Genomic DNA, 57,671 nt, shown 5'->3' on the forward strand with positions numbered 1-57,671 from the left:
GGCTGGGCGCTCGGCGGAGCCTGGGCCGCGCGCGTGCCGGCCGTGGCCGCCGAGCCGTGCGCTCACGCGACTCGCCCCGGGGGCGTGCACGGCGCCGCTAGTATCCCGCCATGACGAGCGAGGACACGAGGCTCGCGCAGGCGCGCCTCGCCGCCGCCGAGGCCGGCGGGCCCGCCTCGGTGCGGGTGGACGTGTGGCTGTGGAGCGTGCGGCAGGTCAGGTCGCGCTCCGCGGCCACGGCGGCCTGCAAGGCGGGGCACGTGCGGGTCAACGGCGCGACCGCCAAGCCGGCCCAGCAGGTCGTCGTCGGCGACGAGATCCGCTACCGGGTGGCCGGCTTCGACCGCGACCTCGTGGTGCTGCGTCTGCTGTCCAAGCGGGTCGGTGCCCCCGTCGCCCGCACCGCCTACCTCGACCGCACGGTCCCACGGCCCTCCCCGCTGGACGCCCCGGCCGCGATCGTGCGCGACCGTGGTGCGGGCAGGCCCACAAAGAAGGAGCGTCGGGCGCTCGACCGGCTGCGGGACACGGGGCCCGCCATCGACATCGAGAGGATCCTCGACGAGCGTTGAGGGGACCGGCCGGGATCAGCGTCCGGCCGGCAGGCGGTCGAGCAGGAGGCTGACCGTGCGCACCACGCCGTCCTGCGTGTTGGCGGGCGCGACGTACTGCGCGGCCTGGAGGATCCCGGGGTGGGCGTTGGCCATGGCGAAGCCCAGCCCGGCGCAGGCGTAGAGCTCGAGGTCATTGAGGTAGTCGCCGAAGACGGCCGTCTGCTCCGGGCTCACGCCCAGGTGCTCCTGGACGATCCTCAGGGCACGTCCCTTGGAGCCGAGCGGGCTCATGACGTCCGTCCAGTGCAGGCCGGAGGCGACGGTCTGCAGGTCGGGCACGGCCTGGCGCACCCGCGGGCCCGACTCCCGCTCCGCAACCTCGAAGTCGTAGACGGCGACCTTGAGGACGTCGTCGAGGGGCAGCGCCGCCAGGTCGGGCACGAGGGCGCGCTGCTCGTAGTAGTTCGCGACCTGGGCGGTGAAGGGCTCGTCCCCGCGCTCGGTGTAGGCCATGTGCCGGGTGGCGACGACGGCGCCGACGTCACCGCCGCGGGTGCGCAGCGCCCGCACGGCCTCGATGACGCGCACGACCTGCTCACGGCTGAGCAGGTCCGAGTGCAGCTCGACCCCGCCGACGAGTGAGAACAGGCCGTTCTCCGGGATGACGGGGCCGTCGTCGATACCGGGGCCCAGGACCGCGCGCAGGTTGGCGAGCTGGCGGCCTGAGGCAGGGCAGAAGGCGACGCCGTGGGCGCGCATCCGGTCCATGAGGGCACTGAGCCCGGCCGGCGGACGCGAGTCCTCGTCGAGGAGCGTGCCGTCCATGTCGGTGACGACGAGCCGCAGGTCGATCTCGGCGGGCAGGTCGGTGGCGGGCGTGGGCTCGGGGCGGGTGCTCGTCATGAGGCGATCCTCCCCCGTCGTCGGCCCGGACGGCACGTACCGGGGCCGCAACATGACCGATGCCACCCCCGCGGGGGCGTGCGGCCGGGCTGACCGCGCTCACCCGCCCGGGCGGCACCGGTGCCGCCCCGCTGGGGAGGGAGAGGACCGGGGCCGCTCACATCTCCTCGTAGACAGCGGGGTCCTGTCCCTTGAGCCGTCCGTCGCTGCGCCCGAGCGCTGTGATCGCCGCGACCTCCTCGGGCGCGAGGAGGACGTCGGCCGCCGCCAGGTTCTCGGCCTGGCGCTCGGGGCTGCTCGACTTCGGGATCGGGGTGACACCGCGGGCCACGTGCCAGGCCAGGACCGCTTGGGCGGGAGTGATCCCGTGAGCCTGGGCCACGGCGAGCACCACCGGGTCCCTCAGCACCTCGCCGGAGCGCCCGATGGGGCTCCAGGCCTCGGTGAGGATGCCGCGCGAGGCGTCGTGGGCGACCTGCTCGGTGTTGGGGAAGCGGGGGTGGCACTCGACCTGGTTGACGGCGGGCAGGACGCCGGTCTCGTCCTCGAGGCGCTGGATGTGCTCGGGCAGGAAGTTGGAGACGCCGATGTGGCGCACGAGGCCCTGCTCGCGGGCCTCGATGAGGGCCCTCCACGTGTCGACGTAGAGGTCCTGGGCGGGGTTGGGCCAGTGGATGAGGTAGAGGTCGATGGGCCCGATGGGCCGCATCCGGGCGGCGGACTCCTCGACGGCCCACAGCGCGCGGTCGCGTCCGAAGTGGCGTCCGGGGACCTTGGAGGTGACGATGAGGTCCGCGCGCGCGGCGTGGCCCTCGGTGACGGCGCGTGCCACCCCCTCGGCCACGATGGCCTCGTTCTCGTAGGAGAAGGCGGAGTCGATGAGCCGGTAGCCGGCCGCGACGGCGGCGGTGACGGCCCGGCCGTCCCGGCGCCCGCGCAGGTTGTAGGTGCCCAGACCGATGGCGGGAAGGTGCAGGTCGTTGCTCATGCGCCCAGGCTACGGGGCGGTGGGCGAATAGCATGGGCATCCGGCACCGAGAGGAGCACCCATGCACGCTCAGCACCCGGACCCGATGCGTGAGAGGGCGCAGGTCGTGCTGCTCGACGGCTGGTGGGAGCACGTCGTCCTGCCCGGCGCGGACCTCGACCGCCGGGACCTGCCCGAGGACGGGTGGGAGCCGGTGCGCGTGCCCTTCGCCATCGAGACCCGCGACTCCGGTGTGGAGCGCGCGCTGCAGCCGGACGAGACGCTGGTGTACCGCCGTCGGCTCGAGGTCCCCGACGCGTGGGCCGGACGCCGGCTGCGTGTCGTGCTCGGCGCGGTGGACCACTCCTGCCAGGTGAGGGTCGGTGGCCGGGTCGTGGCCGAGCACGTGGGCGGCTACCTGCCGGTCGAGGCGGTGCTCGCCCCTGACGCGGTGGCGGCCGCCGGCCCGGAAGGCCTGGAGCTGACAGTGCTGGTGACGGACCCGACGGACACGGCCTCCATCCAGCGTGGCAAGCAGGTGCTCACGCCGCGCACGATCTGGTACACCGCGACCTCGGGCATCTGGGGCACGACGTGGATGGAGCCGCTGCCCGAGGTGGCCGTCACCGGCCTGCGGGTGGAGCCCCTGCCCGGCCTCGATGGCTTCCGCGTCCGGGTGGACACCGACGCCGCCGAGCCTGCGGACTGCGAGCTGAGCCTCGTCGCGCCCGACGGTGGGCAGACGGTGACGACGGTGCGCACCGGCACCTGGACCCGGCTGCCGGTCGAGCGACCCCAGCTGTGGAGCCCCGGCTCCCCCGCCCTGTACCGGGTGCGGGTGCGCGTGGGCGAGGACGAGGTGTCCAGCTGGGCGGGCCTGCGCACGGTGGGCCTCACTCCCGGGCGCGGCAGCGGCCGGCGCCGTCGGGTCCTGCTCAACGGTGAGCCGGTGCTCGTCAACGCGCCCCTGTCCCAGGGCTACTGGCCGTCGTCGGGCATGACCCCGCCTGACGAGGACGCCGTCGAGCACGACCTGCGCGTCCTCAAGGAGATGGGCTTCAACGCGGTGCGCGTGCACATCAAGGTCGAGAGCCGCCGCTTCTACCACCTGTGCGACCGGCTGGGGCTCATGGTGGTGCAGGACATGGTCTCCGGCGGCAGGCCACCACTCGGCATCCAGGCCTCGGGCGTCGTCCAGGCGCTGGGGTACACGGTCCCGGACGGCTCCAGGCTCTTCAGGCAGTGGACCGGGCGCGGCCGGGCCGTGGACCGGGCGCAGTTCGCGCGTGAGCTCGCGGCGATGGTGCGTCACTTGCGCTGCCACCCCTCGGTCATCATGTGGGTGCCCTTCAACGAGGGGTGGGGCCAGTTCGACAGCCGTCGTGCCGAGGCGGCCGTGCGGCGCCTGGACCCCACGCGCCTGGTGGATGCCGTCTCCGGCTGGTTCGACCAGGGGCGCGGGGACCTGCGCTCGCGCCACCGCTACGTGCTGCGGCTGCGCCGGGCGCCCCGGCACGACCACCGGCCCTTCTACCTGTCGGAGTTCGGGGGTCTCAACCTGGCCGTGCCCGGCCACGTGTGGGACGGTGAGGGGCTGGACGTGCAGTTCGGCTACGGGTTCAGCTCCGACGCCGAGGAGCTGGCCGAGGCCATGACGAGCCTGTACCGCGACCAGCTCATCCCCCTGGCGGCCCACGGGCTGGCGGCCTGCACGTACACCCAGGTCAGCGACGTCGAGCGCGAGACGAACGGGCTCATGACCTATGACCGCGAGGTGACGAAGGTTGAGCCGTCGCTCATGGCGCGGCTCAACGGCGAGCTCGAGGAGGCCTTCCGTGGGGCGCTGCCGGCCTGAGGCGCAGGAGGGTCCTGGCCTGCGTGAGGACGGTGGGGCGGCCGAGCGGCCCGTGCCGCTCCCCCGGTGGCGGCGGTGGCTGCTCACCACGGCTGTCCACCTGTCCGGTGCGGGTCTCACGCTCGTGCTGGCCGTCAACGCGCTGCGGCTGTCCTTCGCGGACCGGCTGGCGTGGTACTTCGAGCCGGCTGAGATGTGCGCCTTCACGCTCGACGTGCCCGAGCAGCTGGTCTACCCCAGTTCAGTCGGCGGCCGCACTGGCTGCAAGGTGCGTGTGGGGGTCGATGAGCGCCTGTTCGTGCCCTTCCAGCCCGAGTGGTGGCCGTGGGCGGAGGCCCTGTGCCTCGGGCTGGGGGTGCTGCTCGTGCGGCACTCCGAGGTGCGGCGAAGGCACCGGCCCCGACTGGGTGGACACGGCTGCGCGTCTTGAGGACTTCGAGCCGGACGCGGTGGCCGACCTGTCACTCATCCCTGGTCAGAAGCCGTCCGAGGCTCCTCGAGCATCGTGAGAACCGCATGATTCCGCGAATGTGCTCGATCGTCAAAGTCTCTGACTAGGGATGAGTGACACGTCCTCAGTGCCGACCGCGATAACAAAGCCCGGGACCGCAATGATTGCGGTCCCGGGCTTCTCGTCGGGCTGGCGGGATTTGAACCCACGACCCCTTGACCCCCAGTCAAGTGCGCTACCAAGCTGCGCCACAGCCCGTTACCTCGCAGACACCGTCCGCTCGGAACGAGAAGAACCTTAGCCCATCGGGGCCTCATGGCCGAAATCGGTGGGCGGTGACCCCCGTCACCGCCCACCGACAGCGAGACCGGCGAGCCGGTGCGACCTCAGCGGCGCTCGGCGCGGTAGCGGCGGATGAGCTGCTGCGTCGAGGAGTCCTGGGTCTCCAGGGCCGCCTCGTCCCCCTGGACGGCCGGGGCGATCTCAAGGGCGAGCTTCTTGCCCAGCTCCACACCCCACTGGTCGAAGGAGTCGATGCCCCACACGATGCCCTGGGTGAAGGTGATGTGCTCGTACAGGGCGATGAGCTGGCCCACCACCGAGGGGGTGAGCACCGGGGCCAGGATCGACGTCGTCGGCTTGTTCCCGGCGAAGACGCGGGCGGGGACGATCTCCTCGGGCGTGCCCTCGGCGCGCACCTCCTCAGCGGTCTTGCCGAAGGCGAGCGCCGCCGTCTGGGCGAGGTAGTTGGACAGGAACAGCTCGTGCACGTCCACCTGCCCGTCCTTGACCGGGTGCTGCGGGTTGGCCACGGCGATGAAGTCCGCGGGGATGAGCTGCGTGCCCTGGTGGATGAGCTGGTAGAAGGCGTGCTGGCCGTTGGTGCCGGGCTCGCCCCAGAAGACCTCGCCGGTCTCGGTGGTCACGGGCGTGCCGTCCCAGCGGACGGTCTTGCCGTTGGACTCCATGGTCAGCTGCTGCAGGTAGGCCGGGAAGCGGTGCAGGTACTGCGCGTAGGGCAGGACGGCGTGCGTGGCGGCCTTGAAGAAGTTGACGTACCAGACGTTGAGCAGCCCCATGAGCATGGGGACGTTCTCGGCTGGCGGCTTGGTGGCGAAGTGCTCGTCGACGGCGTGGAAGCCGGCGAGGAGGTCGCGGAAGCCGTCCGGGCCGATCGCGACAGCGAGGACCGTGCCGACGGCGGAGTCCACGGAGTAGCGTCCACCCACCCAGCTCCAGAAGCCGAAGGCGTTGGCCGGGTCGATGCCGAACTCGGCGACCTTGTCCAGGGCGGTGGACACGGCGACGAAGTGCTTGGCGATGGCGCCCTCGGTGCTGATGCCCTTGGCCTCGAGCGCGCTGAGGAACCAGTCGCGGGCCATACGCGCGTTGGTCAGCGTCTCGAGCGTCGTGAAGGTCTTGGAGGCGATGATGAACAGCGTGGTCTCGGGGTCGAGGTCCTTGACCTTCTCGGCGCAGTCCGTCGGGTCGATGTTGGAGATGAAGCGGCACTCCAGGCCGTCCTGGACGTAGGGCCGCAGGGCCTCGTAGACCATGACGGGGCCGAGGTCGCTTCCGCCGATGCCGATGTTGACGACCGTCGCGATGCGCTTGCCGGTCACACCGGTCCAGTCGCCCGAGCGCACCCGCTCGGCGAAGGCGTAGACGCGCTCGAGGACGGCGTGCACGTCGGCGACGACGTCCTGGCCGTCCACGGTGAGCGTGTCGGTGGCGGGGCGGCGCAGAGCCGTGTGGAGGACGGCGCGGTCCTCGGTGACGTTGATGTGCTCGCCGGCGTACATGGCGTCGCGGCGGCCAGGGACGTCGACCTGCTCGGCCAGGGCGGCAAGCGCGTCGCGCACCTCGTCAGTCAGGAGGTTCTTCGACAGGTCGACGAAGAGGTCGCCGAGCTCGTAGGAGAAGCGCTCGGCGCGCTGCGGGTCCTGGGCGAACCAGGCGCGCAGGTCCGGCTCGAGGCCGGCGTGCAGGTCGGTGAGGGCCGCCCAGGCGGGCGTGGTGGTGGGGTCAACAGGCTTGAGCATGCGGCCAGTCTAGGCTCATGCCCCCGCCCTGGGTCAGACTCCCGGTCCCGCCCCTCACCGCCGCTCGCGCCGGTCGCGCTTCTCGCGCACGCGCACCCCGATCTGGACCGGGGAGCCGACGAAGCCGAACTCCTCACGCAGCCTGCGCTCGATGAAGCGCCGGTAGCCGGCGTCGAGGAAGCCGGTGGTGAACAGGACGATGCGCGGCGGCGCCGTCTGCACCTGGGTGGCGAAGAGGATGCGGGGCTGCTTGCCACCGCGCAGAGGGTGCGGCGTCGCCCCCTGGATCTCGCCGAGGAAGGCGTTGAGCCGCCCGGTGGGGATCCGGGTGGTCCACCCCTCCAGCGCCGCGTCGAGCGCACGCACGAGCCGGTTCGTGTGCCAGCCGGTGCGGGCCGCGAGGTTGATGTGCGGCGCCCAGGCCACGTGCGCCAGGTCGTGCTCCGTCTCCCAGGCGAGCATCTTCCGACGCTCCTCCTCGACGAGGTCCCACTTGTTGTTGACGAGCACGAGGGCGCGCCCGGCGTCGACGACCTGCTGGATGACGCGCACGTCCTGCTCGGTGATGGGCTCGGAGGCGTCGAGGAGGACGACGGCGACCTCCGCCTTCTCGATCGCGCCCTGAGTGCGCAGCACGGCGTAGTAGTCGGCCCCGCGCGTCTGGCGCACGCGACGGCGGATGCCGGCGGTGTCGATGAACAGCCACTGGCGCCCGTCGAGCTCGATGACCTCGTCCACCGGGTCCCGGGTGGTGCCGGCCAGCTCGTTGACGACGACGCGCTGGCTGCCGGCAATGGCGTTGAGCAGGCTCGACTTGCCGACGTTGGGGCGCCCGACGAGGGCGATGCGGTGCAGCGAGCCCTCGGCCGGGGACGGTCCGGCGACGGCGGAGACCTCCGGCAGGACCGCCATGGCGGCGTCGAGCACGTCCCCGGAGCCGCGCCCGTGAAGGGCGGAGACAGCGTAGGGCTCCCCCAGGCCGAGGTTCCACAGGGCGGCCGCGTCACCCTCCTGGGCGGGCGAGTCCACCTTGTTGGCGGCCAGCACGACGGGCTTTCCGCTCCTGCGCAGCATGCGCACCACCTGCGCGTCGGTCTCCGTGATGCCGACGGTGGCGTCGACCACGAGGATGACGGCGTCGGACATGGCGACGGCGACCTCCGCCTGGGTGGCGACGGCGGAGTCCAGACCCTCGACGTCGAGCTCCCAGCCGCCGGTGTCCACGATGGTGAAGCGCCGCCCGGCCCACTCGGCCGGGTAGGAGACGCGGTCGCGGGTGACCCCGGGGGTGTCCTGGACGACGGCGACACGCCGGCCGAGCACACGGTTGACGAGGGTGGACTTGCCGACGTTGGGCCGGCCGATGACGGCCAGGACGGGCAGGCCGGCCTCCAGGCCCTCATCGGCCGCGGGGACCTCCTCGGCCTCGAGCAGGGCCAGGTCCTCCTCGTCGAGCTCGTAGTCCTCAAGCCCGGCACGCAGGGCGTCGGCGCGCAGCTCGTCCTCGGCGTCACGGGCCGCCGCCTCGTCCACCGCGGTCTCAATGAGGTCGATGACGTGCTCGATGGTCTCGGGCAGGTCCATGTCGCTCGTGTCCACGAGGGTGACGCCCTCGGGGGCGGTGAGGAACTGGGAGACGGTGGCGTCGTCGCGGTCGCGTCGCAGCACCTGGTCGCGCAGGGCGGCGGCGTCCACGTCCTTGCCCGCGGCCTCGAGGTCCCCGGCCCGGCGCGCGAGGCGGGTCTCCTCACTGGCGGTGATGAGGAGGCGGGTGTCGGCGTCGGGGGCGATGACGGTGGTGATGTCGCGGCCCTCGGCGACAATGCCGGCCCCGCCGGAGAAGCTGTTCACCGGACTCGTCTTCTCCTGGTGGATGATCTCGCGCTGCAGCCGGGCGAGCTCGGCGCGCACGTCGAGGTTCGTGGCGACCGTGGAGACGACGGCGGCCACGTGCGGCTCACGGATGGCCTCAGCGATATCGACTCCGTCGCACACGACGCCGGGCGTCTCGGGGTCCAGGCCCATGTCCAGGGGCATGGTCTCGACGGCGCGGGTGACGGCCGTGGCGTCGACGTCGTCGGCGCTCAGGTCGATGCCGGTGCGCTCGCACCACCAGGCGGCGGCGCGGTACATGGCGCCGGTGTCGAGGTAGGCCAGCCCCAGCTCGGCAGCGACGCGCCTGGCGACAGTGGACTTGCCCGATCCGCTCGGCCCGTCGATGGCGACGACAATTCCCATGGCAGCCTCCTGCTTCGCGCCCCGTGCGGGGCGTGGTGACGATCTGCGCCTAAGCCTGCCACGCGCCCCGGGGCCTGGCCCTGCACGCCGCCCATGAGATCGTGCACGCTCAGCCGACCACCACGACCCGCCAGCCGCGGGTGTCCAGGGCCTCCTCAAGCGCCTGGGAGGCACTGGGCACGACCGAGAGCATGGCGACGCCGGCGCTCTGCCCGGCCGAGTGCTCCATGGAGAAGTCCTCGATGTTGATGCCGGCCTCGCCGACGTCGGAGAACAGGCGCCCCAGCGAGCCGGCGACGTCCGGCACCAGGACCTGGACCTCGGTGTAGCGGCGTGGCGCTCCCCCGTGCTTGCCGGGGATGCGCGAGCGGCCCGCGTTGCCCCGGGCCATGACGTCCATGACGGCCCCGACGGCGCCCGGGGCGATGGTCTCGACACCACCGTGGGCGGCGTACTGCTCCGAGGCGGGGTCCAGGGCCGCCTGCTCGATGCCGTGGATGAGCGTGTCGAGGTCGGCGCGCACCTGGCGCAGGAGCCCCGCCACGGGACCGGCGTTGCCCACGAGGATCGCGGCCCACAGGCGCGGGTCGGAGGCCGCGATGCGGGTCGTGTCACGCAGCCCCTGCCCGGCCAGGGCGAGGGCGCTCTCCGGCAGGTCCTCCAGGCGCGCGGCCAGCAGGGAGGACATGAGCTGGGGCACGTGGCTGACAGCGGCGACCGCGGCGTCGTGCTCCGCCGAGCCCATGCGGATCGGGGTGGCGCCGACATCCACGGCGAGGTTGCGCACGGCGAGCTCGCCCGCGGGCTCCGCGCCGTCGGCCACGATGACCCACGGGCGCCCGACGAACAGGTCGGAGTCGGCGGCGGCGGCGCCCGAGCGCTCACGCCCTGCCATGGGGTGGGAGCCGACGTAGCGGCGCGCGTGCTCGCCGGCGTGGGCCAGGACCTCGGCGCGCACACGGTCCTTGACGCTGGCGACGTCCGTGACGACGGCCCGCGGGTGGGCCCGCAGCTCACTGAGGACGACGGCGGCGGCCACGTCCGGCGGGGTGGCGACGACGACGAGCCGCGGCTCGGGGCTGGAGGCGTCGCGGACCTGCCCTGCCCCCATGTCGCGGGCGAGGGCCAGGGAGGTCGGTGAGGTGTCCTCGAGCTGGACCTCGATGCCGGCGGCGGCGAGCGCCAGGGCGAGGGAGGTGCCGAGCAGGCCGGTGCCGACGACGAGCACCGGCCCCTCGGTCGAGACGACGGCGTGCGGGTTGGTCCGCTGGGGGGCTCCCGCGCTCACAGGCCGACCTCCCGCTGCAGGGCGGCGACCTCGTCCCCTCTCAGGCGGCGCATCTGCCCCGGCTTGAGGGAGCCGAGGGTGAGGGGGCCCAGGCGCGTGCGGGCCAGGCGGGTGACCGGGTGCCCGACGGCGTCGAGCATGCGGCGCACGATGCGGTTCTTGCCCAAGTGGAGGGTGATCTCGACGATGGAGCCGGCGGGCCCGGAGTCCTTGACGACGACGCGGTCCGCCTGGGCGGGCCCGTCCTCGAGCTCGATGCCGCGTCTGAGCTTGCGGGGCACCCAGTGCTCGACCTCGCCCTCGACGATGGCGACGTAGGTCTTGGAGATCTCGTAGCGGGGGTGCATGAGCCGGTGGGAGAGCTCGCCGTCGTTGGACAGCAGGATGAGGCCCTCGGTCTCGGCGTCCAGGCGGCCGACGTGGACCAGGCGCACGGAGTCGGGGTGCTCGATCTCGTCGGCGTGCTCGGCGACGTACCGCTCGGCGAGCTCGGCGATGGTGGGCCGCCCCTGGGGGTCCTCCATGGTGGTGACGACGCCGGCGGGCTTGTGCAGCAGCACGGTGATGACGTCGGGGTTGGTGAGGATGCGGGTGCCGTCCACCCGGATCTCCTGGGCCGTGGGGTCGACGCGCACCCCGACCTCGGTGACGACGACGCCGTCGACGCTCACGCGCCCGGAGGCGATGAGGTCCTCGCAGGCGCGCCGGGAGGCGACGCCGGCGTGGGCGAGGACCTTCTGCAGCCGCTCACCGTCCTCGACGTGGGGGTCCGCCTCTCCCCCACGGCCGGAGCGGTGCCGGGCGGTGAGGATGGCCGCCTCCTCGTCCTCGCCGATGGCCTCGGCGTCGAAGCGGGCCAGCAGCTCGGCGTCGGCCTGCTCATCGAGCTCCTCGAGGTCGTCCTCGTCGTAGAACTCCTCGGCACCGAGCTCGCCGGTCGGCACGAGCCCGGCCTCCCGGCGGGAGGGGCGGGCCTGGCGGCCGGGACGTGGGTCGTGGTGGGGTCGGCTCATGCGTGGCTCCTGCGGTGGACGGTGTCGGCGGCGCGCTCACCGGCCTCGTCGTCGATCTCGGCGAGGGCGGAGGCGTCGGGGAGGTAGGGGGCGAGTGGGGGCAGCTCGTCCAGCGAGTCGAGCCCGAGGAACTCGAGGAACTCGCGGGTCGTGCGGTACAGGTGGGCGCCGGAGGGCTCCTGGCCGGCCTCCTCGATGAGGCCGCGCGCGTGCAGGGTCCGCACGACGCTGTCGACGTTGACGCCGCGGATCGCGGCGACGCGCCCCCGGGTGACGGGCTGGCGGTAGGCGATGACGGCGAGGGTCTCGAGCGCGGCCTGCGACAGGCGCGAGGTGGCGCCGCCGACGACGAAGCGCTCGACGAGGTCGTGGAAGAGGGGCGCGGAGGCCAGCCGCCAGCCGCCGGCGGCGCGGCGCAGGACGAATCCCCGCGGCGCCGGGGCGCTCTCGCCGCCGGGCCCGCGTCCCTCGTACTCGGCCGCCAGGGACTCGAGCAGGGCCTCGGTCTCGGCCTCCCCGGTGCCAAGGGCCTCGGCGAGGGCCGCGCTTGTCACCGGCTCGTCGGCGACGATGAGGACAGCCTCGGCGGCGGCGCGCAGCTGGGCGTCCGGGACGGCGCTGAGGGAGGCCTGCTCGAAGAAGACCTCGGTGGCCCTCGTGCCGGGCTCGCCGGTGGCGCGGTGGGCGGTGGTGATGCCCAGGAGGCGGTCGAGCCGGGTGCTCCTGGGCCCCTGGGGGCTCTCGCTCATGCGAACTCCTCCTCGACGTCTGGGGACATGATGCCCGTCAGGTCGTCCTCGGCGCCGCACCAGGTGACCGTGATCTCGTCCATCGGCTGGTCCTGGTCGAGCTCGACGCTGCCCTGGCGGTACAGGATGAGCAGGGCGAGGAAGCGGGCGACGACGACGGCCGTGCGGCCGGCGTCGGCGGTGATCTGGGTGAAGGTGAGCCTGGACTGGCGCCGCAGCCTCAGTGCGATGAGGCCGACCTGCTCGCCCACGGGCACGCTCTCGTGCAGGTGGACGGTCTGGACCCCGTCCTCGGCGGGCCGGGAGAGGACCTCGGCGGCCACGCGGGCCAGGTCCTCGGCGCCGAGCGTGGACACGAGCCTGGGCAGCAGGGCGGCGAGCTCGGGTGCGAGTCCGACGACGCGCGGGTGGGAGCGCTGGGTCCTCTCGGCGCGCTCACGCAGGTGGGCGGCGGCCTGCTTGTAGGCCCGGTACTGCAGGAGCCGGGCGAAGAGCAGGTCGCGGGCCTCGAGGAGCTCGAGGTCCTCGTCGTCGTCCTCCTCACCGTCGTGGGGCAGCAGGCGGTGGGCCTTGAGCGCCAGGAGGGTGGCGGCGACGACGAGGAACTCACTGGCGTGCCCCAGGTCCCAGTCAGCGCGCATGTGGGCCAGGAACTCGTCGGTGACCTCCGCCAGGGCGAGCTCGGTGACGTCGAGGCGACGGCGGGCGATGAGGGTGAGCAGGAGGTCGAAGGGCCCCTCGAACTGCTCGAGGCTCACGCGGAAGCCCGGCACCCGCTCGGGCCCCGCCGCCTCCTCGTCGGCGGGCCGGACCGTGGTGGCGGCGGTCAGGGTCGGCGGATCAGGCGACATCGCCGCGGGCGATGAGCTCGCGCGCCAGGCGGCGGTAGGACTCGGCCCCGGCGTGGGTGGGCGCGTAGATCGTGATCGGCTCGGCGGCCACGGAGGCGTCGGGGAACTTGATGGTGCGGCGGATCTGCGTGTCGAAGAGCTGGTCGCCGAAGGCCTTGGTGAGGGTCTCCAGCACCTCGCGCGAGTGCAGGGTGCGGTGGTCCACCATGGTGGCCAGGATGCCGTCGATCTGCAGGCGCGGGTTGAGGCGGTCGCGCACGCGGTCGACGGTCTCGACGAGCAGGGCGACGCCGCGCAGCGCGAAGTACTCGGTCTCGAGCGGGATGATGACGCCGTGCGAGGCGGTGAGGGCGTTGACGGTGAGCAGCCCCAGGGAGGGCTGGCAGTCGACGAGGACGACGTCGTAGTCGTCGAGCACGGGGCGCAGGACGCGTGCCAGCGCCTGCTCACGCGCCACCTCGTTGACGAGCTGGACCTCGGCGGCCGACAGGTCGATGTTCGCCGGGACGATGTCGAGTCCGGGGGTGGAGGTCGGGTGGATGACGGGGCGCACGTCCGGGCGCGCGGCGACGAGCAGGTCGTAGACGGTGGCGTCGAGCTCGTTGGCGTTGATGCCCAGGCCCGCGGAGGCGGCGCCCTGGGGGTCGAAGTCGACGATGAGGACCTTGCGGCCGTACTCGGCCAGGCACGCGCCCAGGTTGATGGTCGTCGTCGTCTTGCCGACGCCGCCCTTCTGGTTGCACATGGAGATCACGCGCGCGGGGCCGTGGGACTCCAGGGCCGCCGGCACGGGGAACACCTTGTCCTCGCCCTCGGAGGGCAGGTCGATGAGCCCGGGCTGCTGGCGGTCCGTCGTGCTGGAGGTACTCACACGGGCAGCCTAGCCGAAAGCACGCGGGTGGCTGGTCGCGTAGACCTCCCGCAGGTGGTCCACCGTGACCCTCGTGTAGATCTGGGTCGTGGTGACCGAGGCGTGGCCGAGCATCTCCTGCACGACGCGCACGTCGGCCCCGCCGGCCAGCAGGTGGGTGGCGAAGGAGTGCCGCAGCGTGTGGGGCGACACGTGCAGGTCCTCCTGGCCGGCGCGCGCGGCCGCCTGGCGCAGCACCGCCCAGGCGGACTGGCGCGACAGGGGGCGTCCCAGCGTGTTGAGGAAGACCTCCGGCACCCCCCTGCCCCGGGCGGCGAGCTCGGGCCTGCCCCGGACGAGGTAGGCGTCCAGGGCGTCCCAGGCGAGCCGGCCCACGGGCACGATCCTCTCCTTGCGCCCCTTGCCGAACAGGCGCAGGCAGCCGGAGCCCCGGTCGAGGTCGTCGATGACGAGGCCGACGGCCTCCGAGATGCGCGCGCCGGTGGCGTACAACAGCTCGAGCAGGGCGCGGTCGCGCAGGCCGGTGGCGCTCTCGTCCGCGGCGGTGGCCTCGAGCAGCGCCTGGACCTCCTCGACGCTCAGGGCCTTGGGCAGGCGCCGGCCCACCTGGGGCGGGCGCACGGCCGCCGAGGGGTCGGTGCTGGTGCGCCCCTCGGCCAGGAGGAAGCGGTGCCAGCCGCGCACGGCCGTGACGGTGCGGGAGGCGGAGGAGGCGACGAGGGGGCGACCGCCGTCGGCGCCGGTGCGGATGGCCTCGAGGAAGGCGGCGACGTCCGCCTCGGTGACGCGCTCGGGGTCGCTCACGCCCCGGGAGGCGAGGAAGGACGTGTAGCGGCCGAGGTCGCGCTCGTAGGCGGACAGGGTGTTGGTGCTCAGCCCGCGCTCGACCCTGAGGTGGGCGAGGTAGCCGCCCAGGGCGCGGGTGAGGACGTCGGCAGCCACGTCGTCGGGGCCGCGGGTGGGGTCAGGCGAACCTGGCGACGAGGCCCAGGCCGATGATGGCGATGGCCCAGACGATGCCGACGCCGATGGTGATGCGGTTGAGGTTGCGCTCGGCGACGCCGGAGGAGCCGGCGGCCGAGGACACGCCACCGCCGAACATGTCGGACAGGCCCCCGCCGCGTCCCTTGTGCAGCAGGACCGTGGCGATGAGGAAGAAGCTCGAGAGCACGAGGAGGATCTTGAGGACGATCTCCAGGATGGTCATGCTGCGGTGTCCTTCGTGACGGGGCGAGGTTGCGCAGCGGACTCTACCCCACGGGCGCGGTGGTACGGACGAGGGCCCGGCCACCTCTGGTGTGAGGTGGCCGGGCCCCGGTCGGCTCGGGCCGGCGGCCGCCCGCCCGTCAGGGGGCGGGGCCGGCGCCGGCGTGCGCCTCAGGCGTAGAAGCCCGCCATGGCGGCGAAGGACTCGGCCTTGAGCGAGGCGCCTCCGATGAGGGCGCCGTCGACGTCGGGCTGGGCCATGAGCTCCTTGATGTTGTCCGGCTTGGCGGAGCCGCCGTACAGGACGCGGGTGGCGTCCGCGGTGGCGTCGCCGTAGTCGGCGCGCAGGGCCTCGCGGATCGCGCCGCAGACCTCCTGGGCGTCGGCGGCGGTGGCGGTCTCGCCGGTGCCGATGGCCCAGATGGGCTCGTAGGCGATGACGATCCTGGCGACGTCCTCAGCGGACCAGCCGGCCAGCGCGGCGCGGACCTGGCCGAGGACGAAGTCCACGTGGGTGCCCGCCTTGCGGACCTCAAGGGCCTCGCCGCAGCACAGGATCGGCGTCATGCCGGCGTCGAGGACCTTGCGGGCCTTGGCGCCGACGAGCTCGTCGGACTCCTGGTGGTACTCGCGGCGCTCGGAGTGGCCCATGACGACGTAGGTGACGCCGAGCTTGTCGAGCATCGCGGTGGAGATCTCACCGGTGTAGGCGCCGTTGTCGTGGACGGAGACGTCCTGGGCGCCGTACTTGATGCCGAGGGAGTCGGCCTCGACGATCGTCTGCACGGTGCGGATGTCCGTGAACGGGGGGATGACGAGGACCTCGCACTTGGAGTAGTCGTGCGCGGCGTCCCCCAGGGCCATGGCCAGGCCCTGGACGAGGTGGTTGGCCTCGAGGTGGTCGAGGTTCATCTTCCAGTTGCCCGCCATCAGCGGGATGCGGTTGCTCATGTTTCTTTCAGCCTTCCAGGACGGAGACGCCGGGCAGCACCTTGCCCTCGAGGAGCTCGAGGGAGGCGCCGCCGCCGGTGGAGATGTGGGAGAAGGTGGACTCGTCGAAGCCGAGCGTGCGCACGGCCGCGGCGGAGTCGCCGCCGCCGATGACGGTGAACGCGTCGGACTCGCTCATGGCCCTGGCGACGGCCTTGGTGCCGGCGGCGAAGGCCTCGAACTCGAAGACGCCCATGGGGCCGTTCCAGACGACCGTCTTGGACGTGGCGATGGCCTCGGCGTAGAGGGCAGCCGTCCTCGGGCCGATGTCGAGGCCCATCTGGTCGGCGGGGATCGCGTCGGCCTCGACGACGGTGGCGGGGGCGTCCGCGGCGAAGGCCGGGGCGACGACCGTGTCGACGGGCAGCAGGAGCTCGACGCCGTTGGCCTCGGCGGTGGCGAGGTAGCCCTTGACGGTGTCGATCTGGTCCTTCTCCAGCAGGGAGGTGCCGACCTCGTGGCCCTGGGCCGCGAGGAAGGTGTAGGCCATGCCGCCGCCGATGAGGAGGCGGTCCGCCTTGGACAGGAGGTTGGCGATGACGCCGAGCTTGTCGGAGACCTTGGAGCCGCCGAGGACCACCGTGTAGGGGCGCTCGGGGTCGGTGACGGCCTTGGACAGGGACTCGATCTCCTTGCCGACGAGCAGGCCCGCGGCGGCCGGGAGGATCCGGGCCACGTCGTAGACGGAGGCCTGCTTGCGGTGGACGACGCCGAAGCCGTCGGAGACGAAGACGTCGGCGAGGGCGGCGAGCTCGGCGGCGAAGGCCGCGCGCTCGGCGTCGTCCTTGGACGTCTCGGCGGCGTTGAAGCGGACGTTCTCGAGCAGGACGATCTCGCCCTCGCTCATGGCGGCGACGGCGGCCTTGGCGGACTCGCCGACGGTGTCCTCGGCGAGGGTGACCTTGACACCGGTGACCTCCGCCAGCCGGGTGGCGACGGGGGCGAGGGAGTAGTCCGGGTTGACCTGGCCCTTGGGGCGGCCGAGGTGGGCGGTGACGATGACCTTGGCGCCGGCGTCGAGCAGCGTCCTGAGGGTGGGGAGGGCGGCCTGGATGCGGCCGTCGTCGGTGATGTTCTTGTCCGCGTCGAGCGGGACGTTGAAGTCGGAGCGGACGAGGACGCGCTTGCCCTTGAGGTCGCCCAGGGACTCGATGGTCTTCATGAAACCTCTTACCTGCTGGTTGTGGTGGTGGTCGGGTGCCGGGTGAGCGGCGGAGCGTGAGCCGCTGACGGGCCGACGCCCGCGCACGCGGGGGCGTGCACGGGCGTCGGGCCTCAGGTGCTCATGCGGCGAGCGTCAGCTGCTCAGGCGAGCTTGGAGCCGACGAGGGCGGTGAGCTCGACGAGGCGGTTGGAGTAGCCCCACTCGTTGTCGTACCAGGACAGGACCTTGACGAGGTCGCCGATGACCTTGGTCTCGGTGGCGTCGAAGATCGAGGAGTGCGGGTCGCCGACGATGTCGGTGGAGACGATCGGGTCCTCGGTGTACTTGAGGATGCCCTTGAGCTCGCCCTCGGCGGCGGCCTTGACGGCGGCCTTGATGGACTCGACGGAGACCTCCTTCTCGGCCTGGAAGGTCAGGTCGGTGAGGGAGCCGGTCGGGGTGGGCACGCGCACGGCGAGGCCGTCGAACTTGCCCTTGAGCTCGGGCAGGACGAGGGCGACGGCCTGGGCGGCGCCGGTCTTCGTCGGGATCATGTTGAGGGCGGCGGCGCGGGCGCGGCGCAGGTCGCCGTGCGGGGCGTCGAGGACGCGCTGGTCACCGGTGTAGGAGTGGATCGTCGTCATGATGCCGCGGACGATGCCGAAGCTCTCGTGGAGGACCTTGGCCAGCGGGGCGAGGCAGTTGGTGGTGCAGGAGGCGTTGGAGACGATGTTCATCGTCGCGCCGTCGTAGTCGCCCTCGTTGACACCCATGACGAAGGTGCCGTCGACGTTCTTCGCGGGGGCGGAGATGACGACCTTCTTGGCGCCGGCCTCGATGTGGGCGGCGGCCTTCTCACCGTCGGTGAAGAAGCCGGTGGACTCGACGACGACCTCGACGCCGAGCTCGCCCCAGGGCAGGTCCTTGGGGTCGCGCTGGGCGAGGACCTTGATGGTCTTGCCGTTGACGACGATGGACTCCTCGTCGTAGGAGACCTCGCCGTTGAAGCGGCCCAGGATGGAGTCGTACTTGAGGAGGTGAGCGAGGGTCTTGGTGTCGGTGAGGTCGTTGACGGCGACGATCTCGATGTCCGCGCCCTGCTCGAGGGCAGCGCGGAAGAAGTTGCGGCCGATGCGGCCGAAGCCGTTGATACCAACGCGGGTGGTCACTTTGTGTCCTCCTAGTGCGCCGGTGGGCGCACGTCCTTGTAGCTGAAGGGCACAAGCGTGTGTGCCCTACGGGAGCCCCCGGCGGAGCCAGGGTCCCGACGTCCGGGAGTCTAGCGTCACGTCGGGCCGTGCCGCGACCGCCCGGCACGCCACGGGCGAACACGACGGCCCGCCCGCGGGGAGCGCGTCGCGCCGCGGCAACGCGGGCGCCGCGGTCCGGGACCCTGGTCCCAGGCGTCGGGTGGTGGCAGCAGCCCCGGGGGGCGGGGCGCGGGGCGGCTCAGAGGTCGAGCATGTCCTGGGTGAGCACGGACTCCGTGTCCGCCACCCCCAGCTCGTGGGCCCGCTTGTCCGCCATGGCCAGCAGGCGGCGGATGCGTCCGGCCACCGCGTCCTTGGTCAGCGGCGGCTCGGAGAGCTGGCCGAGCTCCTCCAGTGAGGCCTGCTTGTGCTCCACGCGCAGGCGGCCGGCCTGCAGCAGGTGCTCGGGCACCTCCTCGCCCAGGATCTCGAAGGCGCGCTCGACACGGGCCCCGGAGGCCACGGCGGCGCGGGCCGAGCGCCGCAGGTTCGCGTCGTCGAAGTTCGCCAGCCGGTTGGCGGTGCCGCGCGTCTCGCGGCGCGAGCGGCGCTCGCCCCAGGCGGCATGTGCCTGGGCGGCACCCATCCGCTCGAGCAGGACGCCGATGGCCTCGCCGTCGCGCACGACCACGCGGTCCGCGCCGCGCACCTCGCGCGCCTTGGCGACGATGTCGAAGCGGCGGGCGGCCCCGACCAGGGCGAGGGCCGCCTCGGAGCCGGGGCAGGTGACCTCGAGGGAGGAGGAGCGTCCCGGCTCGGTGAGCGAGCCGCGGGAGAGGAAGGCGCCGCGCCAGGCGGCGGCCGCGGCGCTGCGCCCGCCCTGGATGACGGCGACGGGCATGCCGCGCACGGGCCTGCCGCGCCCGTCGACCAGGCCGGTGAGCCGGGCGAGGTCCTTGCCGCGCTCGCTCACGCGCAGGACGTAACGGTTGCCCCGGTGCAGGGAGCCGCCGCGCACGACGACGACCTCCGGCTCGACGCTGTACAGGTCCTTGAGCTCACGGTGCAGGCGGCGGACCGCTCCCCCGTGGTCGAGCTCGGCCTCGACGACGATCTGCCCGCCGACGATGTGGAGCCCACCGGCGAAGCGGAGCATGGAGGCGACCTCGGCGCGACGCTGGGCGGTGGTGCCAAGGGCCACCCGGGACAGCTCGTCCTTGACGGTCACCGTCAGCGACATGTGGTGGCTCCTGTTCGTCGGGGCTGTGGTGGTTGCGGGCTGGCAGGGCTGCAGGTTAACGCCTCAGCCGGTGGCGTCCGGGGCCAGGGGCGCCCCCAGGTCCGCGACCACGCCGTCGAAGGAGTCGCGGAAGGCCGCGGCCAGGCGCAGCGAGTCGTGGTGGCCCAGGCCGTCACTGGTGCGGACCTGGCGCAGGACGAGCACGGCGCCCGTGCGGCGGGCGGCCTCCTCGAGGGCGGCGACGTCGTCGACGGTGGAGGGGTCGGCCACGACGACGTCCAGGCGCAGGGCGGGGGCGTACTCGTGCAGCACGCGCACGTGGTCCGCCGGTGTCATGTCCTCGGTCTCCCCTCGCTGGGCGGTGAGGTTGAGCACGAGGACCTTGCGGGCGCGGGTGGCCACCAGGGCCTCGCGCATGGAGTCGAGCACGAGGTGGGGCAGGACGGAGGAGTACCAGGACCCCGGGCCGAGCACGACCCAGTCGGCCTCGGCGATGGCCTTGACGGCCACGGGGTGGGCGACGGCCCCGGCCGGGTTGAGGCGGACGTGCTCGATGCGTCCGCGTGCCGTGGCGACGGCGACCTGCCCGCTCACGCGTGAGCGCCGCTCGCCGTCGACGACGTCGGCCTCGATGACCAGTGGCGAGGAGCTCATGGGCACGACGCGGCCGTGGATGGACAGCAGGCGCCCCACCCAGTCCAGGCCCTCGACGTCGTCGCCCAGCAGCTGCCACAGGGCGAGGATGAGGAGGTTGCCCAGGGCGTGGTTGTCGAGCTCTCCGTCACCGGCGAAGCGGTGCTGGAGGACGTCGCGCCAGGTCAGGCCCCACTCGGAGTCGTCGGTGAGGGCCGCCAGGGCCATGCGCAGGTCTCCGGGGGGCAGGCAGTCGAACTCCTGGCGCAGCCGTCCCGAGGAGCCGCCGTCGTCGGCGACGGTGACGACGGCGGTGAGCCGCTGCGTCACGTGGCGCAGGGCCCGCAGGGTGGCGGACAGTCCGTGGCCGCCGCCCAGGGCGACGACGCGCGGGCCCTCCTGGCCGCGGCGGCGCCAGCCCTCGGCGTCGAGGGTGGTGGTCGAGGTGGGGCCGGGGCCCACTGCGCTGGCAGTGCTGCTGGTGCTGGCGGTGCTCGCTGTCACGGCGTCCTCACTCCCTGCCGAGGTCCCGGTGCTGGGTGACGACGCTCAGGCCCCGGGAGCGCAGCCGCTCCCCCACCCGCTCGGCCGTGGCCACCGAGCGGTGCTTGCCGCCGGTGCAGCCGACGGCGATGGTGACGTTGGGCTTGAGCTCGTCGATGTAGCGCGGCAGCGCCTGGGCGAGCAGGTCGGCGTAGCCGTCGACGAAGTCGGCGGCCCCGTCCTGCCGGAAGACGTACTCGGCGACGGGCGCGTCGCGGCCGGTGAGGTGGCGCAGCTCGGAGACCCAGTAGGGGTTGGGGATGAAGCGCACGTCGAGGACGTGGTCGGCGTCCATCGGCAGCCCGTACTTGAAGCCGAAGGACATGACCGTCACGTGCAGCGGCAGCTCGGTGTCCGTGGACACCACCTCGCGCACCCGCCGGGCGAGCTCGTGCACCGACAGGCTCGTGGTGTCGATGACCTCGTCGGCGATGCCCTTGAGGCCGGCCAGGAGCGTGCGCTCGTGCTCGATGCCGTCGAGGATGGTGCCGGTGCCCTGCAGCGGGTGGGGGCGGCGCGAGGACTCGAAGCGTCGCACGAGGGAGGTGTCGTCGGCGTCGAGGAAGATGAGGCGCACCGTCGTGCCGGCGTCGCGCAGCTCGCCCAGGTAGCGCATGAAGGAGGAGAAGAAGGCCCGTGAGCGCACGTCCACCACGGCGGCCAGGCGGTGCACGCCGGGGCCGACGGTGGTCATCATGCCGGCCAGGGCGGGCAGCATCTGGGGCGGCAGGTTGTCGACGACGTACCAGTCGAGGTCCTCGAGCGCGTTGGCGGCGCGTGAGCGCCCGGCCCCGGACATACCGGTGACGACGATCATCTCGGGGCGCCCGGCGGGCGGGACCGGGGGCGTGGCCTCGTCGATGGCGGGGATCTCGATGGGCACCGTGTCCTGGAGGGGGTCGCGCTGCTCGCTCATGGGGCGATCATGGCACGCGGCCCGGTAGCGTGCGCCATATGAGCACCACCGCCCTCACCCTCGGCACGCCCTGGACGACGAGCGCCACCAAGGTGGCCCTGCTCGGCTCGGGCGAGATCGGCAAGGAGATCGCCGTCGCGCTCACCCGTCTGGGTGTCGAGGTCACGGCCATCGACCGCTACGACGGCGCCCCCGCCCAGCAGGTCGCGCACAACGCGCTCACCGTGGACATGTCCGACCCCGGGGCGCTGCGCGCCGCAGTCCTGTCCTCGGGCGCCCAGGTGGTGGTGCCCGAGATCGAGGCCCTGGCCACCGAGGCCCTGGTGGCGCTGGAGGCCGAGGGGGCGGTGCGCGTCGTGCCGACGGCCTGGGCCGTGCGCCTGACGATGGACCGAGAGGGGATCCGCCGTCTGGCGGCCGAGGAGCTGGGGCTGCCGACGAGCCCCTACGTCTTCGCCTCGAGCCTGGAGGAGCTGCGCGCCGGCGCCGAGAAGGTGGGCCTGCCCTGCGTGGTCAAGCCGGTGATGTCCTCCTCGGGCCACGGCCAGTCGGTGGTGCGCCGCGCCGAGGACCTGGAGGCCGCGTGGCGCTTCGCCGCCGAGGACGGGCGCGTGGACCGCGGGCGGGTCATCGTCGAGGGCCTGGTGCGCTTCGACACGGAGATCACCCTGCTCACCGTCCGCTCGCGCGACGCCGTCACGGGAGCGACGGTGACGAGCTTCTGCGAGCCCATCGGGCACCGCCAGGTCGACGGCGACTACGTCGAGTCCTGGCAGCCGCAGGCCCTGCCGGCCGCGGCCCTCGCCCGGGCCCAGGAGGTCGCGGCCCGGGTGACCGGGGCGCTGGGCGGCTGGGGCCTGTTCGGTGTCGAGCTCTTCGTCGTCGGCGAGCAGGTGCTGTTCTCCGAGGTCTCCCCCAGGCCCCACGACACGGGGATGGTGACGCTGGCGAGCCAGCGCCTGAGCGAGTTCGAGCTGCACGCGCGCGCCCTGCTGGGGCTGCCGGTGGACACCGGCCTGCGCGCGCCGGGGGCGTCCGCGGTCATCAAGAGCCCGGTGGACAGTGCCGGGGGCGCCGGCGCCGTCTTCTCCGGGGTGGCCGAGGCGCTGGCGGTCGAGGAGTCGGACCTGCGGCTGTTCGGCAAGCCGGTCGCGCACGTGGGCCGGCGCCTGGGTGTGGCGCTGGCCAGTGGCAGCGACGTGGGCACCGCGCGCGAGAGGGCGCGGGCGGCCGCCGCGGCCGTCAGCGTCTCAGCGGGCTGAGAGGTCCCGGGGCGTCGCGTCCTTCGGGGAGCCGGGGCCTGCCTGGCCCTCGTCCCCCGTGCCCGCAGAGGACAGGTGGGCCAGGACGGCGGTGGCGAGCACCGGGCCGATGCCCTTGACGGCGGCGACCTGCTCCGGGCTGGCCTGGCGCAGGCGCTTGACCGAGCCGAACTCCTTGAGCAGGGCGGCCTGGCGGGCGGGCCCGAGCCCGGGGACGGAGTCGAGGACCGAGCGGGTCATCCCCTTGGCGCGCTTGGAGCGGTGGTGGGTGATGGCGAAGCGGTGCGACTCGTCGCGCAGGTGCTGCAGCAGGTAGAGGGCCGGTGAGGTGCGCGGCAGGACGACGGGGAACTCCTCCCCCGGCACCCACACCTCCTCCAGGCGCTTGGCCAGGCCGATGAGGGGCGTGTCCAGGCCGAGCCCGTCCAGGACGGCGCGGGCCGCGTTGACCTGCGGCAGGCCGCCGTCGACGACGACGAGGCCGGGCGCGTAGGAGAAGCGCCGGGCGCGGCCGGTGGCGGGGTCCACCGGGCCGGAGGCGATGGCGACGCCGTCGCCCTCCTCCCCGACGAGCTCGCGCTCGGCCTCGCTGAGCTCGGCGCCCTGCTCGGCCAGCAGGCGGGTGAAGCGGCGGGTGAGGACCTCGCTCATGGCGGCGGTGTCGTCACTGGCCCCGCGCCCCTCGCTTCCGCGGACGGTGAAGCGGCGGTAGTAGGACTTCCTGGGGGCGCCGTCCTCGAAGACGACCATGGAGCCGACCTGGTAGGTGCCCTGCGTGTGGGAGATGTCGTAGCACTCGACGCGCAGCGGCGCCTCGGGCAGGTCGAGGGCCTCAGCCAGCTCCTCGAGGGCCTGGGCGCGCTGGGTGAGGTCCCCGGCGCGGCGGGTGCGGTGCAGGCGCAGGGCCTCCTCAGCGTTCTTGCGCACCGTGTCCATGAGGGCGGCCTTGTCCCCGCGGCGGGGCACGCGCAGGTCCACCTTGGCGCCGCGCAGGGCGGTGAGCCAGGAGGCGACGGACGCGGCGTCCGGCGGCAGGACGGGCACGAGGATCTCGCGGGGCACGGCGGTGGTGGCGGTGTGGGTGACGTCGTCGACGCTCGTGGCGGCGGCCGTGCGGTCCTCGCGCAGGCGGCCGTCGCGCCCTCCGGCCGGGGCGCCGGCCCGGTGGGCGGGGGCGGAGGGGGCGCGGTGGCCGACGCCGAGGGAGGTCGTCGGTCCCGAGGCGGTCGGGGCGCCCGTGGCGGTGCCCACGGGTGCGGTGGGCAGGCTGGGGGTGATGTCGTGAGCGTCGTCGTCGGCGGGTGCCACGAGGTCGGCGTAGACCTGCTGGAGCAGGCGCTCGACGAGCTCGGCGTCGGAGGCCTCCTCGACGAGGTCGATGACCCAGCCGCGCTGCCCGCGCACGCGCCCGCCGCGCACGTGGAAGACCTGGACGGCGGCGGTGAGCTCGTCCCTGGCGAGGGAGAAGACGTCGGCGTCCGTGGCGTCGTCGAGGACGACGGCGTTCTGCTCGATGACCTTCGTCAGGGCGGCGACGTCGTCGCGCAGGCGGGCGGCCCTCTCGAAGTCGAGGGCGGCGGCGGCCGCCCGCATCTCGGACTCGAGCTCGCGCAGGTAGGGGCCGGTGCGCCCGGCCATGAAGGCGCACAGGTCCTCGGCCAGGCGCCGGTGGTCGGGGGCGCTGACCCGTCCGACGCAGGGGGCCGAGCACTTGTCGATGTAGCCGAGCAGGCAGGGACGGCCGGAGGCGTGGGCGCGCTTGAAGACGCCCGGGGAGCAGGAGCGCACTGGGAAGACGCGCAGGAGCTGGTCGAGGGTCTCGCGGATGGACCACACCTGGACGTAGGGGCCGAAGTAGCGGGTGCCGGGCTTGCGGGCGCCGCGCACCACCATGGCCCTGGGGTAGGTCTCCTGCATGGTGACGGCCAGGTACGGGTAGGACTTGTCGTCCTTGTACATGACGTTGAAGCGGGGGTTGAACTCCTTGATCCAGGAGTACTCCAGGGCCAGGGACTCGACCTCGGTGGACACGACCGTCCACTCGACCGCGCAGGCGGTGGTCACCATCTTCTGGGTGCGCGGGTGCAGGGCCGCCAGGTCCTGGAAGTAGCTCGACAGGCGCTGGCGCAGGTTCTTGGCCTTGCCGACGTAGATGACGCGGCCCTCGGCGTCGATGAAGCGGTAGACGCCGGGCGACGTGGGGACCTCCCCGGGCGCGGGGCGGTACGTCGAGGGGTCGGCCATGGGGTGAAGCGTATCGGGGACTCATCGCTGGGCTTGAGCCGCCGGGCGGTGCCAGCCGCCGCTGCGGGTGTGGTGGGCGATACTGGGATCGAACCAGTGACCTCTTCCGTGTCAGGGAAGCGCGCTCCCGCTGCGCCAATCGCCCGAGGTGGGTACCGGATTCGAACCGGTGTCAACGGCTTTGCAGGCCGGTGCCTAACCTCTCGGCCAACCCACCGCTGAGTGCTGGGGGCTGCTGGGAGAGCTCCCGGCTCCTCAGAGCGGATGACGGGACTCGAACCCGCGACCCTCACCTTGGCAAGGTGATGCTCTACCAACTGAGCCACATCCGCGTGGTGCCTTGAGCCGCTCCGAGGAGCCGCTCGCGACGGGTTGAACAGTAGCCCGGCGTCGGAAGACAGTGCAAATGACATGGCGGTGATCCACCTCACCGGCACCCTGTTTGCTCCACCAGCCCGCCTGCCGATAGCCTGGGCCGCGCACCGGGCGATTGGCTCAGGGGTTAGAGCGCCTCGTTCACACCGAGGAGGTCACTGGTTCGATTCCAGTATCGCCCACCGGACGCGCAAGGGCCCGGGACCGTGACGGTCCCGGGCCCTTGCGCTGCTCACGTGTGGCTGCGGGGCCGCCGCCTCACAGGCGGGTGCCGGAGGTGATGACGCCCGGGGCGCCCTCCTCCCCCACGACGGCGTCACCCGTGGCGACGACGTCGCTCTCGAAGGTCCAGTCACCGGTGACGCTGAGGGCGCGGGCGTCGCGGATCGAGGGCACCCCCTGGGCGAAGCGGGCCTCGAAGTCCGCGATCCTCTTGTAGTAGCGGGGGTCGAGGCTGACGGTGCAGGCCTCGTCGGGCACCATCTGCAGCAGGCCGTCCTCGTCGACCTCGTAGACGTCCGAGCGCACGAGCAGCAGGTCGTTGGTGGTCTTGACCGGTAGGAAGCGGCTTCGGGGGACCTCGACGGCGGTCGCGCCCTCGAATGCCTCGACGGCCGCCCCCATGGCCGTCTCCATCTGGATGACGGGGGTGGAGGAGGCGTCGGAGGGGTCGACGGTCTTCTCGTTCCTGATGAGGGGCAGGCCGAGGATGCCCTGGCGCTCGACGAGCGTGTCCCGCAGGACCTGCAGGTCGAACCACAGGTTGTTGGTGTGGAAGAAGGGGTGGCGGAACTGGTCGGTGAAGTAGCCCATCTGCTCGGGCGGTGTCTGGGCCGTGTCGCGCAGGATGATGCGGCCGTCGCTCTTGCGCACGGCCAGGTGGCCTCCCTTGACGTCCGCCGGGGTGCGTCGGCACATCTCGGGGGCGTAGGGGGCGCCCGAGGCGGCGAACCAGCCCGCGATGCGGGCCGAGGGTGCGGCACCGAGGTTGTCCGAGTTCGAGGTCATGGCGTAGCGGAAGCCGCGCTCGAGGAGGGCGTCGAGGACGCCGGAGGCGACGAGCGCCGTGTAGATGTCGCCGTGGCCCGGCGGGCACCACTCCAGTGACGGGTCCGCCTCCCACGTCACGGGGGTGAGGTCGTCGGCGCGCAGCTTGGGCTCGCGGTTCTGCAGGAAGTCCAGGGGCAGGCCCTCGACCTCGATGCCGGGGTGCTGTGCGAGGGCGTCGAGGGTGTCCTGGCGGGTGCGGAAGGAGTTCATGAAGATGAGCGGCAGCTCGACGCCGTACCTCGCGCGCGCCGCCATCACCTGGTAGACGAGCAGGTCGAGGAAGGTCTTGCCGTCGCGCACCGGGAGCAGGGACTTCGCCTGGTCCATCCCCATGGAGGTGCCCAGCCCTCCGTTGAGCTTGATGAGCACCGTGCGTGAGAGCGCCTCGCGAGCCTGCTCCTCGCTGACCTCGACGTCCTCGATGGAGTCGATCTCGGTCAGTGGCTCGATCGTCTCCTCGGGGATGAGGCCGGTCGCGCCCTTCTCGACGGAGCGGTAGTAGTGGGTGAAGACGTCGATGGCCTGCTCGGCGACGCCGCCGGCGCGCATCTTGTCCTGGGCAGCAGTGAGTCCGTTCTCGCTCATGGACGCAGGCTATCTCCCTGCCGGCGCCGCGTGCTGCGGGCTGCCCGGCGCTGCGCGCGCCCGACCAGCTGTCCACAGGGGTGCGCTCCCCTGGGCGCCCGGTGCCCCGGCGCATAGCCTGGGCCCGCAGACCCCCGAACGAAGGCTTCCCATGTCCCTCGAACCTGATGCCGCCGGCCCCCGGGCCCGTCGCGAGGAGCGGCCCATCGACCTGGCCGAGGTCCTGCGACGGCTCGACGTCATGGAGCGCAAGATCGACTGGATCGCGCGCCATGTGAGTCCCGACGAGGCACCAGCGGCCCAGGCGCCGAAGTCGCCCGTGGCACCGGTTCCCGCTCAGCCGACGGCGAGCGCCCCCTCCCAGCCCCGGTCGGCCTCAGACGATCCCGGCACCCCGCCGACGGCGGCCACCGGCTCCCAGCCCCGCCCGGTTGTCCCGGCGCGGCCCGTCACCCCAGCCCGCCCGGTCGTCCCAGCCCAGCCGGGGTGGTGGGACCAGGCGCGCTCCGAGGGCAACATCGGCCGCTACCTGCTGTCCGGCGCCGCCGCGCTGCTCGTGCTGCTCGCCGCCGTCACGCTCATCGCCCTCGTGTGGGACTCGATCCCGGACCCGGTCAAGATCCTCGTCCTGGGGGTCGTGAGCATCTGCCTGGTCGCCGGTGGTTCCCTGCTGGGCCGGAGCCGGCCGCGGCAGGCGGTCGCCGCGGCGACGCTCACGGGCACGGGCGGGGCACTGGGCTTCGTCACGGTCATCGGCGCCGTCCTGCTCGACACCGGCCTGGGGTCGCTGGGCGCCTTCGCACTCATGTCCCTGTGGGGCGTGGTCCTGCTGCTCGTGTCCCGGATGAGCGCGCAGGGCCTCACCTCCGTCATCTCGGCCCTCGGCGGGCTCGTCACCGTCGGCTTCTCGGCCTACCAGGTGCGCACCGGTGCGGCGCAGGCGGTCCAGACCTGGGCGATGGTCGCCCTTCTGCTCGTCGTCCTCGCCGTCACCTCCGCCGTCCTGCTGCGCACGCGCGGAGCGGACGCCGCCCTCGTGCGACCCGCGTCGCCCGTGGCTCTCGGCGCCGTCCTCATGGCGCCGCTGCCCGGACTCGTCTCATCCTCCGCCCTCCTCGTGCTGCTCCTCATGCTGGTGCCGGTGGCGGTGCTGTACGCGGAGGCGGTCGATGACGCCCTCGTCCCCAACCGGTGGCGGCTTCCCGCCGGCGCCGGTGTGGCCGCGGCGGGTGTCATGGCCCTCGTCGTGCACGGGCAGCTGCTGTCCGTGCCGGGGCCCGGTTGGCACTCGCAGCACGGCCCCACCATCGGGGGCGCCGGTGTCCTCGTGCTGCTGACCGCGGTCGCACTGGTGCTGTTGCTCCTGCGTCCCCTGCGCGAGGGCTGGCGGCGGCCGTCGGTCATCGCCCACCTCATGGTGGTGGCCGTCGCCAGCGGGATGACGGTGCTCACCGAGCCCGCCCTGTGCCTGCTCGCAGTGGTGGCGGTCGTCGTCGCTGCCCTGGCCGCGGTCGGTGAGTCCCTCGCCCTCGCCGTCGTGACCCCGACGGCCGTCATGCTCATGGCCGTTCTCCAGCAGTCTCTCTTGTCCTCCGCCGAGCGCCTCGGTCACCTCCTCGCCCTGCTCGTCGCGGTGGCTGCGGCGCCCCTGCTCGAGGCTCGGCTGGTGACGGTGCCGGTGAGGGTGCCCGCCTCGCCGCCGGCGGGCTGGGCCGTGCCGGCCACCCAGCCGGCCGCCGGGGCCTCTGAGGGCCTCGGCCCCCGCGCCGCGGCCCTGGCGCAGCGCCGCCACACGCTCCTGCTCGCGACGTGGGTCCTGGCCGGGGCCGTCGTCGGCGCGGTGCCCCTCATCATCTCCGGCTGGCTCGAGGGCCAGGCGGCGGCCTCGGTCCCGACGCTGCTGGCCGGAGGCGTGAGTGCCGGCCTCGTGCTCGCCGGCCTCTTCCAGCGCACCGTCACGCCTCTCGAGCTCGTCCGGGGCCGGGCGCTGGACCGGACCGTGCCCGTTCCACCCGCGCCGACGCCGCTGGCCTGGGCGGGGCTCACGCTCACGGGGCTGGTGGCCGTGTCCCAGCTGGCGACGACGACGCTGACGGACGGCGTCGTCCAGGACGCGGTGCACGTCGTCATGGCCCTGGGCCTGGCGGTGCTCGCGGTGAGGGTCATGCGCCCCTGGCTGCGCCAGACGGAGCCGCTCATGGCCAGCGCCGTGCTGCTGACCGCCGTCACCTGGGCATCCGTGCTCATCCTGGCGGGCACCGACGTGCAGAGCGTCCTCATGACGATCACGATCCTGGCCACGGGCTCGGTGTGCATCGTCCTGGGCTTCAGGGCACGGCTGACGATGCTGCGCCACTACGGCCTCGTGCTCGTGCTCGTCTCCGTGCTCAAGCTGGCGGTGCTCGACATCGGCGGCCAGAGCCCGCTCACGAGGGTCCTGGCCCTGCTGGCCGCCGGCCTGGTCTGCTTCGGCCTGTCCCTGGCCTACAACAAGGTGGCCAACGACGCCACTGAGGCCTCGCGGGCCTCCGGGCCGCAGCAGCCCCCCGCACCTCAGGCGCCGGCGGCGCCGTCGTCGCAGGTGCCCTCCTACGGCCTGCCTCCCGAGGAGCCGGGGCGCTGGCAGCCGCCACGGGCCTGAGCCCGGCCCGGGCTCAGGCCCGGGCTCAGGCCCGGGCCCGCTCGAGGAGCGGACGCAGGTAGCGTCCCGTGTAGGAGGCCTCGTCGTCGGCCACCGCCTCGGGCGTGCCCGTGGCGACGACGGTGCCCCCGCCCTTGCCGCCCTCGGGCCCCATGTCGATGACCCAGTCGGCGTTGGCGATGACGTCCAGGTTGTGCTCGATGACGACCACCGAGTTGCCCTTGTCGACCAGCCCCTGCAGGACGCCGAGGAGCTTGCGGATGTCCTCGAAGTGCAGGCCCGTCGTCGGCTCGTCCAGCACGTAGATCGTGCGGCCGGTCGAGCGGCGCTGGAGCTCGGTGGCGAGCTTGACGCGCTGGGCCTCGCCGCCCGACAGGGTCGTGGCCGCCTGGCCCAGGCGCACGTAGCCCAGCCCCACCTCCACGAGCGTGTTGAGGTGGCGGGCGATGATCGGCGTCGCCGCGAAGAACTCCGCCGCCTGGCGGATCGTCATGTCCAGGACGTCGGCGACCGTCTTGTCCTTGTAGCGGATCTCCAGGGTCTCGCGGTTGTAGCGCGCGCCGTCGCAGACCTCGCAGGGCACGTACACGTCCGGCAGGAAGCTCATCTCGATCTTGAGCGTGCCGTCGCCCTTGCAGGACTCGCAGCGTCCCCCCTTGACGTTGAAGGAGAAGCGGCCCGGACCGTAGCCACGGACCTTCGACTCGGGCACGGAGGCGAAGATCTTGCGGATGTGGTCCCACACGCCGGTGTAGGTCGCCGGGTTCGAGCGCGGTGTGCGCCCGATGGGCGACTGGTCCACGTGGACCACCTTGTCCAGGTGCTCCAGACCGCGCACGGTCTTGTGCCGTCCGGGCACGCCCCGGGCGTGGTTGAGGCGGTTGGCCAGCACCTGGTAGAGGATCGCGTTGACGAGCGAGGACTTGCCGGAGCCGGACACGCCCGTGACCGCTGTGAGCAGGCCCAGAGGGAAGGAGACCGTCACGTCCTTGAGGTTGTTCTCGCGGGCTCCCACGACTGTGAGCTCGCGGCCCCTCTCCGGGCGCCGGCGCTCGGCGGGCACCTCGATGCGGCGGCGGCCGGCGAGGTAGTCGCCGGTGACGGAGCCGTCGGTGGACAGCAGCCCGGTGACGGGTCCGGCGTAGACGACCTCTCCCCCCTTCTCCCCCGCGCCGGGGCCGATGTCGACGACGTAGTCGGCCGAGCGGATCGTGTCCTCGTCGTGCTCGACGACGATGAGGGTGTTGCCCAGGTCGCGCAGCTTCTCCAGGGTCTCGATCAGGCGCGTGTTGTCCCGCTGGTGCAGGCCGATGGAGGGCTCGTCCAGGACGTAGAGGACGCCGACGAGCCCGGAGCCGATCTGGGTGGCCAGGCGGATGCGCTGGGCCTCGCCGCCGGAGAGGGTGGCGGCGCCGCGCGAGAGGCTGAGGTAGTCCAGGCCGACGTCGACGAGGAAGCCGAGGCGGGCGCTGATCTCCGCCAGGACGCTGCGGGCGATCTGGGCGGTCTGACCGGTGAGCTCGAGGTCGTGGAGGAAGTCACGGGTGTCGCTCACGCTCATGTCGCACAGCTCGGCGATGGACCTGCCCCCCACGCGCACGGCCAGGACCTCGGGCTTGAGGCGGGTGCCGTGGCAGGTGGGGCAGGGGACCTCACGCATGTAGCCCTCGTAGCGCTCGCGTGAGAGGTCTGACTCGGTCTCGTCGTGCTTGCGCATGACGTAGTCGATGACGCCCTCGAAGCCGGTGGAGTAGGTGCGCTCGCGTCCCCAGCGGTTGCGGTAGCGGACCTTGACCTCGTAGTCCTTGCCGCGCAGGATCGCCTCCTTGGCGCGCTCGGGCAGGGCGCGCCACGGGGTGTCGACGTCGAAGGCGAGCTCGGCGCCCAGTGCCTGCAGGGTGCGGGTGAAGTACTTCTGGTGACCGGTCCAGGGGGCGATGGCGCCCTCGGCGAGGGTGAGCTCCTCGTCGGGGACGACGAGCTCGGGGTCGACCTCGAGGCGGCTGCCCAGGCCGGTGCAGGCGGGGCAGGCTCCGTAGGGGGCGTTGAAGGAGAAGGTGCGCGGCTCCATCTCGTCGAGCTGGAGGGGGTGCTCGTTGGGGCAGGCGCGCTTCTCGGAGTAGCGGTGGTAGCGGTCCGGGTCCTCCTCGCCCAGGTCCACCTTGTCGATGACGACGAGCCCGCCGGAAAGCTGCAGGGCGGTCTCGACGGAGTCGGTGAGGCGCTGGCGGATGCCGTCGCGCACGACGAGGCGGTCGACGACGACCTCGATGTCGTGCTTGATCTTCTTGTTGAGGGCGGGGACCTCGCCCAGGCGGTGGGTCTGGCCGTCCACGCGCACGCGTGAGAAGCCGCGTCCGGTGAGCTCCTCGAAGAGCTCGGTGTACTCGCCCTTGCGGCCGCGCACGACCGGCGCAAGGACCTGGAAGCGGGTGCCCTCGTCCATGGAGCGCACCCGGTCGACGATCTGCTGGGGGGTCTGGGAGGAGATGACGGCGTCGCACACAGGGCAGTGCTGGACCCCGGCGCGGGCGTAGAGCAGGCGCAGGTAGTCGTAGACCTCCGTGACGGTGCCGACGGTGGAGCGCGGGTTGCGGGAGGTGGACTTCTGGTCGATGGAGACGGCCGGGGACAGGCCCTCGATGAAGTCGACGTCCGGCTTGTCCATCTGGCCGAGGAACTGGCGGGCGTAGGAGGACAGGGACTCGACGTAGCGGCGCTGGCCCTCGGCGAAGACCGTGTCGAAGGCGAGGGAGGACTTGCCCGAGCCGGACAGTCCCGTGAAGACGATCATCTTGTCACGGGGCAGGTCGAGGCTCACGCCCTTGAGGTTGTGCTCGCGGGCGCCACGAATGATGAGGGAGTCGTTCACGGGCCCAAGTCTAGGGAGGCTCCGACGGCGGTGGAACACGTGTTCGACTGGAGCCCACGAGGCCTTGGCCACGTCCGGGTCCCTCCGCGCCTGCCGTCCCCGGACCCCTGCCGTGGCGGGCGGCAGGGCTCTAGGGTGTGACCATGAGCAAGATCTTCGCCGTCGAGTACCACTACGTCACTGACCAGGACGAGGCCATGGCCGAGGTCCGTCCCTCCCACCGGGCCTTCAACGCCTCCCTGGCCGAGCGGGACCTCCTGCTGGCGGCCGGCCCCTACGTGGGCACCCACGACGCCCTCATCATCGTGCGCGCCGAGGACGAGGCCGGCGCGCTGGCCCTGCTCGAGGAGGACCCCTTCCAGCAGGCCGGCTACGTCACCGAGCGGGTCGTGCGCGAGTACAACCCGGTCATCGGGGTCCTCAAGTAGTCCCCACGTCACACGGCCCCGGGCCCTGCCGCCGACCACGGTGGCGGGGCCCTTGCGCACCCGGCGTGGCGGGGAGGACCGTGGTCACTGTGGAGCCCGGTGGGCCGTGCTCCTGCCGGGCCGTGCTCAGGCCCGCTTCCGGCCCCGGTTCGCCCGGTCGCTCAGCGCGAGCACCCACCGGGCCACGGCCAGCACCTGGATGCCGGCCACCGCTGCCCCGCCGCCGACGGCGATGACGCTCCACGTGCCCCAGGTGGGCCACTGAAGCAGGAAGAACTCGCGCACCGGCGCGATGAGGACCCCGAGCACCGCCAGGGAGCCCATGAGGACGATGAGGCCGAGGCGCCAGCCCAGCAGCGGCCGGGCGGTGAGCGTGAGCAGCCACAGGCCCGAGACCACGAGCACGAGGGTCGCCGCCGTCGTCACCTGCCCCTCGGGGGCATGGGCCAGCACGAGCCACTGGTGGGTGAGCAGGGTCACTGTGCCGGCCACGAGGCCCGCCGGCACCGCCAGGGCGAGCACGCGCCCCAGGAACCCGGAGCGGTAGCGCTGGGAGTTCGGGGCCAGGGCGAGCACGAAGGCCGGGATGCCGATGGTGAGGGAGGAGACGATGGTGAGCTGGCGCGGCAGGAAGGGGTAGGAGATCGCGGTGATGGCGACGACCACCGCGATGAGGCTCGCGTAGACGGTCTTGGCCAGGAAGAGCGAGGCGATGCGCTCGGTGTTGGCCATGACGCGGCGCCCCTCAGCCACCACCCCCGGCAGGGCGGAGAACTCGCCGCTGAGCAGCACCATGCGGGCCACGGCCTTGGTGGCGGGCGCGCCGTTGCCCATGGCGATGCCCAGGTCCGCCTCCTTCAGGGCCAGGGCGTCGTTGACGCCGTCGCCGGTCATGGCGACCGTGCGCCCACGGTGGTGCAGGGCCTGGACGACGGCCTTCTTCTGCTCGGGCGTCACCCGGCCCAGGACCTGCGCCCTGTCCAGGGCCGTCGCCAGGCGCTCGAGGTCGTCCGGGTCGCCGACCTCGGTGGGCAGCTCCCGGGCGTCCAGGGCGACGGGCGCGCCGCCGTCGGGTGCCCGCACGCCGGCGGCGCGGGCCACGGCGGCGACGGTGACGGGGTTGTCGCCGCTGATGACCTTGACCTCGACGCCCTGCTCGGCGAAGTAGCCCAGGGTCTGCTCGGCGTCGGGGCGGACCTCCTCACGCAGCAGGACGAGACCGGCCGCCCCACGGCCCCCGGGCAGGGCGGCGTCGCCGTCGGGACCGGTGCCGAAGGGCTGGGACGCCCGGACCAGGGCGACGACGCGCGTGCCCTCACCGGCCAGCTCGCGTGAGCGCCCCAGCAGGCCGTGGGGGTCGTCAGCGCCGTCGAGGACGATCTCGGGGGCGCCGAGCACCCAGGACTCGCCGTCGAGCACGACGCCGGACCACTTGCGGCGCGAGGAGAAGGCGACCGCCGAGTGGGTGCGCGAGGCCACCGCCCGCACCCCCTCGACGAGCCGGCCGTCGGTGCCGGAGCCGATGGGCCGTCCGGTCAGGCCCTCGAGGACGGCCTCGGCGGTGGCGTTGGGGTCCGTGGTGCCCGTCAGCGCGAGCAGGGGCTCGCGCAGGGACTCGGTGGCACCACCGGCGCCGTCGGGCCCCAGGACGTCGTGCAGCGTGATGCGGCCCGTGGTGAGCGTGCCGGTCTTGTCCAGGCACAGCGTGTCGACGCGGGCCAGGACCTCGACGGCCGGCAGCTCCTGGACGAGGACCTGGCGGCGGGCGAGCTTGAGCGAGGCCGTGGCGAAGTTGACGCTGGTGAGCAGGACGAGGCCCTGCGGGACCATGCCGACGACGCTGGCGACCCCCGCCACGAGCGCGGTCCTCCAGTGGCCGTCGGCCAGGGCGGCGGCGGTACCGCCGTCGGCCAGCCTCAGCTGGGACCAGAAGACGAGCAGGCCGACGGGCACAATGACCCAGGAGATCCACCGCAGGATCCGGTTCGTGCCGGCCTGCAGCTCGGAGGTCACGAGGCTGTAGCGCCTGGCCTCGGTGGCCAGGCGGTTGGCGTAGGCGTCGGCCCCGACGGCGGTGGTGCGCACGAGCGCCGTGCCGGCGGTGACGGTGGTGCCCGACAGCACCCGGTCCCCCGGGGCGGGGCGCACGGGGTCCGACTCCCCGGTGAGGATCGACTCGTCGACCTCGAGGCCGTCCGCGTCCAGGACGAGGGCGTCGGCGGGGACCTGCTCCCCGCTGCGCAGGCGCAGGACGTCGTCGAGGACGACGTCGGCGGGGTCGATGTCGTCCTCGTGCCCGTCGCGGATGGCGTGGGCGACGGGGGCGTCGAGGAGGCTGAGGCGGTCGAGCGCGCGCTTGGCCCTGACCTCCGCCAGGGTGCCGGTGGCCGTGTTGATGACGAGGACGAAGCCGAACAGGGCGTCGGCCCAGTGCCCGAGGACGAGGGTGAGGACGAGGGCGACGACGATGATCGCGTTGAAGATCGTGAAGACGTTGCCGCGCAGGATCTGGGAGGCCGAGCGTGAGGTCCGCACCCGGAAGGCGTTGGTGCGCCCCTGCCTCACCCGTGCGGTGACCTCGGCGGCGCTCAGGCCGCTCAGGCCGGTGGCGCTGGGGGCGCCCGTGGGCTCACCGCGGCGACGGGCGCGCCTGGTGCTGCGCCGGGCCCGCCTGTCCTGGCTCTCGCGCGTCACGCGCGCCCCGGTGCGGGCGGCGATGGCGCGTGCGCGCCTGCGCCTGGTGCCCTTGGCGGCACGCCTGCGTCTGCGCTCGCTGTGGCTCACCGCTCACCTCCTCGTGCCCGGCCGGCCCTGCTCAGGCCCGGGCGGCCCGGCTCGTCCCACCGTCGGTGCGCGAGCGCTTGCGGGAGCCGATGACCGAGGCGACGACGGTGATGAGGACGACGACGACGATGAGGCCCAGGGAGACGGCGGTGGTGGGCTCGGGGACGACCTCCCAGTGCTCGCCGCCGTTGATGAAGGGCACCTCGTTGGTGTGCAGGGCGTGGTTGACGAGCTTGAAGCCGATGAAGCCGAGGATCGCGGCCAGGCCGTAGTGCAGGTAGATGAGGCGGTCGAGCAGGCCGTCGATGAGGAAGTAGAGCTGGCGCAGGCCCAGCAGGGAGAAGGCGTTGGCCGCGAAGACGAGGTAGGGCTCGGAGGTGAGTGAGTAGATCGCGGGGATGGAGTCGACGGCGAACATCACGTCCGTGGTGCCCACGGCGATGATGCACAGCAGCAGGGGGGTGATCATCGTGCGCCCAGCGTGGCGGTGGACGAGCTTGCCACCCACGAAGCCGTCGGTCATCGGGATGACGCGGGCGATGAGCTTGACGAAGCCCGTGGGCCTCCACTCCTCGTCCTCGGCGCTCTCCTCCTCGACCCCCTGGCGGGCCTGGGAGACGGCCGTCCACAGCAGGTAGGCGCCGAAGATGTAGAAGATCCAGGAGAAGTTCTCGATGAGGGCGGCGCCGGCGAGGATGAAGACCAGGCGCAGGACCAGGGCGATGACGATGCCCGCGAGCAGGACCTCCTGCTGGTACTTCCGGGGGACCCGGAAGGAGGCGATCATGATGACGAAGACGAAGAGGTTGTCCACGCTCAACGACTTCTCGGTGATGTAGCCGGCGAAGTACTGCTGGCCGTACTCACTGCCCCACACGCCCCACACGATGAGGCCGAAGACGACGGCCATGGCGATGTAGGCGATGGACCACCAGGCGGCCTCCTTCATGGAGGGCTCGTGAGGGGTCTTGACGTGACCGACGATGTCGACGCCGATCATGACGATGATGATGGCGGCCAGGGCCAGCCATCCGAGGACGTGGACCTCCACGTGGTGCTCCTCCGGTACAGGGGTGGTACCGGAGGTCTCCTCCCGCCTCCCCGCCCGCGTGAGGCGCTGGGTGCGGCCTGCGGCGCCGGGGGCCGTCACGGGCCGTGGCCCGCTGCCGGTCCGCCGTGATGACGACGCCGCCGTTGGTGGGAGTACTCCCCTCCGAATCGACAGGGCGAGTCTATAGGCCCTCAGTCCCCCGCAGGCGACCTGCCGCCCGTGGGCGGGCTGTGCGCTTGCGCACCCGCCGGACCCGCCCGGCCCCGTCGGACTTGCCGCCCCCCGTCCGACCCGCCCGGCCCGTCAGGAGGCGGCGCGCATGTCGCGCAGCTCCTTCTTCAGGTCCTGGATCTCGTCACGCAGGCGGGCGGCGAGCTCGAAGCTGAGGTCCTCGGCCGCTTGGTGCATCTGCCGGCTCAGCTCGTCGATGAGGCCCACCAGGTCCTCCTCGGCCGCCCCGGCGAGCCTCTCGCGCACGGTCGCCTCGGCCGCCCTCCTGCGGCGGGCGGTCACGGCCGTGGCCTCGTGCCCGCGGTAGCCGCCGGCCAGGAGCTCCTCGGTGTCGACGTCCTCACGGGCGAGCATGTCGGTGACGTCCGCGATCCTCTTGCGCAGGGGCTGGGGGTCGATGCCGTGCTCGGTGTTGTAGGCGATCTGCTTGGTGCGGCGGCGCTCGGTCTCCTCGATGGCCTCGCGCATCGCGGGGGTCACCTTGTCCGCGTACATGTGGACCTCGCCGGAGACGTTGCGGGCCGCGCGCCCGATGGTCTGGATGAGGGAGGTGGTCGAGCGCAGGAAGCCCTCCTTGTCCGCGTCGAGGATCGCCACGAGGGAGACCTCGGGCAGGTCCAGGCCCTCGCGCAGGAGGTTGATGCCCACGAGCACGTCGAACTGCCCCAGCCGCAGCTCGCGCAGGAGCTCGACGCGGCGCAGGGTGTCGACGTCGGAGTGCAGGTACTCCACCCGCACGCCCCGGTCCGCGAGGTAGGTGGTCAGGTCCTCCGCCATGCGCTTGGTCAGGGTGGTGACCAGGACGCGCTCGTCCTTGTCGGTGCGGGTGCGGATCTCCTCGAAGAGGTCGTCGATCTGCCCCTCGGTGGGCTTGACGACGACCCTGGGGTCGACCAGGCCCGTGGGGCGGATGATCTGCTCGACGACGCCGTCGGAGCGCTCCATCTCGTAGGCACCGGGCGTGGCGGACAGGTAGACGGTCTGGCCCACGCGGTCCTCGAACTCGGCGAAGGTCAGCGGCCGGTTGTCGAGGGCGGAGGGCAGGCGGAAGCCGTGCTCGACGAGGACGCGCTTGCGCGAGGCGTCGCCCTCGTACATGGCCCCCACCTGCGGGACGGTCACGTGCGACTCGTCGATGACGAGGAGGAAGTCCTCGGGGAAGTAGTCCAGGAGCGTGTTGGGGGGAGTGCCGGGGCTGCGCCCGTCCATGTGCATGGAGTAGTTCTCGACACCGCTGCAGCTGCCGATCTGCTGAAGCATCTCGAGGTCGTAGGTGGTGCGCATGCGCAGGCGCTGGGCCTCCAGGAGCCGGCCGTCGCGCTCGAGGACCGCCAGCCGCTCGGCCAGCTCGGCCTCGATTCCCTCGATGGCCTTGGCGAGCCTCTCGGGGCCGGCGACGTAGTGGGAGGCGGGGAAGACGTAGACCTGGTCGGTGGTGGCGATGACGTCCCCGGTGACCGGGTGCAGGGTGGACAGGGACTCGATCTCGTCGCCGAAGAGCTCGATGCGGATCGCCAGCTCCTCGTACATGGGGATGATCTCGACGGTGTCCCCGCGCACGCGGAAGGTGCCGCGCGTGAAGTCGGTGTCGTTGCGCGTGTACTGCATGGTGACGAAGCGCCGCAAGAGCTCGTCGCGGTCGATCTCCTCCCCCACGGACAGGGGGGTCATCCGGTCGACGTACTCCTGGGGCGTGCCCAGGCCGTAGATGCAGGACACGGAGGACACGACGACGACGTCGCGGCGGGTGAGCAGCGAGTTCGTCGCGGAGTGGCGCAGGCGCTCGACCTCGTCGTTGATGGAGGAGTCCTTCTCGATGAAGGTGTCCGTCTGCGGCACGTAGGCCTCGGGCTGGTAGTAGTCGTAGTAGGAGACGAAGTACTCGACCGCGTTGTGGGGCAGGAGCTCGCGGAACTCGGCCGCCATCTGGGCGGCGAGGGTCTTGTTGGGCTCGAGGATGAGGGCGGGGCGCTGGACCTGCTCGATGAGCCAGGCGGTGGTGGCGGACTTGCCCGTGCCGGTGGCGCCCAGCAGGACGACGTCCTTCTCGCCGGCGCCCAGGCGCTCGGTGAGCTCGGCGATGGCGGTGGGCTGGTCACCGCTGGGAGTGTACCGGCTGATGACCTCGAAGGGCTTGTCGGCGCGGCGCAGGTCGGTGACGGGTCGCATGAGCCCAGGCTACGCGGTGGCCGGGCGGGCTCAGGCCAGCGCGGGCAGGACCCGGTGCTCCCAGAGCCAGGCGACGCCGTCGGCGAGGTCCTCCACGGTGCCGTCGTTGACCAGGACGACATCGGCCAGCGCGCGCCGCTGCGCGTCGGTGGCCTGGGCCCGCACGCGCGCCTCGGCCTGGGCCGGTGGCAGCCCGCGCCGCTCGAGCCTGGCCAGGCGCTGGGCCATCGGGGTCTCGACGACGACGACGAGGTCGAAGAGGTCCGCCATGCCCGCCTCGGTCAGCAGCGGGACGTCGTAGACGCCCACGTGGCCGGGGCCGGCGGCCTCGAGCCGCTCGGCGGCGGTCTGGGCGATCCAGGGCAGGGTGATCGACTCCAGGGCGGCGCGCGCCCGAGGGTCGTCGAAGACCCGTGCGGCCAGGGCCGGGCGGTTGACCGCGCCGTCCGCGTCGAGGACGGCGTCGCCGAAGATCGCGCGCAGCCGCTCGAGCCCGGTGGAGCCGGGAGCCAGGGCCTCGCGGGCCAGCGCGTCGGCGTCGACCACGTGGGCGCCGCGCTGGGCGAGCAGGCGCGCGACGGTGGACTTGCCGGAGCCGATCCCGCCGGTCAGGCCCACGCGCAGGGTGCGCACGGGGCGCGGGACCCGGATCCTGCCGTGGCCCTCGCACCAGGCGCGGTGGCGGCGGACCTGGTCGATGAGCTCGACGAGGAGCCGTGCCAGGGCCCCCTGCTCCCGGGCCGTGGCGGGCGCTGCGGTGGCGGGCAGGAGCAGCAGCCCGGTGAGGGTGCCGTCCAGGCCCTGCTCCCGGCAGGCGGCCAGGCAGGCCCCCAGGACGGCCGCGCTCAGGGGGTGGGCGCCGTCGACAGCCTCGGCGGCGGCGCCGTGGGCGCGCAGCCGCCCGGCGAGCGGGCCCGCCGGCCACGTGGCCTCCAGGGGGTCCCCGCCCTCGGGTCGGGCCGTGGCCACCAGGTGCAGGCCGGCGGCCTGGGTGCCGGTGGCCAGGTGCAGGACGACGTCGGGGTGCAGGTCCTTCACGAGCGCGGTGGCCCGGGTGCCGGCGGCCTCGGGGCCGTGGGGAAGGACCGCGCGCTCCAGGCGCAGCAGGCCCGCCCCGGCCAGGCGGATCCTCTCCGGCACCAGGCCCACGAGGTCCCAGCCGCCGGCTGCGGTGGCGCTGGGCGCGCAGGCGGTGACGAGGGCGGTGAGGGCGTGGTCGGCGCCGTTCATGTCCTCGAGGGTATCGAGGCCGCTGCCGCGTGGGTATCCCACCGGCCTCAGTGCTCTCCGCTGACCACCTTGAGGCCGACGACGCAGCCGATGAGCCCGGCCAGGAGGAGGACCTTGATGACGGAGGCGGACTCCGCGCCCGTGACCATGGCGTAGGTGACGGTGGTCGCCGCGCCGATGGCCGTCCAGACGGCGTAGCCGGTGCCGACCGGGACCTCCCGCAGGGCGTAGGCGAGCCCTCCCATGGAGATGACGCAGGAGACGGCGAAGACGAGGGTGGGCACCAGGCGGGTGAAGCACTCGGAGCGGTCCATGGCGGTGGCCCACACGGCCTCGAGGAATCCGGAGAGGATGAGAACGGTCCAGGACATGACGGTCCCTCTCGCTCAGGTGGGGCCGTCCCCAACGGTGGTACCGGCACCGGGTCGTCCCGGGCGAGGCGAGGCTACCAGAGCCCCGGGCTCACGGCTGGGTGGGGCCGGCGACCGGTCCTGCCAGGCTCGCGGCCACGGCCTCCAGCCGGGCGCTGAGACCCGTGTCCGGCTCGCGGCTGCGCACCAGCTGGGCTCGGGCGCGGGACAGGGCCTCCTGGGCGGCGTCGGAGGCGGCCTCGGCCGGCTCGTCGGTGAGCAGCCGCGTCAGGTGCTCGGCGATGAGCGTCATGGCGCGCGCCCCGGTGGCGGCGCTGCCGATCGCGTCGGCCAGGACGGTCAGGCGCTCGCGGGTGCGTGGCACGCCCCAGGAGCGCACGAGCCCGGCCGCCTGCTCCCAGGCGCGCTCCGAGCGGGCCGTGGACCCGCAGTCCCGGGCGGCATCCGCGCCGATGGCCGTGGAGGCCAGGGCGAGCTCCATCCATCCCTGCGAGAGGCACAGCTCGGTGGTGCCCTCGCACTCGCGGGCGGCGCGCTCGCCCGCACCGAGCAGGACGAGCAGGCGGGCGAAGGCCAGGCGCAGCTCGACGACGGTCTCGAGCTGGGACTCGTCGACGACGAGGGCCAGTGACTGGCTGACCTCCTCCGCCGTCGTCATCGCCTGCTCACGCACGCTGTCCACGCCGTAACCGGAGGCGGTGACCAGCACCTCCCGGGTACGGGCCAGCAGGCGCGCCTGGTTGGCCAGGACCCGCCGGTCGGCCACGGCGGCGGTGACGGTGCCGTAGGCGCGCGGACCGAGCGCCCCGGCCGTGGCGGACAGCCGGCGCTCCACCCGCGAGCCCACGCCCGTGCTGCCGTTGCGCATGTCGAAGGAGGCGGCCAGGGCCCGTGCGAAGGCGGTGACGTCCTCGTGGGCGTGGCCGAGGGTGTCCCAGGAGGAGACCTTGAGCTGCTGCCCGGCCCCCGCCAGGAGGATGTCGACGCCCAGGGCCTGCGCCCCGTGGCCGTGGCGCACCGCCTCGGCGAGCAGCTGGCCGGTGCCGACGGCCTGTTGCAGGACGGACCAGGGGGTGGCCGCCGCCGGCTCGGGCGGGGCGGCGTGGCGCAGGAGCGCCAGGCCCCGCTGCCACTGACCGGACAGGGCGAGGTAGCCGGTGACGTCTCCTCGCACGCGCGCCGCCAGGACGCCGGGAACGTCGGAGAGCGTCAGGCGCATGAGGGCGTCCTCGGCCTCGACGCGCTGGCCCTGGGCGAGGTGGGCGAGCAGGACGCCGGACAGGAGCAGGGGGTCCTGGGCGGCGGGCCCGGAGACGGCGGCGGCGGTGCGCACCGCCCCGGTGTCGTCGTCGTGGAGGCGGGCGGTGGCCAGGGCGGCGTGGATGTCGGGGGCGCCGAAGGTGTCCAGGCGTGCCGAGCGCAGGGCGGGCACGGCCTCCTCGGGGGTGCCGAGCGGCCCGCAGAGCTCGACGGCGGCGTAACGCAGGGGCAGGAGCGAGGTGCCGGTGAGCGTGCGCCAGGCCCGGCAGGCGGCGGTGGCCGCCTCGATGGCGTCCAGCGGGTGGGCGGGGTCCTCACCGAGGGTGACGAGCCAGCGCCGGTCCACCTCGGCCACCGCGCCGGCGACGGCGGCCGCCTCCTCGGGTGAGGGCTCGTCGTCGGGGGTGTGGGAGACGAGCAGGTCGAGCAGCCGGGAGGCGGTCCGGGGCCCGCGGGGGTCGCCGGCCGTGTCCAGGGCCTCGGGCACGCTGCTCCAGCGGGTCATCGTCTGCCTCTCGTCCGGGGTCCTCGGGTGGCCGGCTCGGTCCTCCCGGCACAGCCTCGCACGTGGTGCGGTGGCGCGCGACGGGGACTGCGGCCCCGGCCGGGCAGGGACCGCTCCTCACGCCGGGCGCAGGGCCGTCCCCGCGCCTGGACACGGGGACGGGCACGGCGTCGCCCCGACCACCGGGGTGGTCGGGGCGACGCCGAGGTGATGCTGTCAGCCTCCGGGCTCGGGCGCCCGGCTGCTCAGCGTTCTCAGTTGCCGGTCAGCTTCTCGCGCAGAGCGGCCAGCGCCTCGTCGGAGGCGAGGGTGCCGGCGGACTCGGTCGAGGTGGAGGAGTACGAGGTGGCGCCGGCCGGGGCGGTGGCGTCGCCCGTCTCGGTGTCCTCCTCGAGAGCCTTGGCGACCTGGGCCTTGTGGGCCTCCCACCGGGCGTGGGCGGCGGCGTACTCCGCCTCCCAGGCCTCGCGCTGGGCGTCGTAGCCCTCGAGCCACTCGTTGGTCTCCGGGTCGAAGCCCTCGGGGTACTTGTAGTTGCCGTTCTCGTCGTACTCGGCGGCCATGCCGTACAGCGACGGGTCGAAGTCCTCGGAGGCGGGGTCGACGCCCTCGTTGGCCTGCTTGAGGGACAGCGAGATGCGGCGGCGCTCGAGGTCGATGTCGATGACCTTGACGAAGACCTCGTCACCGACCTTGGCGACCTGCTCGGGCACCTCGACGTGGCGCTGGGCCAGCTCGGAGATGTGGACCAGGCCCTCGATGCCGTCCTCGACGCGGACGAAGGCGCCGAAGGGGACGAGCTTGGTGACCTTGCCGGGGACGACCTGGCCGATGGCGTGCGTGCGGGCGAAGGCCTGCCACGGGTCCTCCTGCGTCGCCTTGAGCGACAGGGAGACGCGCTCGCGGTCGAAGTCGACGTCGAGGACCTCGACGGTGACCTCGTTGCCGACCTCGACGACCTCGGACGGGTGGTCGATGTGCTTCCAGGACAGCTCGGAGACGTGGACGAGGCCGTCGACGCCGCCGAGGTCCACGAAGGCACCGAAGTTGACGATGGAGGAGACCACACCGGTGCGGACCTGACCCTTCTGCAGGGTCTGGAGGAAGTTCGTGCGGACCTCGGACTGGGTCTGCTCGAGGTAGGCGCGGCGGGAGAGGACCACGTTGTTGCGGTTCTTGTCCAGCTCGATGATCTTCGCCTCGAGCTCGCGGCCGACGTAAGGCTGCAGGTCGCGCACGCGGCGCATCTCGACGAGGGAGGCGGGCAGGAAGCCGCGCAGGCCGATGTCGAGGATGAGACCGCCCTTGACGACCTCGATGACGGTGCCGGTGACGACGCCGTCCTCCTCCTTGACGCGCTCGATGGTGCCCCAGGCGCGCTCGTACTGGGCGCGCTTCTTGCTCAGGAGCAGACGGCCCTCCTTGTCCTCCTTCTGGAGGACAAGGGCCTCGATCTCGTCGCCGACGGAGACGATCTCGTCGGGGTCGACGTCGTGCTTGATGGACAGCTCACGAGCGAGGATCACGCCCTCGGTCTTGTAGCCGATGTCGAGGAGGACCTCGTCGTGGTCGACCTTGACGACAGTGCCCTCGACGATGTCGCCGTCGTCGAAGTACTTGATGGTCTCGTCGACGGCGGCGAGGATCTCCTCGGTCGAGCCGAGGTCGTTGACGGCGACCGGGGCGGGGCTGGGCGTGTTGGTGGTCATTGAGTGGTTGCTCCGAATGCGGACAGATGGGTCGGGTGGTCAGGTACCGCGCGTCCCCCGTCGCCTCGGGCCAGCCCGGACTGGCACCGCTGCGCGGTGGGGCCCTCACGGGCGCCCAGGGGCGCACCTACAGGACTCTACCAGCACCGTCCCAGCGGAAGAACCTGGCGGTTCCGACGAACAAGGCCCGGCCTGTCATGTCATCAGTCACATGCGGCGCCGCGGCGCGGGGCCCGCGGCCGACGGGCAGGACCTCGGACCCGCCCGGCCGCCCGGGCCTCAGTGGGCGGCCTCGCGCCAGGTGCGCCCCAGCCCGACCGACACGTCCAGCGGCACGGACAGGTCCGCGGCCCCCGGCATCATCCGCCTCACGACCTCCTCGACGGCACCGGCCTCCCCCGGGGCCACCTCGAGCAGGAGCTCGTCGTGGATCTGCAGGAGGATCCGGGAGGCGAGCCCCAGCTCCTCGAGGCGGTCGGCGACGTCGATCATCGCCTTCTTGACGATGTCCGCGGCGCTGCCCTGGATGGGGGCGTTGAGGGCGGCCCGCTCGGCCATCTCTCGGCGCTGTCGGTTGTCGCTCGTGAGGTCCGGCAGGTAGCGGCGACGGCCGAGCATGGTCTCGGTGTAGCCGTCGCGCCGGGCCTGCTCGACCACGTCCTCGAGGTAGTCGTGCACCTTGCCGAAGCGGTCGAAGTAGGCGTCGCGCAGGTCCGTCGCCTCGGCGTTGCCGATGCCCAGCTGCTTGGCCAGGCCGAAGGTGGACAGGCCGTAGGCCAGGCCGTAGCTCATGGCCTTGACGTGGCTGCGCTGCTGGGCGGTGACGTCCTCGACGTCGATGCCGTGCACGAGGGCGGCGACGTAGCGGTGCAGGTCCTCGCCCGAGCGGAAGGCCTCGACGAGGGCCTCGTCACCGGACAGGTGGGCCATGATGCGCATCTCGATCTGGGAGTAGTCCGCGGTGAGCAGGCACTCGTAGCCCCGGCCCACGGTGAAGGCCTCGCGGATGCGCATCCCCTCCTCGGCGCGGGCCGGGATGTTCTGCAGGTTGGGGTCCGTCGAGGACAGGCGGCCGGTGGCTGCGACGGTCTGCTGGAAGGTCGTGTGGACGCGGCCGTCGGGCAGGACCGCCTTGCGCAGGCCCTCGACGGTCTGGCGCAGCTTGATGGCGTCGCGGTGCTCGAGCAGGTGCTGGAGGAAGGGGTGGCCGGTCTTGGCGTACAGGTCCGCCAGGGCCCCGGCGTCCGTGGTGTAGCCCGTCTTGGTGCGGCGTGTGCGCGGCATCCCGAGCTCGTCGAAGAGGACGGTCTGGAGCTGCTTGGGGCTGGAGAGGTTGACCTCGTGCCCGGCCGCCTCGTAGGCGGACTCGGCGGCGCGGGTGACACGGGCGTCGAGCTCGCTCTCGCGCTCGGCCAGGACCGCGTCGTCGACGGCGATGCCCGCGTCCTCCATCTGGGCCAGGCGGGCGGCGACGGGCATCTCCAGGTCAGTGTAGAGCTGTGCGACGCCGCGCGCGGCCATCTGCGCGTCAAGGGCCTCCTGCAGCGGCAGGAGGATGCCGGCGCGGCGGGCGCAGGCGAGCAGCTGGGTCGGGGCGGCGTCGTCGTCGGCCAGCGCCTCGAGGTCGAAGGCGGACTGCTCCTCGCCCGCCGAGGGCGCCGCCTCGTGCCCCGGGGCGTCGAGGTCGATGCCGAGCCAGCGCTGGGCGAGGGAGGCGACGTCGTAGGCGCGCTGCTCGGGGCGGCACAGGTAGCCGGCGAGCGAGGGGTCGGCGACGACGCCGTCGAGGTCGAGGCCCCGGGCGCGCAGGGCGTGCCACACGCCCTTGGCGTCCGCGACCACCTTGGGGTGGTCCGGGTCCGCCAGCAGCTCGGCCAGCTCGGACTCGTCGTCGACACTGAGCTCGGCCAGGTCGACGGCCAGCGCCCGGCGCCCGTCGGTGACGGCCAGCAGGCGGGCGTCGCCCTGCCCGGGCAGGAGCGTGCCGACGACGTCGAGGCCGAGCAGGACACCGGCGTCACCGAGGTGGCGGTGGATCCAGCGGCCGACGTCGCCGGGCTGGAGGTCCCGGCCGAGGACGTCGGTGGTGGGGCCGGTGAGGGCGTCGTCGTCGGTCCCGCCGGGCGCCGCGGAGTCGGAGAAGGTGAGCACGCGCTGGGCGCGCTGGGCGAGGGTGCGGAACTCGAGGGACTCCATGACGCGGGACAGGGCGGCGCGGTCGGCGCCGCCGGCGGCGAGGTCGGCGGCGGGGTCGATGCCGAGGTCGAGGTCCGTCAGCAGGCGGTTGAGCCTGCGGTTGCGCAGGACGTCGTCGAGGTGCTCGCGCAGGGACTGGCCGGCCTTGCCGGTGATCTGCTCGGCGTGAGCGATGACGCCCTCGAGGCCGTCGTAGAGGTTGATCCACTTCGCGGCGGTCTTGGGGCCCACCCCGGGCACGCCCGGCAGGTTGTCGCTCGTCTCGCCGACGAGGGCTGCCAGGTGCGGGTAGCGCTGCGGGGGCACGCCGTAACGCTCCTCGACCTCCGCGGGGGTCATGCGGCGCAGGGTGGACACGCCCTTGACCGGGTACAGGACGGTGCAGCGGTCGGTGACGGTCTGGAAGGAGTCGCGGTCGCCGGAGCACACCAGCACCTCCATCCCCTGCTCCTGGGCCCGTGCGGCCAGGGTGGCGAGGATGTCGTCGGCCTCGTAGCCGGGGGCCGTGACGGTGCGCACCCCCATGGCGGCCAGCACGTCCTGGATGAGCTCGACCTGGCCGGCGAAGGGCTCCGGGGTGGCGTCACGGGTGGCCTTGTAACCGCTGTACTCCTGGGTGCGGAAGGTGCCGCCCGCCAGGTCGAAGGCGACGGCGACGTGCGTGGGCCCCTCGTTCTCCATCAGGGACAGGAACATGGAGGTGAAGCCGTGGACCGCGTTGGTGGCCTGGCCGGTGGAGGTGGTGAAGGAGTCCACCGGCAGCGCGTAGTAGGCGCGGAAGGCCATCGAGTGGCCGTCGATGAGCAGGAGCCGGCCACGCGGCTCGGGGCTGGGCGTGTCGGCGGTCGGGGTGGTCTTGGTGGTGCTCACCGTGCCAGCCTACGGGCATGAGCGATGAGGACGTCCTGGCCGCCCCCTCCCCCGCCGAGCCGCCGGCCGGCGTCGAGGCCCCGGTGGCCTTCCCGGTGCACGGCACGCGCCCTTTCCCCGCCCCGCGGCCGGCCGGCTCGGCCGTCTCGGCGCCCAGCGCCGTGAGGGCGGGCCTGGAGGCCTGGGAGCAGGGCACGCTCATGACGACGCTCGGGATGGAGGTGGTCGAGCGCGGGCGCGAGCGGGTCGTCGTGCGGATGCCGGTGCGCGGGGCCACCCAGGTGGTGGGGATCCTGCACGGCGGGGCCAGCGCGGCGCTCATCGAGACGGCGGCCTCCGTGGCGGCCCGGCAGTCCGCGCCTGAGGGCACGGTGCCCGCGGGGGCGGAGCTGCACGTCTCCCACCTGCGGCCGGTGCGGGCGGGGCACGTGACGGCCGTGGCGGTGCCGGTGCACCAGGGGCGGCGCACGGCGGTTCACGAGGTGACGGTCAGTGACGACGAGGGGCGCACCGTCGCCCGGGGGACCTTGCGCAGCCTCTACACCGAGGTCGGCTGAGGCTCCTCCCGGCCCCGGCTCACTCCTTGCCGCCGCCGACCTGCTCGATGACGGCGTCGGCGACCTCGCGCATGGTGAGGCGGCGGTTCATGGAGGTCTTCTGCAGCCAGCGGAAGGCCTCGGGCTCGGTCTGGCCCATCTTCTCCATGAGCAGGCCCTTGGCGCGGTCCACGCGCTTGCGGGTCTCGAAGCGCTCCTGCAGGTCCGCGATCTCGTTCTCCAGGGACTGCAGCTCCTCGTGGCGGCAGGCGGCGATCTCCACGGCGGGGATGAGGTCCGCGGGGGTGAAGGGCTTGACGACGTAGGCCATGGCGCCCGCGGCGCTCGCGCGCTCCACGAGGTCGGTCTGGGAGAAGGCGGTGAGCATGACGACGGCGACGGAGTGCTTGTCGAGGATCCTCTCCGCCGCGGTGATGCCGTCCATGACGGGCATCTTGACGTCCATGACGCACAGGTCGGGCTCGAGCTCGTCGACGAGGCGCACGGCCTCCTCTCCGTCGCTGGCCTCTCCGACGACCTCGTAACCGGCCTCGGTCAGGGTCTCGACGATGTCCAGGCGGATGAGGGTCTCGTCCTCAGCGACGACGACTCGGCGGCTGGTGGTGGACTCGGGGGCGCTCATGGACTCGTTGCTCACGGGGCAACCTTAGTATGCTCGGGCGCGCTGCGTGCAGGACGGCGGCCGGCCCTGCCGTCCCAGACGCGCGGCAGGGCCCCCGTAGCCCAACTGGCAGAGGCATCCGACTCAAAATCGGAGGGTTGTGGGTTCGAGTCCCACCGGGGGCACGTTCTCGCCCGGCACCCCAGCGACTGGGGTGCCGGGCGAGTCGTCTATGGCCACCTCCTGCTGCTGACGGGCGTCAGCATGGCGAGGGCCCCCTACCGGCGTCCTGCCGGCACGGGGCCCTTTTCGCGTGTGCGTCTCAGATCCGGTAGTCGCCGGTCTCTCCCACGGTGTGCACGCGGATGGAGTTGGTGGAGCCGGGGGTGCCCGGCGGCATGCCGGCGACGATGATGATCTGGTCTCCCGGCTGGGCGAGCGACTTCTCCTGCAGGACCTCGTCGACCTGCGCGACCATCTCGTCGGTGTGGCGGACCTCGGGGGTCTCGTAGGTGGACACGCCCCAGGACACGGAGAGCTGGTTGCGGGTCGTGCTCAGCGGGGTGAAGGCCAGCAGCGGGATGGGAGAGCGCAGGCGTGACAGGCGTCGGGCGGTGTCGCCGGACTGCGTGAAGGTCACGAGGTAGGTGGCGTCGAGCTGCTCGCCCATCTCCGCGGCTGCGCGGGTGAGGGCGCCGCCACGGGTCTGCGGGTAGGAGCCGAGGCCGGCGATGCGCTCGCCGCCGTTCTCCTCGACGTTCTCGATGATGCGGGCCATGGTGCGCACGGCCTCGATGGGGTAGGCGCCCACGCTCGTCTCACCGGAGAGCATGACGGCGTCCGCGCCGTCGAGGATCGCGTTGGCGCAGTCGGAGGCCTCGGCGCGCGTGGGGCGCGGGTTCTGGATCATCGACTCGAGCACCTGGGTGGCGACGATGACCGGCTTGGCCTGACGGCGGGCGAGCTCGATGGCGCGCTTCTGGACGAGCGGCACGGCCTCGAGGGGCATCTCGACGCCGAGGTCGCCACGGGCCACCATGATGCCGTCGAAGGCGGAGACGATGTCGAGCAGGTTGTCGACGGCCTGCGGCTTCTCGATCTTGGCGATGACGGGGATGCGCACGCCGACCTCGTCCATGATCTCGTGGACGTCGGCGATGTCGTTGGCGTCGCGCACGAAGGACAGGGCGATGAGGTCGGCGCCGATCCTCAGGGCCCAGCGCAGGTCGTCGCGGTCCTTCTCGCTCAGGGCCGGGACGGAGACGGCGACGCCGGGCAGGTTGATGCCCTTGTTGTTGGACACGTAGCCGGGGACCTCGACGCGGGTGACGACGTCGGTGTCGGTGACGGCGGTCACGCGCACGGCGACGTTGCCGTCGTCGATGAGGAGGCGGTCGCCGGGGCGGCAGTCGCCGGGCAGGCCCTTGAAGGTGGTGGAGCAGCGCTTGACCGTGCCGAGGACGTCCTCGGTGGTGATCGTGAACTCGTCGCCCTTGTTGAGCATGACCTTCTGGTCGTTGACGAAGGTGCCCAGGCGGATCTTGGGGCCCTGGAGGTCGACGAGGATGGCGACCGACCGGCCGGAGGCCTCAGCGGCGTCGCGCACACGTGCGATGAGGACCTCCTGGTCCTCCGCACGGCCGTGGGAGCGGTTGATACGGCAGACGTTCATGCCCGCGTCGACCAGCGCCTGAACCTGCTCCGGGGAGTCGGTCGCGGGGCCGAGGGTGCACACGATCTTGGCTCTACGCATGGTCTCAGCCTACGGGACCGGGAAGCCAGAATCGAAGCGGTGCGAGCAGCACCGTGACGTTGGGACCTTCGTCACGCGGACGGGGGCGCCTCCGCCTCGACGACCTCCTCGGCCGGGTCCTGCCGGGCCCCCTCCCGGGCGATGACGTCGCTGGGCGGGCGGCGGGAGGCGACGACGTAGCCGACCAGTCCGATGAGCCCGACGACGACCGAGGTCCACACGTTCAGGCGCAGCCCGAGCACGTGCTCGGCCTCGTCGATGCGCAGGTACTCGATCCACACGCGCCCGCAGGCGTAGACCATGAGGTACGCCCAGATGAGCCGGCCCCCGACGGCGCCGTCGCGCGCACGCAGCCGCCTCTCGAGCCACAGGAGGAAGGCGGCGCCCGCGAGGTTCCACAGCGCCTCGTACAGGAAGGTCGGGTGGAAGAGCGTGCCGGAGGCGAAGCCGGCGGGCAGGTGGGCGTCGTCGATCTCCAGCCCCCAGGGCAGCGTCGTCGGCGCCCCGAAGAGCTCCTGGTTGAACCAGTTGCCGAGCCGGCCGATGGCCTGGGCGACGAGGAAGGCCGGGGCGACGGAGTCCGCGAAGGGCCCAAGCCTCAGGTCCCGCCGGTGCAGCAGCCAGGCGCCGGCGGCGATGCCCGCGGGGATCGCCCCCCACACGCCCAGGCCGCCGCGCCAGATCTGCGGGATGAGGGACAGGTCCCCGTCGGGCCCGAAGTACGCGTCCGGTGAGGACAGCACGTGGTAGACCCGGGCCCCGATGATGCCCAGGGGCACGGACAGCAGCGCGATGTCGTAGGTCGTGTCCTCGTCCCCGCCGCGGGCCCGGTAGCGCCGGTGGGTCCACCAGGCGGCGACGAAGATGCCGGTGAGCATGCAGAAGGCGTAGGCGCGCAGCGGGACGGGCCCCAGGTGCCACACGCCCTGCGAGGGGCTGGGGATGGACGTCGCCAAGGCGGCGACGGCAGCGTCAATGGGGTGCACTCACAGGGCCTCTCGGTGGACAGCGTTGAGCAGGGAGGGGTGGGAGCCGGCGGCGACGAGCTCGGCGACGGACTGCTGGGGGTCGGCGGAGCGGATGAGCGCCTCGCCGACGAGCACGACGTCCGCCCCGGTCCTCGCGTAGGTCATGACGTCGCGCGCGCCCGCGACCCCGCCTCCGGCGATGCGGATGACGGAGGAGGGCAGCAGCTCGGCGACCTGCTCGAAGCGCGAGCGGTCCACGCGGCGCGAGGCGGGGTCGCGGGCGTCGACGAAGATCGCGCGGGCACCGGCCTCGACGGCGGTCAGGGCCTCACAGCGCGAGTGGGCCTCGACGACGGCGAGCATGCCCAGCGAGTGCGTGCGCTCGATGAGCGACTCCAGGACGATCGTCTCCAGGCGGGCGTCCAGCATGAGCAGGTCGGCGCCGTGGGCGCGCGCCTCGTGGACCTGGTAGGGGGTGACGACGACGTCGTTGACCATGACGGGCACGTCCACGGCCCGGCGCACGGCGTCGAGGTCCGCGAGGTCCCCGTGGGCGTGGGTGGGCTCGGTGACCACGGAGACGCAGGCCGCGCCCCCGGCCTCGTAGAAGCGGGCGAGCACGGCGACGTCGCCGACGCCGCTGAGGTCGGCGAAGGTGGCGGTGGCGCGCTTGACCTCGGCGATGACGGAGACGGCGCGCCCCTGGGAGCGCAGGGCCCTGGCGGCGTCGGCGCTGCTGGGGACCTGGCGGGCGGCCTCGCGCAGGGCGTCGAGGCTCACGCGCTGCTCGCGCTCGGCGACGGCGGCGCGGGCCGCAGCGGCGAGCTCGGGGAAGTCGATCACGGTGCACCTCCTCGGGAGACGGCGACGTCCTGCGCTCCCATCGTCCTCGGTGGCGCCTCGGCCTGGCAAATCCGTCCCCCGGCCGGGTGGGGCTCAGGCGCGGGTGCCGACGGCGGCCCCCAGGTCCCCTCCGGTGAGGAAGCAGGTGCGTGCTCCCGTGTGGCAGGCGGCCCCGACCTGGTCGACCTCGACGAGCAGGGCGTCGCCGTCGCAGTCCAGGCTCACCGACCTGACGTACTGGTAGTGGCCGGAGGTGTCGCCCTTGCGCCAGTACTCCTGGCGCGAGCGCGACCAGAAGGTCACGCGCCCCTCGGTGAGGGTGCGGCGCAGGGCCTCGTCGTCCATCCAGCCGAGCATGAGGACCTCGCGGGTGTCGTGCTGCTGGATGATCGCGGCGACGAGGCCGTGCTCGTCGCGCTTGAGGCGGGCGGCGATCGCGGGGGCGAGCCCGGTGGGGGCGTGGTCGGTCACGGAGCGGTCTCCTTGGTCGGTGCGTCGGTGCGTCGGTCCGGGGCGGGTGTCAGCGCACGGGGTGGCCGGCGGCGCGCAGGGCGGCCTTGGCCTCGCCGACGGTCATAGTGCCGTAGTGGAAGACACTGGCGGCCAGGACGGCGTCGGCACCGTGGTCCGCGGCCACGGCGAAGTCCTCAGGGCGTCCGGCGCCCCCGGAGGCGATGAGCGGCACGCCCACCCGGCAGCGGACGTCGTCGAGCATCTCGAGGTCGAAGCCGCCGGTGACGCCGTCGGCGTCCATGGAGTTGAGGAGGATCTCCCCGGCGCCCAGCTCGCAGGCGCGCACGGCCCACTCGACGGCGTCGATGCCGGTGGAGCGCCGGCCGCCGTGGGTGGTGACCTCGTAGCCGGAGGGGGTGCTCACGCCCTCGGGGCAGCGGCGGGCGTCGACGCTCAGGACGATGACCTGGGCACCGAAGCGCCGGGAGACCTCGGTCAGCAGCTCGGGGCGGGCGATGGCGGCGGTGTTGATCCCGACCTTGTCGGCGCCGGCCGCGAGCAGGGTGGCGACGTCGTCGACGCTGCGCACTCCCCCGCCGACGGTCAGCGGCACGAAGACCTGCTCCGCGGTGGCGGAGACGACGTCGAGCATCGTGGCCCGGCCCTCTGAGGAGGCCGAGACGTCCAGGAAGGTGATCTCGTCGGCGCCCTGCTCGTCGTAGCGGCGGGCGAGCTCGACGGGGTCGCCGGCGTCCCTCAGCCCCTGGAAGTTGACGCCCTTGACGACGCGGCCGTCCTTGACGTCGAGGCAGGGGATGACGCGCACGGCGACGCTCATGGGTGCTCCTGTCGTTCCGCCGGCGCCCGTGCGGTGGGCGCGCCCTCGGCTCGCGGTCAGGGTAGCGCGCCGGCGACGGCAGCCTGCCGACGTGTCCAGCGCCCTGTCCTAGGAGCCGGTGGGGGTGGCCGAGGGGGTCACGCGCACGACCTCGGGGCTGGCGGTGGGGCTGGGCGCGTCGCTGACGTCGGTGAGCGCGTCCTCGGAGACGACGGCGAGGACGTCGATGACGACGGCGACCGGCTCCTCCCCACGGGCCTGGTCCGCCGGCAAGGACAGGACGACGCGTGAGCCGACCGTGACGTCGACGAGCAGTGAGGAGATGCCCGTGAGGGTGTCCGTCATCTGGATCGTGCCCGGTGCGACGTCCCAGCCGTAGCTGTCCGTGCGCACTGTGGCGTCGTTCCACGAGACCGTCTGGTAGCGGGCGACGACGGTGTCGGTGGAGGACACCTGGGGCCCGTCGCCCTCGATGAGCACGGCGGCCCTCGGACGGGTGGGGGCCGCGAGGCCGTTGAGGGAGACCGACATGGTGCCGTCCGGGTCGAGGACGGCGAGCGGCGTGCCCTCGGGCGGCTCACGGGTGGTCCCGTTGGCGCTCGTGCGCAGGACGTCGACGACGGTGATCTCGGTGCAGAGGCTGCCGTCCGCCGCCTCGGCGGGGGCGCGCAGCACGAGGCGGGTGCCCTCGGTGGTGCCCTCGACCGCGCTGGCGAGCACCTGCCCCACCTGGGAGGCTTCGAGCAGGCCCCGGTAGAGCCGCGTGCCTGCGGCGGTGCCGGTGGTGTTGGTGCCGTCGGTGCCGTTGAAGACCGAGACGGACAGCAGGACCGCGTCCCCGCTGCTGACGGTGCGGCCGTCGCCCTCGAGGAGGACGTCGGTGAGGACGTCGGCGGGGGGCGCGGCCGAGGCCAGCAGGGAGACGACGGGTGTCGAGCCGAGCCGCCCGGCGACCTCGAGCACGTCGGTGAGGGGGGCGTCGGAGCCGACGGCGGGCAGTGACGCGGTGGCCGAGCCGAGGGTGGCGAAGGCGGTGTCCCCGGAGAGCCCACCGCCGCGGTGGGCCAGGCCGAGGGGGACGAGGACGACGGCCAGGACCGCGAGGACGGCGAGCGCGACGGCGGCCTTGCCACGCGGGCGGGGGCGGCCGAGGGTGGCGCCGATGGCGCGCTGGGCTCCGGTGACGGCGGGAGGCTCAGTCGGATCAGTCGGGGCAGTGGCGGCCCCGGGAGCCGGCTCCGGCCCGGCCTGGCGGGTGCGCTCGGCCTCCACCTGACGGGCTCGCTCGAGCTCGCGCAGACGCTTGCGGGTCATGGGCCTGCCATCGGGCGCAGGAGCGGGTAGCACGGGCCCGGCCTCCACGGGCAGCGTGGCGTCGCTGGGCACGGCGGTGCCCGGGGTCGTCTCGTCGTCAGTCATGAGGTCACCGAGTATGTCAGACGTCCACTGTCACGGCCCGTGCCGCCCCTCAGACGCCGGCGGGCACCTGCCCGTCCCGGGCCGCGGCCAGGGCGTCCATCGTCTCCAGCAGGGCGTCGACCCGCGCGTCGGTTGCGGCGAGGGGGTCGCGCAGGGCGACCGGGGCCGTGCGCCCGTCGTCCAGCTTGAGGTTGACCCAGTCCGCGGTGAGGTCGAGGCGCAGGTCCTCGGCCCGGCCGATGGCGGTGCCGCGCAGGTGGGCCCGGGTGGTGGCCGGCGGGACCCGCGTGGCGGTCTCGCAGGCGGCCTCGGGGACCCAGCGTCGCAGCAGGCCGGCGGCCTCCAGGCGTCCGCGCAGCCCGTCGGTGGCGGACACGTCGTGGTAGGCCAGCGCCAGGCGGGCGACCCGGGGGTCGTCCAGGCCGGCTCCTGCGCGCTGCGCGTAGCGGGTGAGCAGCTGGTGCTTGGCAGCCCAGTCCAGCTCGGTGGCGACGTCCTGGGGACGCTGGTGGCGCACGGCGCTCAGGCCCCGCTCCCACAGGTCCAGGACGTCGCGGTGCAGCGGCGTCAGGTCGCTGCCGTGCCCGTGCCGGCTCACGCGCGCCAGGTGCTCCTCCTGCAGGTCGAGGGGGGTGATGGTGCGCCCGTCCGCGAGCTCGAGGAGCACGGTGCCGGTGAGGTCGTGGCAGGTGTCGCGGATCGCGCGCATGGGCTGGGAGAGCTGGAGGTCCGTGAGGGAGCCGCCCTCCTCGAGGTAGGACAGCAGCAGGTCCATCTGCCCGGTCTTGAGCAGCGTGGAGCCCTGGGCGATGTTCGAGTCCCCGACGATGACGTGCATGCGCCGGTAGCGCTCGGCGTCGGCGTGGGGCTCGTCGCGGGTGTTGATGAGGGGGCGCGAGCGGGTGGTGGCGGAGGAGACGGCGTCCTCCATCTGGTCGGCGCGCTGGGAGAAGACGTAGCGCGCGCCGCTGCCGTCCGGCGCGTCCATGACGTGCCCGGCGCCGACGAGGACCTGGCGGGTGACGAGGTGGGCCACGAGGGTGCGGGCGTCGTTCCAGAAGCCTCCGCGACGTCGCACGAGGTAGTTCTCGTGGCAGCCGAAGCCACTGCCCTGGGCGTCGAGGTTGTTCTTGAGCAGGTGGATGCGGCCGGGCACGCCCTGCTCGGTCAGGCGGTCGTTGGCCTGCTGCGCCAGGCGCGCCATGCGGATCTCACCGGCCCGGTCCTGGGCGAGCAGGTCCTCGAGGCGGTCGCACTCGGCGGTGGCGTACTCGGGGTGGGAGCCGACGTCGAGGTAGAGACGGGCGCCGGAGCGGGTGAAGACGTTGGAGGAGCGGCCCCGGGCGACGACGGGGGCGAAGAGCTCGCGGGCGGCGTGGTCCGCGTCGAGCGGCGGCACTCCCCCGGTGGTGGAGGCGCAGGTGATGCCGTACTCCGTCTCGATGCCGATGACGCGACGCGCCGGGGCCGTCACGTCACTCGCCGCCCTTCTGCACGAAGCCCTGGACGAAGGCGGCGGCGTTGGTCTCCAGGACGGCGTCGATCTCGTCGAGGATGTCGTCGACGCCGGTGACCTGGACCTGGCCGGCGGTGGCGGGGCCGAGGTCGCCCGTGTCCTCGGCGGGGCCGCCGGTGGGCTGGATCTGCTCGTTGAGGCTCATGGGGTCAGTCTTCCTCCGGTGGTGGTGCGGGGCCCAATCGGGTCGGGTCAGTCGGTGGCGGGACGCGCGGCGGCGTGCAGCACCTCGAGCAGCGCCCGGGCCCGGTCCTCGTCGCAGGCGACGTCGGGCAGCGCCAGACGCAGCAGGCTCCCACGGCCGGGCACGTCGAGGACGAGGCTCGTCCAGGACGCGGCGACGACCTCGGGCGTGCCGGCCACGGCCCGGCCGCGCACGGTGGCCCGTGTGCCGGACGGGGGCTCGTCCGCAGCCCGCTCGACCTCGGCGTCGGTCACCAGGCGCCGGGTGCGCCCGGCGGCGATGAGCCTCTCCGCGATCCCCTTGCCGGCGCGCAGGTCCGCCCACTGGATGTCGAGGGCCGCCAGGCGCTCGTCGTCCCAGCCGGTGGCGGTGCGCGCGCGCAGGGCCTCGCACAGCTGCTTCTTCGCGACCCACTCGACGTCACGGGCCACGACGGCGGTCGCGTCCGCCTCCTCGGGTGTGCCGAGGGCGGCCGCGTAGGCCTCGAGCCCGTTCAGCACCTCGGCCCACAGGGCGAGGGCGGCACGGGTGTCCGGTCCGGTGAAGGCTCCTGCCCGCGCGTCCTGCTCGACGGCCGTGCGCACGAGGCCAAGATAGCGGCGCTGGATGGCGAGGGCGGTCAGGGGCCCGCAGGCGGTCGCGAGCTCGTGGGTCAGGCTCGTGTCGTGCGACATGGCCCAGTGCTCCTCGACGGGGTCGCGCACGAGCTCGAGGTCGGCCAGGCCCGTGAGCGCGCCGAGGTCCTCACCGCGGGCGTGGGCGCGCTCGAGGTACCACAGCAGGAGGCTGGTGGTGGCGACCTTGAGGTACACGGGTGCGTCGAGGCGGTTGGCGTCGCCGTTGATGACGTGCAGGCGGCGCCAGCGGGCGGCGTCGGCGTGCGGCTCGTCACGGGTGTTGACGATGGGCCGGTTGAAGGTGGTCTGCAGGCCGACGTCGGTCTGCACGTAGTCGGCCCGCTGGCTGATCTGGAAGCCGGCGCGCTCGGAGCGCTGGCCAACGCCCACCCGCCCGGCGCCGGCGATGACGGGGCGTGTGACGAGGAAGGGGATGAGGGCGGCG

General features: G+C 73.0%; 45 protein-coding genes and 6 tRNA genes (1 of these 51 running past the window's edge). 9 read left to right on the plus strand and 42 right to left on the minus strand.

What is annotated here, in order from left to right; all coding sequences use genetic code 11:
* The first annotated feature begins 110 nt into the window (after positions 1-110).
* Positions 111-572, plus strand: coding sequence for an RNA-binding S4 domain-containing protein (locus tag H6X67_RS04905; RefSeq protein WP_249367686.1), 462 nt, complete (start codon positions 111-113; stop codon positions 570-572).
* A gap of 15 nt (positions 573-587) precedes the next feature.
* On the opposite strand, the gene H6X67_RS04910 is transcribed toward H6X67_RS04905, so the two are convergent.
* Positions 588-1,457, minus strand: a complete 870-nt coding sequence (locus tag H6X67_RS04910; RefSeq protein ID WP_249367687.1) for an HAD family hydrolase — start codon at positions 1,455-1,457, stop codon at positions 588-590.
* 157 nt (positions 1,458-1,614) lie between these two features.
* Positions 1,615-2,445: an aldo/keto reductase gene (locus H6X67_RS04915; protein ID WP_249367688.1), complete on the minus strand. Its 831-nt coding sequence runs from the start codon at positions 2,443-2,445 to the stop codon at positions 1,615-1,617.
* Positions 2,446-2,506: 61 nt separating this feature from the next.
* Here H6X67_RS04915 and H6X67_RS04920 point away from each other — a divergent pair, with 61 nt between their 5' ends.
* On the plus strand, positions 2,507-4,279 hold the full coding sequence (locus H6X67_RS04920; protein ID WP_249367689.1) for a glycoside hydrolase family 2 protein: 1,773 nt from the start codon (positions 2,507-2,509) through the stop codon (positions 4,277-4,279).
* A 52-nt stretch (positions 4,280-4,331) separates the two neighbouring features.
* On the plus strand, positions 4,332-4,709 hold the full coding sequence (locus H6X67_RS04925; protein ID WP_249367690.1) for a hypothetical protein: 378 nt from the start codon (positions 4,332-4,334) through the stop codon (positions 4,707-4,709).
* A 205-nt stretch (positions 4,710-4,914) separates the two neighbouring features.
* Here H6X67_RS04925 and H6X67_RS04930 read toward each other — a convergent pair.
* The 16 genes from H6X67_RS04930 to rapZ all read right to left on the minus strand — a co-directional run bounded on the left by H6X67_RS04930 (position 4,915) and on the right by rapZ (position 21,644).
* Positions 4,915-4,988 (minus strand) — tRNA-Pro (locus H6X67_RS04930).
* Between the two features lie 128 nt (positions 4,989-5,116).
* A complete protein-coding gene (gene pgi, locus H6X67_RS04935; protein ID WP_249367691.1) occupies positions 5,117-6,772 on the minus strand; it encodes a glucose-6-phosphate isomerase in 1,656 nt (551 codons plus the stop codon).
* A 54-nt stretch (positions 6,773-6,826) separates the two neighbouring features.
* Positions 6,827-9,010, minus strand: coding sequence for a bifunctional cytidylate kinase/GTPase Der (gene der, locus H6X67_RS04940; RefSeq protein ID WP_249367692.1), 2,184 nt, complete (start codon positions 9,008-9,010; stop codon positions 6,827-6,829).
* Between the two features lie 109 nt (positions 9,011-9,119).
* On the minus strand, positions 9,120-10,298 hold the full coding sequence (locus H6X67_RS04945; RefSeq protein ID WP_249367693.1) for a prephenate dehydrogenase: 1,179 nt from the start codon (positions 10,296-10,298) through the stop codon (positions 9,120-9,122).
* Positions 10,295-11,311 (minus strand): pseudouridine synthase, encoded by a 1,017-nt coding sequence (locus H6X67_RS04950; protein ID WP_249367694.1) that lies wholly within the window; start codon positions 11,309-11,311, stop codon positions 10,295-10,297. The genes H6X67_RS04945 and H6X67_RS04950 overlap by 4 nt, the downstream gene beginning before the upstream one ends.
* A complete protein-coding gene (scpB, locus tag H6X67_RS04955; RefSeq protein ID WP_306468456.1) occupies positions 11,308-12,060 on the minus strand; it encodes an SMC-Scp complex subunit ScpB in 753 nt (250 codons plus the stop codon). The genes H6X67_RS04950 and scpB overlap by 4 nt, the downstream gene beginning before the upstream one ends.
* Positions 12,057-12,911 carry a segregation and condensation protein A gene (locus tag H6X67_RS04960; protein ID WP_249367695.1) on the minus strand — a complete coding sequence of 285 codons (855 nt, stop codon included), beginning with the start codon at positions 12,909-12,911 and terminating at the stop codon, positions 12,057-12,059. The genes scpB and H6X67_RS04960 overlap by 4 nt, the downstream gene beginning before the upstream one ends.
* Positions 12,901-13,782, minus strand: coding sequence for a ParA family protein (locus tag H6X67_RS04965; RefSeq protein ID WP_249367696.1), 882 nt, complete (start codon positions 13,780-13,782; stop codon positions 12,901-12,903). The genes H6X67_RS04960 and H6X67_RS04965 overlap by 11 nt, the downstream gene beginning before the upstream one ends.
* Before the next feature lie 9 nt (positions 13,783-13,791).
* Positions 13,792-14,697, minus strand: a complete 906-nt coding sequence (gene xerD, locus H6X67_RS04970; protein WP_249367712.1) for a site-specific tyrosine recombinase XerD — start codon at positions 14,695-14,697, stop codon at positions 13,792-13,794.
* Positions 14,698-14,746: 49 nt separating this feature from the next.
* A complete protein-coding gene (secG, locus tag H6X67_RS04975; protein ID WP_249367697.1) occupies positions 14,747-14,989 on the minus strand; it encodes a preprotein translocase subunit SecG in 243 nt (80 codons plus the stop codon).
* Between the two features lie 170 nt (positions 14,990-15,159).
* On the minus strand, positions 15,160-15,939 hold the full coding sequence (tpiA, locus tag H6X67_RS04980) for a triose-phosphate isomerase (protein ID WP_249367698.1): 780 nt from the start codon (positions 15,937-15,939) through the stop codon (positions 15,160-15,162).
* Positions 15,940-15,946: 7 nt separating this feature from the next.
* Positions 15,947-17,140 carry a phosphoglycerate kinase gene (locus H6X67_RS04985; protein ID WP_249367699.1) on the minus strand — a complete coding sequence of 398 codons (1,194 nt, stop codon included), beginning with the start codon at positions 17,138-17,140 and terminating at the stop codon, positions 15,947-15,949.
* A 143-nt stretch (positions 17,141-17,283) separates the two neighbouring features.
* Positions 17,284-18,291 carry a type I glyceraldehyde-3-phosphate dehydrogenase gene (gap, locus tag H6X67_RS04990; RefSeq protein ID WP_249367700.1) on the minus strand — a complete coding sequence of 336 codons (1,008 nt, stop codon included), beginning with the start codon at positions 18,289-18,291 and terminating at the stop codon, positions 17,284-17,286.
* Positions 18,292-18,571: 280 nt separating this feature from the next.
* The gene (gene whiA / locus H6X67_RS04995) at positions 18,572-19,552 is read right to left on the minus strand and encodes a DNA-binding protein WhiA (RefSeq protein WP_249367701.1); all 981 of its coding nucleotides are present in this window, start codon (positions 19,550-19,552) and stop codon (positions 18,572-18,574) included.
* A 63-nt stretch (positions 19,553-19,615) separates the two neighbouring features.
* On the minus strand, positions 19,616-20,647 hold the full coding sequence (locus tag H6X67_RS05000) for a gluconeogenesis factor YvcK family protein (RefSeq protein ID WP_249367713.1): 1,032 nt from the start codon (positions 20,645-20,647) through the stop codon (positions 19,616-19,618).
* A gap of 49 nt (positions 20,648-20,696) precedes the next feature.
* Positions 20,697-21,644 (minus strand): RNase adapter RapZ, encoded by a 948-nt coding sequence (gene rapZ / locus H6X67_RS05005; RefSeq protein WP_249367702.1) that lies wholly within the window; start codon positions 21,642-21,644, stop codon positions 20,697-20,699.
* A gap of 38 nt (positions 21,645-21,682) precedes the next feature.
* Here rapZ and purT point away from each other — a divergent pair, with 38 nt between their 5' ends.
* Positions 21,683-22,906: a formate-dependent phosphoribosylglycinamide formyltransferase gene (gene purT, locus H6X67_RS05010; protein ID WP_249367703.1), complete on the plus strand. Its 1,224-nt coding sequence runs from the start codon at positions 21,683-21,685 to the stop codon at positions 22,904-22,906.
* Here purT and uvrC read toward each other — a convergent pair.
* The 4 genes from uvrC to H6X67_RS05030 all read right to left on the minus strand — a co-directional run bounded on the left by uvrC (position 22,895) and on the right by H6X67_RS05030 (position 25,482).
* The gene (gene uvrC / locus H6X67_RS05015; protein ID WP_249376319.1) at positions 22,895-25,150 is read right to left on the minus strand and encodes an excinuclease ABC subunit UvrC; all 2,256 of its coding nucleotides are present in this window, start codon (positions 25,148-25,150) and stop codon (positions 22,895-22,897) included. The two genes, purT and uvrC, sit on opposite strands and share 12 nt — an antisense overlap.
* Positions 25,151-25,220: 70 nt before the next feature.
* Positions 25,221-25,295, minus strand: a tRNA-Val gene (locus H6X67_RS05020).
* A 1-nt stretch (position 25,296) separates the two neighbouring features.
* Positions 25,297-25,367: transfer RNA gene (locus H6X67_RS05025), tRNA-Cys, on the minus strand.
* A 42-nt stretch (positions 25,368-25,409) separates the two neighbouring features.
* Positions 25,410-25,482 (minus strand) — tRNA-Gly (locus H6X67_RS05030).
* 152 nt (positions 25,483-25,634) lie between these two features.
* Here H6X67_RS05030 and H6X67_RS05035 point away from each other — a divergent pair.
* Positions 25,635-25,707: transfer RNA gene (locus H6X67_RS05035), tRNA-Val, on the plus strand.
* 76 nt (positions 25,708-25,783) lie between these two features.
* Here H6X67_RS05035 and H6X67_RS05040 read toward each other — a convergent pair.
* A complete protein-coding gene (locus H6X67_RS05040) occupies positions 25,784-27,160 on the minus strand; it encodes a UTP--glucose-1-phosphate uridylyltransferase (protein ID WP_249367705.1) in 1,377 nt (458 codons plus the stop codon).
* Between the two features lie 151 nt (positions 27,161-27,311).
* Between H6X67_RS05040 and H6X67_RS05045 the strand changes: the two genes are divergently transcribed.
* Entirely contained in the window at positions 27,312-29,801 is a 2,490-nt protein-coding gene (locus H6X67_RS05045) for a DUF2339 domain-containing protein (protein ID WP_249367706.1), read from the plus strand.
* A 25-nt stretch (positions 29,802-29,826) separates the two neighbouring features.
* On the opposite strand, the gene uvrA is transcribed toward H6X67_RS05045, so the two are convergent.
* A complete protein-coding gene (uvrA, locus tag H6X67_RS05050) occupies positions 29,827-32,673 on the minus strand; it encodes an excinuclease ABC subunit UvrA (RefSeq protein ID WP_249367707.1) in 2,847 nt (948 codons plus the stop codon).
* 143 nt (positions 32,674-32,816) lie between these two features.
* On the opposite strand from uvrA, the gene H6X67_RS05055 reads away from it, so the two are divergent.
* The gene (locus tag H6X67_RS05055; protein WP_249367708.1) at positions 32,817-33,101 is read left to right on the plus strand and encodes a YciI family protein; all 285 of its coding nucleotides are present in this window, start codon (positions 32,817-32,819) and stop codon (positions 33,099-33,101) included.
* Positions 33,102-33,227: 126 nt separating this feature from the next.
* Here the strand turns inward: H6X67_RS05055 and H6X67_RS05060 are convergent, their stop codons facing one another.
* The 8 genes from H6X67_RS05060 to polA all read right to left on the minus strand — a co-directional run bounded on the left by H6X67_RS05060 (position 33,228) and on the right by polA (position 47,393).
* Positions 33,228-35,702 (minus strand): HAD-IC family P-type ATPase, encoded by a 2,475-nt coding sequence (locus tag H6X67_RS05060; protein WP_249367714.1) that lies wholly within the window; start codon positions 35,700-35,702, stop codon positions 33,228-33,230.
* A gap of 214 nt (positions 35,703-35,916) precedes the next feature.
* Positions 35,917-36,936 (minus strand): TerC family protein, encoded by a 1,020-nt coding sequence (locus tag H6X67_RS05065; protein WP_249367709.1) that lies wholly within the window; start codon positions 36,934-36,936, stop codon positions 35,917-35,919.
* A 303-nt stretch (positions 36,937-37,239) separates the two neighbouring features.
* On the minus strand, positions 37,240-39,336 hold the full coding sequence (gene uvrB, locus H6X67_RS05070; RefSeq protein ID WP_249368766.1) for an excinuclease ABC subunit UvrB: 2,097 nt from the start codon (positions 39,334-39,336) through the stop codon (positions 37,240-37,242).
* A 30-nt stretch (positions 39,337-39,366) separates the two neighbouring features.
* Positions 39,367-40,566 carry a dephospho-CoA kinase gene (gene coaE / locus H6X67_RS05075; protein WP_249368765.1) on the minus strand — a complete coding sequence of 400 codons (1,200 nt, stop codon included), beginning with the start codon at positions 40,564-40,566 and terminating at the stop codon, positions 39,367-39,369.
* A gap of 47 nt (positions 40,567-40,613) precedes the next feature.
* Positions 40,614-40,937 carry a DMT family transporter gene (locus H6X67_RS05080; RefSeq protein WP_249368764.1) on the minus strand — a complete coding sequence of 108 codons (324 nt, stop codon included), beginning with the start codon at positions 40,935-40,937 and terminating at the stop codon, positions 40,614-40,616.
* 91 nt (positions 40,938-41,028) lie between these two features.
* Positions 41,029-42,702, minus strand: coding sequence for a hypothetical protein (locus H6X67_RS05085; protein WP_249368763.1), 1,674 nt, complete (start codon positions 42,700-42,702; stop codon positions 41,029-41,031).
* Between the two features lie 254 nt (positions 42,703-42,956).
* Positions 42,957-44,411 carry a 30S ribosomal protein S1 gene (gene rpsA / locus H6X67_RS05090; RefSeq protein ID WP_249368762.1) on the minus strand — a complete coding sequence of 485 codons (1,455 nt, stop codon included), beginning with the start codon at positions 44,409-44,411 and terminating at the stop codon, positions 42,957-42,959.
* Between the two features lie 279 nt (positions 44,412-44,690).
* Complete coding sequence (gene polA / locus H6X67_RS05095; RefSeq protein ID WP_249368767.1) at positions 44,691-47,393, minus strand: DNA polymerase I; 2,703 nt, start codon at positions 47,391-47,393, stop codon at positions 44,691-44,693.
* 101 nt (positions 47,394-47,494) lie between these two features.
* Between polA and H6X67_RS05100 the strand changes: the two genes are divergently transcribed.
* On the plus strand, positions 47,495-48,034 hold the full coding sequence (locus H6X67_RS05100) for a PaaI family thioesterase (protein WP_249368761.1): 540 nt from the start codon (positions 47,495-47,497) through the stop codon (positions 48,032-48,034).
* A 19-nt stretch (positions 48,035-48,053) separates the two neighbouring features.
* Here H6X67_RS05100 and H6X67_RS05105 read toward each other — a convergent pair whose 3' ends face one another.
* On the minus strand, positions 48,054-48,656 hold the full coding sequence (locus H6X67_RS05105) for an ANTAR domain-containing response regulator (protein WP_250649043.1): 603 nt from the start codon (positions 48,654-48,656) through the stop codon (positions 48,054-48,056).
* Between the two features lie 90 nt (positions 48,657-48,746).
* Here H6X67_RS05105 and H6X67_RS05110 point away from each other — a divergent pair.
* Positions 48,747-48,820 (plus strand) — tRNA-Leu (locus H6X67_RS05110).
* 137 nt (positions 48,821-48,957) lie between these two features.
* Here the strand turns inward: H6X67_RS05110 and pyk are convergent.
* The 9 genes from pyk to H6X67_RS05155 all read right to left on the minus strand — a co-directional run.
* Positions 48,958-50,388, minus strand: coding sequence for a pyruvate kinase (gene pyk, locus H6X67_RS05115; protein ID WP_249368759.1), 1,431 nt, complete (start codon positions 50,386-50,388; stop codon positions 48,958-48,960).
* A 71-nt stretch (positions 50,389-50,459) separates the two neighbouring features.
* Positions 50,460-51,374 (minus strand): prolipoprotein diacylglyceryl transferase, encoded by a 915-nt coding sequence (gene lgt, locus H6X67_RS05120; protein WP_249368758.1) that lies wholly within the window; start codon positions 51,372-51,374, stop codon positions 50,460-50,462.
* Positions 51,375-52,199: an indole-3-glycerol phosphate synthase TrpC gene (locus H6X67_RS05125; protein ID WP_249368757.1), complete on the minus strand. Its 825-nt coding sequence runs from the start codon at positions 52,197-52,199 to the stop codon at positions 51,375-51,377.
* 93 nt (positions 52,200-52,292) lie between these two features.
* Entirely contained in the window at positions 52,293-52,670 is a 378-nt protein-coding gene (hisI, locus tag H6X67_RS05130; protein ID WP_249368756.1) for a phosphoribosyl-AMP cyclohydrolase, read from the minus strand.
* A 49-nt stretch (positions 52,671-52,719) separates the two neighbouring features.
* A complete protein-coding gene (hisF, locus tag H6X67_RS05135) occupies positions 52,720-53,490 on the minus strand; it encodes an imidazole glycerol phosphate synthase subunit HisF (protein ID WP_249368755.1) in 771 nt (256 codons plus the stop codon).
* Positions 53,491-53,598: 108 nt separating this feature from the next.
* A complete protein-coding gene (locus tag H6X67_RS05140) occupies positions 53,599-54,909 on the minus strand; it encodes a hypothetical protein (protein WP_249368754.1) in 1,311 nt (436 codons plus the stop codon).
* A 49-nt stretch (positions 54,910-54,958) separates the two neighbouring features.
* Positions 54,959-56,383: a Pup--protein ligase gene (gene pafA / locus H6X67_RS05145; RefSeq protein ID WP_249368753.1), complete on the minus strand. Its 1,425-nt coding sequence runs from the start codon at positions 56,381-56,383 to the stop codon at positions 54,959-54,961.
* Between the two features lies 1 nt (position 56,384).
* Positions 56,385-56,570, minus strand: coding sequence for a ubiquitin-like protein Pup (locus tag H6X67_RS05150; protein ID WP_249368752.1), 186 nt, complete (start codon positions 56,568-56,570; stop codon positions 56,385-56,387).
* Positions 56,571-56,617: 47 nt separating this feature from the next.
* A protein-coding gene (locus H6X67_RS05155) for a proteasome accessory factor PafA2 family protein (protein WP_249435471.1) crosses the window boundary here: on the minus strand, positions 56,618-57,671 show its 3' portion. It continues 650 nt past the right edge of the window; the window shows 1,054 of its 1,704 coding nt (coding positions 651-1,704); its start codon lies beyond the right edge, outside the window — the gene reads right to left on this strand; it ends in the stop codon at positions 56,618-56,620.

It is taken from the genome of Actinomyces sp. AC-20-1, assembly GCF_023369555.1.
In the GTDB taxonomy this organism is placed as follows: domain Bacteria; phylum Actinomycetota; class Actinomycetes; order Actinomycetales; family Actinomycetaceae; genus Actinomyces.

Coding starts and splice junctions, on each gene's coding strand:
- H6X67_RS04905 (WP_249367686.1), top strand. CDS start 111: ATGACGAGCGAGGACACGAGGCTCGCGCAGGCGCGCCTCGCCGCCGCC.
- H6X67_RS04910 (WP_249367687.1), bottom strand. CDS start 1,457: ATGACGAGCACCCGCCCCGAGCCCACGCCCGCCACCGACCTGCCCGCC.
- H6X67_RS04915 (WP_249367688.1), bottom strand. CDS start 2,445: ATGAGCAACGACCTGCACCTTCCCGCCATCGGTCTGGGCACCTACAAC.
- H6X67_RS04920 (WP_249367689.1), top strand. CDS start 2,507: ATGCACGCTCAGCACCCGGACCCGATGCGTGAGAGGGCGCAGGTCGTG.
- pgi (WP_249367691.1), bottom strand. CDS start 6,772: ATGCTCAAGCCTGTTGACCCCACCACCACGCCCGCCTGGGCGGCCCTC.
- der (WP_249367692.1), bottom strand. CDS start 9,010: ATGGGAATTGTCGTCGCCATCGACGGGCCGAGCGGATCGGGCAAGTCC.
- H6X67_RS04950 (WP_249367694.1), bottom strand. CDS start 11,311: ATGAGCCGACCCCACCACGACCCACGTCCCGGCCGCCAGGCCCGCCCC.
- scpB (WP_306468456.1), bottom strand. CDS start 12,060: ATGAGCGAGAGCCCCCAGGGGCCCAGGAGCACCCGGCTCGACCGCCTC.
- H6X67_RS04960 (WP_249367695.1), bottom strand. CDS start 12,911: ATGTCGCCTGATCCGCCGACCCTGACCGCCGCCACCACGGTCCGGCCC.
- secG (WP_249367697.1), bottom strand. CDS start 14,989: ATGACCATCCTGGAGATCGTCCTCAAGATCCTCCTCGTGCTCTCGAGC.
- tpiA (WP_249367698.1), bottom strand. CDS start 15,939: ATGAGCAACCGCATCCCGCTGATGGCGGGCAACTGGAAGATGAACCTC.
- H6X67_RS04985 (WP_249367699.1), bottom strand. CDS start 17,140: ATGAAGACCATCGAGTCCCTGGGCGACCTCAAGGGCAAGCGCGTCCTC.
- whiA (WP_249367701.1), bottom strand. CDS start 19,552: ATGTCGCTGACGGTGACCGTCAAGGACGAGCTGTCCCGGGTGGCCCTT.
- rapZ (WP_249367702.1), bottom strand. CDS start 21,644: ATGAGCGAGCAGCGCGACCCCCTCCAGGACACGGTGCCCATCGAGATC.
- purT (WP_249367703.1), top strand. CDS start 21,683: ATGAGCACCACCGCCCTCACCCTCGGCACGCCCTGGACGACGAGCGCC.
- uvrC (WP_249376319.1), bottom strand. CDS start 25,150: ATGGCCGACCCCTCGACGTACCGCCCCGCGCCCGGGGAGGTCCCCACG.
- H6X67_RS05040 (WP_249367705.1), bottom strand. CDS start 27,160: ATGAGCGAGAACGGACTCACTGCTGCCCAGGACAAGATGCGCGCCGGC.
- H6X67_RS05045 (WP_249367706.1), top strand. CDS start 27,312: ATGTCCCTCGAACCTGATGCCGCCGGCCCCCGGGCCCGTCGCGAGGAG.
- H6X67_RS05055 (WP_249367708.1), top strand. CDS start 32,817: ATGAGCAAGATCTTCGCCGTCGAGTACCACTACGTCACTGACCAGGAC.
- uvrB (WP_249368766.1), bottom strand. CDS start 39,336: ATGCGACCCGTCACCGACCTGCGCCGCGCCGACAAGCCCTTCGAGGTC.
- coaE (WP_249368765.1), bottom strand. CDS start 40,566: ATGAACGGCGCCGACCACGCCCTCACCGCCCTCGTCACCGCCTGCGCG.
- H6X67_RS05080 (WP_249368764.1), bottom strand. CDS start 40,937: ATGTCCTGGACCGTTCTCATCCTCTCCGGATTCCTCGAGGCCGTGTGG.
- H6X67_RS05085 (WP_249368763.1), bottom strand. CDS start 42,702: ATGACCCGCTGGAGCAGCGTGCCCGAGGCCCTGGACACGGCCGGCGAC.
- rpsA (WP_249368762.1), bottom strand. CDS start 44,411: ATGACCACCAACACGCCCAGCCCCGCCCCGGTCGCCGTCAACGACCTC.
- polA (WP_249368767.1), bottom strand. CDS start 47,393: ATGGCCTTCCGCGCCTACTACGCGCTGCCGGTGGACTCCTTCACCACC.
- H6X67_RS05100 (WP_249368761.1), top strand. CDS start 47,495: ATGAGCGATGAGGACGTCCTGGCCGCCCCCTCCCCCGCCGAGCCGCCG.
- H6X67_RS05105 (WP_250649043.1), bottom strand. CDS start 48,656: ATGAGCGCCCCCGAGTCCACCACCAGCCGCCGAGTCGTCGTCGCTGAG.
- pyk (WP_249368759.1), bottom strand. CDS start 50,388: ATGCGTAGAGCCAAGATCGTGTGCACCCTCGGCCCCGCGACCGACTCC.
- hisF (WP_249368755.1), bottom strand. CDS start 53,490: ATGAGCGTCGCCGTGCGCGTCATCCCCTGCCTCGACGTCAAGGACGGC.
- H6X67_RS05140 (WP_249368754.1), bottom strand. CDS start 54,909: ATGACTGACGACGAGACGACCCCGGGCACCGCCGTGCCCAGCGACGCC.
- H6X67_RS05150 (WP_249368752.1), bottom strand. CDS start 56,570: ATGAGCCTCAACGAGCAGATCCAGCCCACCGGCGGCCCCGCCGAGGAC.